Genomic DNA, 57,671 nt, shown 5'->3' on the forward strand with positions numbered 1-57,671 from the left:
GTTTATGTTTATTTTTTGGGCAAAACTTGAGGCGTTAACGTGTAAAAAACCAGTTAACAACAATATGAAAGCTAATTTCATGGTGAGGAATATTTTGAATAATGGCACATAGCGGTCTCCGCAAATGCATTTTTTTATTTTTTTGTACATTTGATTGTTAGGTTTTTAATTAAGATTGTCTACAAAACTTTTATTAACGGCTTAACATGATATCAGGGACGGTCGCAACGTTCCTGATAATTTGTTTGCCTAATGTTCTTTTCAGGGCATAACAACTACCTTTCTACGTTTTTTATTTGGTTCTTCGGTTATTTTAAAATGTACTCCTCCAGTCAATTCTATGGTACTTAACAGTTTCTCTATATTTTCGAATCTTGAAACCGTACCTATAAAAACTTCATTTTCTATTTTCCCCTGGTATTCAACTTCAATGTTATACCAACGGCTTACCATATTCATGACTGTTTTTATATCCAGATTGTTAAACATGAAATATCCATTCTTCCATGCCATTGCTTCTTCTATATCCACATCCGAAATATTTATTCCTGTCTGGTCTTTAAGCGTGAATGCCTGTTGGCCTGGCTTTAATAATTTTGCCGATTTTTCCCTTGATATTGAAACCAATCCTTCTGTAAGTGTAGTTTTCGTGAAATTATCGTTAGAATAGGCACTAATATTAAATTTGGTACCTAAAACTTTGATTTCCGAATCTTTTGCCTTCACTACAAAAGGCTTTTCTCTGTTTTTTGCGACTTCAAAATAAGCTTCGCCATCCAGTTCTACCAAACGTTGGTTACCAATAAAGGCAATAGGATATTTTAAAGATGATTCAGCATTTAACCAAACTCTAGTACCATCAGGAAGATTAATTTGGGAAAGCTGTCCATTTGGGGTACTGATGGTATTAAACTTATTTTCTTTTGTATCGAAGAACGTACTTTCACCTGCTGTGTATACAATAGTCCCATCTGCTTTCTTCTCTATCTTTGTACCGTTTTCTTCTGCTACCATTCCGGATTGAATGTCTTGCAATTTCACTTTCTTACCATCAGACAAAGTCAGCATTACAGCATTTTCAATTGAGTCTGTTAATTTGTTGCTGACATATATATTTTCTTCTGTGGCTGTTTTATGATCTTGAACGTAGTAAATAGCATATATTCCAACAATCAATAAAACAGCGGCCGCAACATATTTATAAGGCAATAATCTTCTTAGCTTAGGACGTACTGTATCTTTTCTTAGTTTCGACAATACATTCTGTTCCATCTTATTCCCTATTTCAGCAATCTTTTGTTCAGATAAGCTATCAAGTACATTTTCTCGGGTATCAAAAAAATTATAGTATTTCTCTAAAAAAGCTTTTTCTTCTTCAGATGCCTTCCCTTCCAAATAATTTTTAATTATTTGCTTTAAGTCTGATTGCATGTTGTATTTAGCCATTTTTAGAGTTTATCATTATTATGTACCCAAAGTTGCAATAAGTCCCAAATTTTTTTGACTTTTTTATTTTTACCCGATTTCGTTCCGGTTTATCTTCATTTGGTTAATCATTTCCTTTCTTTTTTCTACGTCATCTCAACCGTAAGAGAGAGATCTCTGTGTTTATTGGCAGAACTTAAATACCATATCGCTTTCGAATATTGATGTTTCTGCTTCTACTACGGAGATCTTTCCTCCTCCACCATCAAAAATTAAAGCCATTGCAAACTTGTTATAAAAGCAACCTCTAAAAACACTTTAAGTTTACATAGGGTCTTCTTTCAGAAAGACCCCACTTGGACAGTGATAAGAAACTCAGATAACAATAAATGTAAACATCAATAAACTAGTCCCTCCTTCCGAGCAGCGGTCTCTCGAAGAGAACGCTGAGATAAAACAAATACTGCTTTTCCGTTAACCGGCTCCTATTATAACCCTAACCTTCCCAAGTACCAATTCAGTACATTTTCTCTTAGTTCCATTCCTTTTGCGTCCTGAGGAATTAATCGGTAATTTTCGTCAAATTCACGTACAAGAGTTCCAAATCTTTCGGGATAATATTCCAACATATTTTTGGTTCCCAGAGATTTACCTATTGAGTTTGGTAGAATAACATTGTTTTTCTTCACTTTTAGTTCTGATGTAAAGCGCTCCAATCGCTTAAATTTTTCGGACATTCCGTCATTTATCAATTTCTCCAGCTGTGTATCACCTTCATTATATAATATACTTATCTCTGTCTTATCTGTACACAAAGTTTCCGGAAGAGAAATAACCAGGCTTAAATCATCTCCCCTATATTTCCATCCCTGATTTTCTGTATTAAAAACCTGTCTATCCAGATTTTTTCCATTAACCAGTACAGATTTTGGAGCCACAGAACCATACAATACCACTTCATAAGTTTTATTCTTCAGCATTCCTTTATAACTTCCTTCTCTTGGGGATATGGTGATGTTCATAGAATTTTGTTTTTTACTGGTACTAATGGAAGTATAAGCATATTCTGTTTCGTACTTTTTATCATCACCATTATCTTCATATAATCTTGTCTGATAATTTCCACCGGGAAAAACTCCTAATGTAATTTTACCTGAATTATCCTGAAGATTTGTAACATCGCGATACATAGGAATAACTGCACCTGCTTTGATATAAATAGGATATTCATCTAAAGAAAATGCTCTTTCTACAACTTGGCCACCTTTCAATAAAGTACCTGTATGCCATTCGTACCAATCTGTGCCTTTTGGCAACCACACTTTTGCTTTAGTATAATCATCCTTCATTGGAGTACTTATAGGTGCAATTAACATATCGTCCCCAAACTGGTACTGATTTTCAAAAGTATAGGCCTCTTCATCATTTGGATAATCATAATACATTGGCCTGCATAGCGAAATTCCTGTGTCATATGTTTTTCGCGCCATGGTGTAGATGTAGGGAACAAGCTGGTAGCGCAAATGAATAGCCTTATACTGCGCATCAAAATATTCTCCTCTGAAATTCCACATTTCTTTATTAAGGAATGAGGACTTTGTAGAGTGAGTTCTAAAAATAGGACTTAAAGCTCCGTATTGTATCCAACGGGTATATAATTCCTGATCCAATATACGGTTTGAGTTTTTAGGAAAAATATGCCCTCCTATATCATGACTCCAATACCCATATAAAACATTAGAGGCACTATTGGTGAAATAAGGCTGATAAGCCAGTGATGCCCAGGATATTCGTGTATCTCCTGAAAATCCAATCTGGTAACGGTGATTTCCCAAGCCTCCCCAACGGTGAAATATCATAGGGCGCTTGTCTCCACAGCGTTCCATATCACTAAAAAAAGTATAATTTAACCACCATGTATTGCTCAAGCCCTTAAATTCTTTATCTTCCAGCCATTGTTGCCAGTCTAACCACCAAAAACTCACACCTTCTTTCTGCATTGGATTTAGTACAACATCGAACAGGTTATTCATAAATTTTTTGCTCGAACCTAAAAATGGAATAAACTTTTTTTGAGTTGTATCAAAATCCATCTTCTTTACAAATTCACTATACTGGATTTCATGAGGTCCAATTCCTGAGGCAGGATGCAGATTGAGTGTTGTTTTTAATTTTTTACTTGTAGCCCATTCCAAAAACTTCGGCGGGTCAGGGAAAAGATTTTTGTTCCAGGTCCAGCCCGTCCACATCTTCGGTTCACCAAACTCGTCCGGCTCTGCCGATACCCCACCTTTATCCGCAAGATGCCAATCCATGTCTATAACCAGAACATCTAATGGAATATTAAATTTTTCAAAATTTGAAACGAGTTTTTTCAATTCGGCATCTGAATAACTCCAATAACGAGACCACCAATAACCAAAAGCATAACGAGGCGGTAAAGGAACTTTTCCTCCTATTTTTGTATAATCAGCCAGTGCCTGCTTATAATTATTGCCATAAGCCATAAAATACCAGTCCTGAGCGCCGTCATTCTGTCTTTTTTGTGCCCATGCCCATTCCGAATTATCAAATAAAAGCGATTGACTATCATCTAAAAAAAACCAGCCATCACGTGATAATATGCCATCTTCCAATGTTAGCTTTTCCCCCGTAACTGTATGGATATCGCCATCGTACTTGTCCAATGTACGCGATGTTCCTTTTAGGTTGTTTTGCTGTACATCTCCGGGTTTCCATGAAATGGGCTTTTGTCCTTTTGCAAAATATCTGATGGACAAATTGTTAACATTAAACTTTCCTGATCCCGATTTATAGCTTAATTCTACCTCTGCAGTTTTTATTCTAAACCAGCCTGCAGATTTGCTTACTGTATATTTTACCTGTGGCAGGTTTCTATTGACAACGGTAAATGAGGCATTATCAACAAATTTTCCGGTATTATCCCATTCCATGCGAATGAGACGAGGCGTTAGTACCGTAAATCTCACCTGTTTTTCCGGCATTACGACAGAACCATTATCTGATACGATTTGCTTGCTTCCTGAATATATTTTGGAAGTATTTGCAAAAAGTTCGGCTCTGCATAATATTAAAGAAAAACAGAAAAGAATATGCAAATAAAATTTAGTCATGTTGTTTAAATTTGATGGTTTATTTTAAAACCACAGAAGGCGCCAAGGTTTTCACAAAGAGCACTAAGTTTTTTACTCTGCGTACTTTGTGCATTCTTTGTACACTTTGCGGTTAACTTTATTTTAAAAATGAAACAGAAAGTATCTCCATATCAAAGCTTTGAGCAAGAAAGTCCCGGCCTGATTGATAAAACAGGTTTCCTTTTTGCAAATACGCCGATACTTTTATCTATTAGATGGCTTCTATCAGATTCTTTACCGGAATTCTTGTAATCTCTACATCTTCCTTATTGGTTGCATAAGCTACATAAAGATTATTTTTCCATATAAAATTTCCCGGATAGCTATAACCTTCGGTTTTACTAATACCCTCATACCTTCTGGGTTGTGGTATATCTCTCAATAAGAATGATTTATCAAACAACTTTCCGTCTTTACTAATGGTTACTGTTATAGGAACCCGTCTGCGTGTTGGCACCGGATTATTTACAAAAAAGGCAACAGACTCGTTAAGGTTACCTGCACATTGCATAGAATCCGAATCGGGAATGTTGGTTAATACGGGTTTAGACCATGTTGTACCGTTGTCTTTACTGATTGCGGCCAACAGTTTCCAGGTTCTTGTGTTTGCCTCGAAACTTAAATCTCTGAACAACATTACCAATGTCCCATCTTTTCTTCTATACCAGCTTGCTTCTATAGGCCTGGCTACTTTTTCTTTTCCGTTATCATTATAACCGGGTAAATCAGGAAGAAAACCTTGTTTCCAGTCAGAAAGCCCGTCCTTAGAATCAGAATACATAATTCTTGTTACTCTTACTTGTGCATTTTCTCCAGTTCCTAAACCATGGCATACCATGATAAACCTTCCGTTTGGTAGCCTTCTGGCACTTTCACTTGGAGCTGCATTTTCAATTAAAATTTTAGGCACCGACCAATTAATACCATCGGTAGTTGTGCAACCCTCTGTGTCGGCTGTTTTGCTGGTTTTGTGTCCGGCCAAAAGTAAACAAGTTAGCTGTTTTCCATCGGTTAACCAACCACCACTGGCTCTTTTTGGCGGACCAACCTGTATTGGAGCAACCCAATTTACACCATCTTCTGAATAGCTATAGTACACATACGACTCATCACTGGGTTCATGTATAGGATGCCCAACCCAGGTTGCATATAATTTCCCCTTAAATTCAACCAGTTGCGGGTGGTTATTGAATTTCATATCCAAAGGTTTATCGGGCCTGAAAATAGTAATCTGCTCAGTGCCACTTACATAGTCCAATCCAAGATCATCGGGTCTGCTTTGGTTAAATAGATTATTGCTTATTCTTACTTCGGGATCCAGATCTACAGGAGTTGGCGCGATTTTATTTTCTGTATTATTCAGTATATCATGCTTTTTTGCGCATGCCAATAAGCTGTTACCTGCAGTGAATACTAAAGTAGATACTGCAACTTTCTTGATAAACGATCTTCTGTTTTCGCTATCGTTAATGCCTTCTTTCATTATTAATTTATAATTGTTGTTTATAAAATAAATCGGTTTCTAAAAGCTCATTTTATTTTTGCCTTTATAACATTGTACCGGTAACCTTAAAAAGTCCCAAAACAAAAAAGAGAAAAGTTAATAAACCTGAGTTCGATTATTTTAAAACCGCAAAGGGCGCTAAGGCTTTCACAAAGAATACGAAGTTATATGAGTTGGTTGGTTGTTTCCAAAGAGATATCTTTGGCAAGGGGCTGTCCTAGTCAAGAAACTTTTTACTTTTGTGAATTTTTTGTAAACTTTGCGGTTAATACTGTTTATATTACCAGTTATCTGTTCTAAAAGGAGAAACAGGTAGCCCTTTATTATTGAACAGATTAGGCATAGATATATCTGTAAAGCCAAACCTTACGGCTACCGGATTTTTAATTGACTTATTAAATACAATGAGCTTATTGCCTATAATTTTAAAATCTCCAGCAACAAATTCTCGCGATTCGTCAGCTATCAAAAGATCGGTAATCTGTTCTCCTTTTACGTTTAATGGACCTTTTATATAATCGAATTCAATAATGATTTTGTTGTCCTTTACTTGATGAGATTTATATACAGGAGATTTATAATCATAACCTTTTTTTCTATAAACTTCCGACAAGGCTAACCCTGCAAGTCTTTCTGCTACTTCCTTTTTCCTTGTGGGATGTATATCCTTAACATTTGGAACTAAATCTGTTATAACCACCATTCCTGTTCTAGGTAAACTTAAGACTTTTGTCTGCTGTTCTCTTAACAATGCCCCCTTTTGCTCTTCTGGCTTGGATCTGTAATCAAATGGTGCTATTTGGACATAATAAAATGGAAATTCATAATTCCAGGCATTTCTCCATGATTTAATCATTTCTGAGAATAGCTTACCATATCCATTGTAAGTTGCTACATTTGATTCTCCTTGATACCAAAACACTCCTGCAATATTGTATCCCGAAAAAGGTTTTATCATGGTATTCCATAGTGTTCCCGGCTCATGTGGCTTTGTTGGATTTGGTTTTTGGAAATTAGCATTAGCAAGCAGTTCTTCATCTGCGTTAATAATCTCGGCAGGAGTCCAGACTTCAGCGGAAGTGCCTCCCCAACTTGCATCAATAACACCAATAGGTACATTAAGTTCGATATTTAACTGTTTAGCTATAAAATAAGCAATAGCACTAAAACCTTTTACAGTTTCGGGATTACATTCTGTCCATGAAGCAAATATATCGTCTTGCGGTATAAAAGACGCTACATGGCTAACTTCCAGAAGCCTGATTTTAGAATTTGTTGCAATAGGTTGTTCATCCAACATTTCTTTTAGTCTGTCGTCTGTACTTCTTCGCATATTTGACTGACCCGAGCATAACCATACTTCTCCTATTAAAATATTTTTTACTACTTTTTTAAATTTACCGGATGTTATAGTCATCTCATAGGGTCCACCAGCATCAGGTGTCTTTAACTTAATATCAAAACGTGAATGTGAATTGGCATTTACTTTCACAACTTCATCAGACCACGAAGTTGTAACTGTAACTTGTCTCCCCTTGTTTACCCATCCCCAGATATTAACTTCGGTATTTCTTTGCAATACTGCATTATCAGAAAAAAAAGACGGAAGATATATTTGAGAAAACAGATGACTACCCGATAATAAAATAAGTAGTAATATAAATAGTTTTTTCATAATTCTATAACTATTAGAAAATTCTTATTAGTGATTTTATAACTTTAAGTACCCAAAACAAAAAATAGTCCCAAAACAAAAAATAACAATTTTTAAAAGGACTAAAAAGCTTTCTAAAATACAGCATGTTTCGGATTTTCTGACTGCCCACGAATACAGAAATTTGCACCTTAACCTGATAGTAATCAGAAATCTTAAACAAAAAATAATGCAGGAGATTATTCAGAAAATAGAAAATGCAGATTGGCAAAGTATTACCGCGTCTATGCATCAAAACGGTTATTCCATTATCCCAAATTTATTATCAAACCAACAATGCGAAACTTTAAAGGCAGAATATAATACCCCTGCTACTTACAGAAAAACTGTAGTGATGGAACGCTATCGTTTTGGACTGGGTGAATACAAATACTTTAATTATCCTTTACCTGATATTATCCAGCAAATAAGAACCAGTATTTATTCTAAACTGGCCCCCATTGCCAACACCTGGTTTAAAGTTTTAAATATTGATAAACAATTTCCTGCAACACACGAAGAGCTATTACAGGAATGCCACCAGAATGGACAACAGAAAGCCACCGTCTTGATTTTGAAATATGGTAAAGGCGGTTTCAATACTTTACATCAGGACTTATATGGCGATATTTATTTCCCCATTCAGATAGTTCTATTTTTAAACGAGCCTGCTAAAGATTTTACCGGTGGAGAATTTATATTAACACAACAAATCCCTAGAGCACAATCAAAAGCTATTGTTTTACAACCTGTTAAAGGCGATGTCCTGATTTTTACTACCCATTTTAAGCCCGAAAAGGGAGCTAAAGGCTATTACAGGGTAAATATGAGACATGGAGTAAGTGAAGTAAAATCTGGTGAACGTTATACTTTAGGAATTATTTTTCACGATGCCATCAGTTAACGTATGATAAGACATGCTGATATTTCGGATAATGAATTAAGGAGTAAAATTCGAAATCACGAAATCCACTTTGGAGGAAATAGAAAACTCAAAATTTATGGCGGATTAAGTTGTGCCTCTGGCAAGAGAATGAAACGGGAAAACCGGGTTTTCTTTACTTCAGAACAAGAAGCCCTACAAAATAATTATCGTCCTTGCGGACATTGTATGAATAAAGCATATAAAAAATGGAAAGAGGGAATGATGAATGTTTGAAATGATGAATAATGAACTATGAATCATGGACTTTTTAAATGTGAACTATAGAATGATGAATATTTAAAAACAATGAACGGTTATAACTAGTGAATAATGAACTATGGTCTATCAACTATAACTCAAATAGCTATTAAAACCATGCTTAAACAACTTTACACTCCCTATTCCTATCATTTCAACCACTCCTTCCCCTGTCATTTCGAGCGAGCCCGCAAGCCGAGAGATCTCCAACCTACCAGCATACCTTCTCAACTTTCCATCAACAACTTAAAACCTATAACTTACTACTTACCACTTAAACACCTTCCCCAAGAATTCAATTAACTCTTTAATAGACAACACTAAATGTTTTACATCAATAACACATTAATTTACAATTGGTTACGATTCAACTTAATCTACATCATAATACCATCCAAAGATCAACTATTAAGAAACAAAGCATAGTCATCTGGGCCTCCCCTTCATCTCAAGTTGGCCTATTAAATATCGTCCATCAATCCAAACAACTAAAACCTTTTCCCTATCGTTATCCCTACTCTTGGATAAATTTGCGGCATACCATCTGCCTTATTTAGATACCGTCCCGCTCCAAAAAATACTTCTCCTATCAAACCTTTAACAGTTAAAAGTTTTGTCCCTACGGCGAAACCAAACCCATATCCAAAATTATCTTTATAATTCCCCTCATTTCTCCAGAAATTAAGCGGATCAGAATAATAAACATCTCCTATTTTTCTGGTTTGTGCAGCATGTGCATGAGCCTCTATAAATAAACCCGCACTTTGTTTTTTTCCAAAATAAAAGCGATAATAAGGCATAACAGACCATACAAATTCCGAAGGGTCTGCATGATAATCTTTAGATGCAAAGCAATAGGACAATGCTAAACCGGCCGCAGTATTATCTTCAAATATTCTTTCGTAGCTAATATCAACAGTAGACAAGACAATGCTTGAAAAATTCAGCTTCAGCTCATTTCTACCAAAGTCAGTTGTTTCGGCATACTCATTTTCTTTAGTTTCTTTGCTATGTTCAGAACTTGTATTATCTTCCTGCTGAGCATACGAAACAACAGACACAAGCACAAACATCAATATAATTGGTAATAATTTTTTCATGATTCAATCAGGCTTAAATTACAATTGCAGATCAGGAATTTCTCAACATGTTAAATGATACTCAACAATTTTCTATACGTGAATATTAAATAGCTAAAACCTCTTTCCTATCAATACCCCCAATCGGGGATATTGTCCAGTCATATAATCTTTCGCATTAAAATAACGTCCTAATCCTGCGAACACTTCACCAATTAAACCTTTATTCGATAAAAATTTTGCCCCCACAGCGAAACCAAGTCCATATCCGAAATTATAATATACCGTAGCTTCCCTTGTCCATATACCATTTTGCTCTCGATATAAATCATCCTTAGATCTAGTTTGTGCAGCACTCGCATTGGCTTCTACGAAAAATCCAGTTGCCTCTTTTTTCCCAAAATACAAACGATAATAAGGATTCAAAGACCATTGCATATCAAAGGACAAACCTTGCGTTTTATCCGTTTCATAAAAATAAGACGCACCAACACCTAATGCGGTGTTATTTGCTAAAATTCTCTCGTAATTAAGCTCTACTGCCGAGTAAATTGGGGTAAACAAATTAAATTTCAATTCATTTCTTCCTGGAATTTTTGATTCGGCAGAGTTGCCGCTTGTAGATTCTTCCTTTTCTTGTTCAGAATGCGCTCCCTGCTGTGTATATCCATACAAGGACAGCAATAAAAATAACATTAGAAAAAGTAATTTTCCTTTCATGAGTTTAATTTAGGTTTGCCAAATAAAAGCATTTTCTTTCGAATTTACCTTGTTAATCAAGCAAAAGCTTAATCAAATTAAAGGAGAAAGCTTATTTATTTATAATCTCCTACCTGTAGCTATATCCCAATATAAAGTATCATATGTCACTTTACCATCTCCTCTAACTTCAAAAGTATGTACCGCTTTATTTCCCGATTGATAGAAAGCAAGCGTTTTAAGGGTATCACTTCTGCCATAATCCCGATAGTAAGCGTAATCAGACCATTCAATCTTATTTGAATTTTTAATAGACTTACGTTTAATATTCAAACCCTCACAAACTAAATAATCGTAATCAGACACACCAAAAAAAGGCGTATGGTACTCAGGTATATTTAAATTTGGATAATCAGCCTGCTTAACAACTTCTATAAGAGCCAGATGCTTACTTAAAATACACAGATCGTATTCTTTACCCATATATTTTACCTCAAGCTTAAACCTTTTTGTAATAAGCCGATTATTGTCCCATTTATATAAATGCTCTAAATAATTCCTTGAATCTGTTTCAGAGTTTAATACAATTTCCCCCGTAGATCGGTCATTCCAATCATAATAGGTGATACTTTGAAGAAAGGGAGCATCTTCATTTAACAAATCTCCACCTCTTCTTATGGTTCTGCTAAAATAAATAATACCATCATAATCAGCTGCAAAATGTATGATACTGCTGTTTAAAGGATATTTTCCGCCACCGGTAAGTTCTATAACTTCCGGATCATCCATAACCGTTTGCTGATACATCTCATTTCCCTCTGTATCATAAACTCCCCACCAAAACTTTCCCTTTCTATCTCCCCAATAATACGACCTGTTAGCAGCGTCTTTATGGAAAAACTGAACTCGTCTCAAATACCTGGCATCGCTCACCTTTATCCCAAAAGACTTGAATAAAAAATCCTGATTTTTTTTCCAAATCATCATTCTTATTGCAAGCAGTAAGATAAATAAATGATGTAAAGAACACTAATTTTAAAAACAGGTTCATATGGTCAATTTGGTAATTACAAGAAAAACAAATAATTATTTATTAATAGTTATTTGATAAACTGTGGTCTTAGTAACTATACATAAAACTAATATATAGAATATTTTACATTTTAGATACACACTATCAGAAAGCAAGGTAAATTATCAAACCCTCTTAAAACAGCTCTCTGATCCTACCTAGCCATTCCAATCACATTTTAAGCCTATCGTGTGGACACATCTTGGCATTGGCTTTAATTTTCTCACTCCAGACCACTCCCCCCGTCATCCAAACTGGCACTTTAAAATCTACTCCCTATTTTAACCCCTACTCTCGAATACGTTGTATTATTATTAAAGTTCTTACCCAAGCCATAACAGATTTCAGCGATAAACCTTTTTAATACTACCCGTTTATATCCCAATGCTGCTCCCGCACCATAAGCCAGTCCCTCATTCATAAAAAAGTGTGTATCTTGTTTGTCTGAATCAGGGTGAACTACTTCCTCGTCGTCTACATAACTCTCTTTTAATACACCGGTATTTGCTTCCAAAAAGAATCCTGATGCCGCTTTCTTTTTCCCGAAATAAAAACGATAGTAAGGGTGTACAGCCCAATAATACATTGCTCTGGAATTATTCAACAATTCATGGGCATAGCCATAACCAGCTGTTAGTCCAATGGCAGATTTCTGACTGATGAGTCTTTCATAATTTAATTCTATGGTAGAATAAAACAACAGGAAAGCATTCACAGAAACCTCGTTCTTATAAATTTTGTCGTCACTCTCGGATTCTTTTTTGTTCTCTTCGTCCTCTTTTGATTCTTCTGCTTTCGATTCCTCCGTTTTGTTAGCTGTAGATCCAGCTTCCTGAGCATGTAATTCATAAGACACCAACAGAAAAAATGAAAGGGAAATAAGTAAAGTTTTTAGCATATATATCTATTATATTCCATGCTTCTCACAAACAGTAAAATCAGTAAATTCTCAAGTTAAGTTTAGTAAATTAAAATTACAATATACTTGTTTAACACACAAATATTTCATTAAACCAGACAAAAACTAAACTTATAAAAACAGTTTAATTTATCGGGATGTGTTGAAGACAGATTCGAGACAGATCTGACAAAGCTTCGAATATCCTTCGAGTGTTCTTCGACAAAACCATACATTTCTTCGAGTGCGCTTCGACAAACCTTCGACAAAACAATAGGTTTCTTCGACAAGTGTTCGACAAACCTTCGGCAAGTGTCGAAAAACTCCCGAACAAATCTCGAACAGATAGCAGCGAAATATAGAAAGAATGTCGAAGTTGGTATTACTCTGTCTCCTGTTCATCTTCAATAAGAGTCGAATGAATGATAGATATTGATTTTTTGATATTTAAACGGTGAATAATGAACTATAGACTGTATAGAATGAGGAATTTTTAAAACGATGAACTATGGACAATGAACTATATGAAACTATGAATGATGAACTATGATTTAGCTACAATGGGCAATAAACTAAGATCCATTAAAATGCAATAATATAAGCAATGAAAGTATCTGTGCCAACCTTAGCCTAAGATGGGTGCTGGCAGTATTCAATTGGTTTTGAACGGTTTTACGGGAGACTTTCAATAGATCGGCAATTTCGGCTGTTGTTAATCCATCATGATAATGCAATAAGAAAATTTCTCTGCGTTTTTTGGGAAGAGCATCTATCCATGATTTTACCAGACCTAAGATCTCCTTTTCTAGCATCGTATTTTCCGGAGATAGCGGCGATACCAATATATTTTCGAAGGCAGCTAAAAACTCGGATGTATTGGGCGACCGTACGCTATGCTTAAATACCTGAAACTTGACAGAGGTATGCAGGTAGGCTCCCAAGTTATGGATATCTACTGTTTCTCTCCTATCCCACAACGATATAAATACATTCTGAACAATATCCTGGCTCTGCTCTATATCCTTTAATCTTTTGTATGCGGCATTAAACAGCTCTTTCCAAAATGTTTTATAGATTTTGGAAAAGGCGGCTTCGTCCCCAGCTTTCAATTGAGACAATAAATCGTTATCAACGATGTAATCGGACATTCAGGTTTAAATATATATACAGCTACTAATTTAAGAAATTCAAATTTATAATGAATGTATAAAAAAGCATCAAATATATTTTCATAATTATGGCATATATTATCCAATTAACCTATTCCCAGTATTTCCTTTGCTAAATCTATCATTTTGGTACTTCCGGTGTACTTTCCCTTTTCATCTGAAAGCTTCACCACTTCTGTCCATTCATCATCATGATGATTGGCCTCTGTCATTTTAATAACCATATTCATAGGCTCCGGTCCCGCATCATTGGTTAAATTGGTACCAATCCCAAAAGACATTCCTATTTTACCCCAGCAATGTTCTGCTATACGCTCTACCTTTTGATAGTTAAGCGCATCAGAGAATATAATGGTTTTAGCTAATGGATTGATTCCCATTTTTTGATAATGTGCAATTACATGGTCTGCAAACGATAAAGGGTCTCCGCTATCATGCCGTACACCGTCAAAAAGTTTAGAGAACATTTTGTCAAATTGTTTCAAAAAAACGGCTGTAGTATAGGTATCTGACAGGGCTATACCTAAATCTCCCCGGTATACCTTCACCCAATTCTCTAACCCCAACGAGTTGGACATTTTAAATCCATAGTGTGCCGCATGGTACATAAACCACTCATGGGCATGTGTTCCTATAGGTTTTTCGTTATTAACCATGGCCAGGTGTACATTGCTTGTTCCTATAAAAGAACCTTTTCCGTATTGCTTTAATGCTTGTAATACCAAACAATGCACCTCATAAGAATATCTTCTGCGGGCCCCAAATTCGGCCACTGTTACGCCTAATTTTTTAAATGCTTCTATCTTATTCCCGGTTCTTTCTAAAATGGTTTCGTTGCTGTCTCTTTGCGCATGGGTGGTTATGTAATAAAGCTCGGATATCAATGACATTAAAGGCACTTCCCATAAGATAGACCTGTACCAGAGTCCTTCTATTTTCACAGTCAGATCGGTACCGTGTTGTGCTATCTGCACCTCTTCGGGATTAAACCTGTAACCTTCCAGAAAATCCAAATATAATGGATCTAAATACGGACAGGTTTTCGTTAAAAACTGCTTTTCTGCTTTACTAAGCGACAATAACGCCATATTGTCAACCGCCTCACGTAAATGAAGGGCAAACCCTTCCGGAAACTGATGTTTGCCTCTATTGATAAACTGATATCTTGCTTTTGCAAAGGGAAACAGCTTAACAACACCTTGCTGCATGGTGAACTTGTAAAAATCATTATCCAGTATCGAAACAAGTTTGGGGACTTTCATATTTGCTTTCATTAATTTATAAAACGCATAAAGTCATTTTAGGTTTTATGGGTGTTTTGTATAATTTATACATTCTTTGAAAAATGATTGTTTATTTTTATGGACAAATTATGTTGAAATTAAAGAAGATAGACCATATTACGGTTACTTTCCCTAAGGGTAAAGATGATGATGCTTATTATTTTTATAAAAACATTCTTGGTTTAGAAGAAATCCCCAATCTGGTAGCCAATGCTTTCTGGTTTAAAATGGGTGATATTGATATACATGTTTACAGAGAGGATCTGACAAGTCCTTTATCTTCCAGACATTCTGCCTTTGAGGTAGACGACCTTAACAATACAAAAGCATTTTTAGAAAACTGTGGCATAGATATACAGTATTCTTCTAAAATTGAAGGAAGGGAAAGATTATTTTTCAGAGATCCTTTTGGTAACAGGTTCGAACTGATAGAATATATCTAAAAGTTACCCGATAAAGTGATTTTATTTCTTTTTTATTCTGGTAACCAACATTTTCTCGCAAACTATATTGCTTAATGTTTCTTCTGTTCCGTTTTCAAATTTAAGGTTCATAGTGCCATCAAATTTTTCTACAGATAGTATTTTAAAAAGCTGTCCCAGCTGCATGTTTTTACTATTCAGAAATTTAAGAAAGGATTCTGACGAGTCTGATATGGCCATAAATTTAACCGTATCGTCTACATTACACTCGCTAAGGCTAATGTATTCAGGAGCATTTATTCTTCCGTTTTTATCCGGAATTGGCGAACCGTGTGGATCAAATTTAGGGTAACCTAACAGCTCGTCCATTTTATCAAAAAATATAGACGATTTTATATGCTCTATCTGTTCTGCTATTTCGTGAACATTTTCCCAGCCAAAGCCCATTTTTTCTACCAGAAACATTTCTGTTAACCTGTGTTTTCTAAGAATCAAGGCTGCATCTTTTTGTCCGGTTTCGGTTAATTTTAATGGCTTATAACTTTCGTAATGTACCAGTTTCTTTTCAGCAAGCTTTTTCATCATGCTATTTACAGTTGGCATCTTAGTCCCTAAACGTTTGCTTAAATCGTTAGGACTAACCTCTCCTTTTTTATTTGCCAGTGTAAATAGTGCCTTTAAATAGTTTTCTTCTGCTGCCGAATACATATCGCAAATGTACACATTTAATATATTTGACTTTAATACTAAAGTAAAATTCGAGTAAAAGAGGTGTTTTGTTTGTTATAGTCTATAGTCCATAGTCGATAGACTATAGTTCATTGTTTTAATCGTTCATCATTCAGAAGCTCATCACTCCCCCCTCAAACAAACGACGTCACCCTGAGGCACTCGAAGGGTCTTTTGGTTAATTGCTCTTACCGTTAATACTCTTATAATGAGATTGCTTCGTCCCTCGTAATGACAAACTTATTTTCGATGCTCTGAGCGAAAGAATTACCAGTTCATCATTCATAGTTATATAGACCATAGTTATAATCGTTCATCATTCTAAAGCAGTTCATCGTTCCTACCTTAAATAAACGACGTCACCCTGAGGTATTCGAAGAGTCTATTGGTTAATGGCTCTTACCGTTAATACTCTTATAATGAGATTGCTTCGTCCCTCGCTATGACAATCTTATTTTCGATGCTCTGAGCAAAAGCATTAACAGTTCATCATTCATAGTTATTAGACCATAGCTCATAGTTTTAATCGCATTCATCATTCAGGAGCTCATCGCTCCCGCCTTAAACAAACCACGTCACCCTGAGGTATTCGAAGGGTCTGTTGGTTAATGGATCTTACCGCTAATACTCTTATAATGAGATTGCTTCGTCCCTCGTAATGACAAGCTTATTTTCGATATTCTGAGCGAAAGCATTACCAGTTCATCATTCATAGTTATATAGTCCATAGTTTTAATCGTTCATCATTCATAGTCATATAGTCCATAGACCATAGTTCATCATTATAAAGTTCATCGTTCCCGCCTTAAATAAACAGTTCATCATTTAAACATCAAGCAACTCGCTATCTAATAACAAAAAAGAGGTGCCCTGTCTCTTAACTTCTACATCAGAACTGCACAAAATTATAGATCAATGTTATACTGATCAATACCTTTGCCAAACCATTTTGCAATTCTATTGTGAGAAGTTACCTATCAGGAACACCTCTTTTATACAAATATAGGAATTAGGAGAAACTTAATCCACCATTAATATCTATATTATTTCCATTTAAGAAGCTCGCCTCATCAGAAGCTAAGTAAATAACCAGATCAGCTACCTCATCTGCCGTTCCTTCTCTTTTCAAAGAAGTGGCATTAGCCACATTTACTCTGGCCTCTGGTTTTGTAAAAGTATCGTGGAAAGTAGTAGCAATCATACCTGGTGCTACTGCGTTTACCCTGATATTTTTAGGGCCTAATTCTTTGGCTAAAGCTCTGGTATAAGTCATTACGGCACCTTTTGATGTTGCGTAAATACTTGCTCCGGGACCTCCACCATCTCTACCTGCTAACGAAGAGAAGTTAATTATTGAACCGCCTGAAGGCATAAAAGGAATTACTGCTTTTACAGATAGGAAAACACTTTTAAGGTTGATGTCCATAATATGGTCAAAAAACTCTTCGTCTATTTCCAACGTTGTTTTTCTGGCTACTAAACCACCTGCTACGTTAGCTAAAATATGTATTTCTTCTCCGAAAGCGGCTCTTGTTGCTTCTACCAGTTTAGCTACATCTGCAGCTTTAGAAACATCTCCTTTTACAATAATTCCTTCGCCACCTGCTTCTTTAACCTGTCTTAAAGTTTCTTCTGCGTTGGCTTCATTGCTTAAGTAGTTAATTACAACTTTAGCACCTTCTTTTGCCAACTTTACCGATACTGATCTACCAATGTCTCTAGATCCGCCTGTTACAATCGCTACTTTGTTTTTTAAACGCATAATTTTAAATGTTAATTATTTATTTTTCTTGATGTTATATACTTAATACAAACCCAGGAAACCGGCACTAATGCTGCTGCCAGCACAAAAAACCACACATAACTGGTTTGTGTAATTACGGGTACCGCCCAGGTGGTTAGTAAGGTACCTACTACTGCCGCCGTACCGCCCATACCTGCTACTGTACCTACGTTTTTTCCATTAAAATAGTCGCTTGGCAAAGTCTGGATGTTTCCTATTAGAAACTGGAAACCAAACAAGGTTATCCCTATTAAAACCATAGCGAACATTGGTGTTTCTTTTAAGCCTGAAAGGAAGTATAAAATGGCCAGTAATGATACCAGCATAATTACCGACCCTAGGGCTATAGAGTTCTTACGGGCTTTCTGTGCATCTACCCCTCTTTTGATCTGCCATGACGAATGATAACCTCCAGCCAAACTTCCTATTGCAGCAAACAGATAAGGAACCCAGGTAAAAGCACCTATTTGCCTGATATCAAACATAAACTGCTCTTTTAGGAAGGTTGGTAACCAGGTTACAAACAACCACCAAACAGGGTCTATAAAAAATCTGCTACTGATTATTCCCCATGTATTTTTATACTTCAACAGCTCTTTCCATGAAAGTACCTGTGTATTGTCTGCCGCTGCTTTTGCGGCATTCTCCTCGGTTTGTCCTAAAATGTGTTTTCTCTCTTCTTCGGTAATCCAGGGGTGTTTATCTGGTGTAGCTTTATTGATAACCAACCAGGGAATTACCCATACAAAACCTAAAACAGCTATTAAAACAAATGTAGCTTTCCAGCCAAAAGCAAGGTAAAGCAAGGCTATAATAGGCGCAGAAACTACTGAACCTAATGAGGCTCCTGCTCCAAAAATCCCCTGCGCAATGGCTCGCTCTTTTGGAGGAAACCATTCGGCATTATTTTTTGTTGCTCCCGGCCAGTTACCTGCTTCCGAAAACCCTAGTAAAAACCTAAAAATATTGAAAGATGCCAATGACCTGGCAAATGCATGCAATGCTATAGAAATACTCCATCCTAAAATGGATAGTGTCATCCCAATACGGGTACCTAAGGCATCCATTAATTTTCCGGTAAATGTTTGTCCTAAAGCATAAGCGATCATAAAAAATGTTGTGATTAACGCTAATGCTTGCTTACTGTCTACATCTGCTATTCCAAAATCTTTATAGATATAGGGCCACAGAATATTAATAGCACTTCTATCGATATAGTTTATAACGGTCGCAATAGCGATCAGTGCTATAATATACCATCTTAATCCTCTAACTTTCATTGATTTAAATTTATTCGCTTAAAGGAATATTACTGACTCCTTTTGCGGCATTAATAACTTTATTATCCGATGTTACTTTGGTACCTACAACTTCTCCTTTACTACTTTTTAACCTGATGCTGATGCCATAGCCTTCAGCATTAACTTCACTTATATTTTTCCTGAATTCGTTATAGTTTCCCCATCCGTCTGCGGCACAGTTTACCTGATATCCGTCCAGCAAGACCGATGGCTGATGATTAATTCCTTTGTTTTCTTCTATCAGGTACTTATTACCTTTAACATCAATCCAGCTATCTGCACTGTTTTCGCCTGATATACCTTCAGAATAAAAGGTATTGCCTTTGATAATACCTCCGGTTGTTCCTTCTTTGATATCTATACATTCTGCGGTTACATAGGGGCCTATCACATTGTTGATGATGATATTATTATCGCAACGGTCTGGTTCATTATTGGTGTACCTTGCCCAATTACTTATTGCCGAACCTATGTAAACACCTTCTCCATAGCCCGGTCTTACCAAACCTACATGGTGTATATTGGAGTTTTGCAGTTTATTATCTGAACTGAATTTTCTGAAGTGTATTCCTTCTTCGCCTATTTCTTTAACTTCCAGATCATCCAACACATTGTTGCTGGCTCCGTCTAAGATAATCCCTTTTAGTCCTCCTTTAACGGTGAAGCCTTTCAATATCCAGTAATTTGCCTGATGGTGAATAACATATCCTTTAGAAACATCTCCGGTGGTAAGAACACAGTTCTTGTTACCTATAAGTGTTATTGGTTTTTCGGATGTACCACTTGTTGCCGGAATTATAAATTTACCCTCATATTCGCCCGCCGAAAGCACAATAGAATCTCCAGGCCTAGCTATCTGAAGTACGTTTTTTAATTCTTCGGCATTCTTAACCATTACCAAACGTCTGTTATTTTTAGACTTTTTTGGAGTCTGTGCCTGAGCAAAAAATACCGTGGCCAGCATACAAATTATACTTCCGGCAACTTTTAAAGAGGTTTTCATATTGCTTTTACTTGAGAATTATTATCAAAAAGACTTAGGATCATTAAAAACCATGTTTTAGTATTATAATACAAGATTACTGATGTACACCTACTTCTTTTAAGAAGGCTATAATTTCTCTGTTTATCTCAGCATTTTTCTCCTTCTCGAACTTTCCATGCTGTCCGCCCTCAACCGTAATGAACTTATTTTTAATGCCCATGTCGTCCAGTTTTTTCTTTAAATCAACTGATTGTTGATAAGGAACAATTGGATCTGCATCTCCGTGTACTATAAATACCGGGGGACTATTTTTCTTAACCTGATTGATTGGGGAAACTGCTTTCACAAATTCGGGATCATTTGCTTTATCGCCTAACCACTGGGTAGCCGATTTACTTTTCCATGCAGGCACTTCTGTTATCCCGTATTTATCTATAATAGCGGCAACTTTAATATCTTTAACTCCTTTACAGTTAGTATCAAAACGGTTGTCGTTCCCTAATAAACCGCCCATTAGTGCCAGATGTCCACCCGCAGAACCTCCCATAATCACAATTTTGTTGGGATCTATATTAAGTGCCTTGGCATTCTTAATCAGATAAATTAATGCACAACGGGTATCTTCTACTGCTGCCGGTGCTGTTGCCTCCTGCGATAACCTATAAGCTATATTGGCTACAGCATAGCCTTTTTTAAAGAAAGTACTAAAACCGGTTTGCGATTCTTTATTACCTTTATTCCAGCCACCACCATGGATATTAATAACCACAGGAGAGGCTCCTTTATCTTTGGGAGGTAAGTATAAATCCATTTTACCGTCCCATCCGTTTACTTGGGTATAAACTACGTTTAATTGTTCGGTATAGCCTTCTGGATATACCACTTTCTTTACTTCTGCTGTTTCCTGCGCCATAACATAACCGGAACAGGCTATCAGCAAACACGAAAAAAACTTTTTCATATCTGTATAAGTTTATTGGATTACTTGATAAAATCTTCTCTCATTGGTGTAAAAACATCAATCAGCGTACCTGCTTCTAAACAAACACAACCATGTATTGCATGCGGAGGCACATAATATCCGTCTCCTTTTCTTATGATTTTTTTCTCTTCTCCAATAGTCATTTCAAACACACCGCTGTCTACATAGGTTACCTGTACATGAAAATGTTGGTGAAGCGGACCTATAGCCCCTTTTTCAAATTTGGCTTTTACCAACATCACCTGATCATCGTAACCATATACTTTTCTCTGAACGCCATTGCCCAGATCTTCCCATTGTGTTTCTTCTTCTATCTGAAATAATTGTCCTTTTTCCATGTTTAATTTTATAAAGTCTAAAATTTGTTCTCTTGTATTAATCTGGCAAAATTTTGTTTCGCCTGGTAGTCTATTTCGTATCTGTAAGCCACATTCTTATAGCTAAAGCTGATGATTGCTTTTTTCTGATCTGAACTGATTAACTTAAGGTTACGTAACTGACTGTATGCCGATTCTACGGTTTCGTTTACAGGATCTATATTGCCATGTGTTTCGGTAATACTTACAAAAGTTTGTTCGCTGGCATTAGCTTGGGACGATAACATGAAAGCTTTACCTTCTGTAAGACTCATCTCCGGATCGTTAGCTCCTATGCTCAGCATTTTCACGTTTAACAGTTTATCACTAGTAAAGTGCGTAGTATAAAACCTTTTGTTATTTAATATGCTCACAAATCCACTCTGGTCTTTTAAACTGTTTTGAGCATTTAGCCAGATATGCTGATAGCCGTAATTATTACCTAAAGCCTGAAGGTTATTTTTATAGGCTTCTACCTTAAATGATGCATCAACCAGTTGCCCTTTATACCAAAAGGGTAAATCGTATTGATGTTCTTTATTGGCTTCTACTCTAAAAATATCTACCAATAAATCTTTATGAGCTCCTTCTATCTTAATTAAAGCAGCTGTTCTTAGCATTTTTACACCCGGGTAAGCATGGTTTTCACTTGCGCTTACAATTTGCATATTAGGTTCTGCAGAGAAGTGAATCAGATCCGGGTTATACTTTTCTGCTTCTGAAACTTTTGCATGGTAATGCGATTGCTGATCTACAACCAGCGTATTATGTGCTACGGTTTGTTTAGCCCAGCTATTGTTTTCCGGCAAATAGTGCCCCCCTCTTTTGGTTTCTATATTGATAAAACGGGAAGCTCCGTAATCAAAAAAAACTTCGCCATTGTTATCATAATAAAGGATATTCAATCTGTCGAAATGACCATGCCCCATGCCCTGCGATGCTGCTTTTAACAACAGACATTGCTGATCTTGATTGCTTCCGCTTCTTAATATCCCTAAACCGCCTTCATTACCGTTTCCTCCATCTTTAATCCACTGCGACAGATATTTGAAAGGTTGTGATTGTCCTTCGGCAATAGCTTTAGCTACTTTTAAACCGGCATCGGAAACTATCACTTTCTTTTGTTTTTGTGCTACATCTAACAAAAATGCTTCTGGCTTTATATCGGCGTAAGCCAAATTTAACCCATATACCAGTTCTATAGTTTCGTAGGTTTTATCTTTAATAGCATCATTTATCGGGAAAAACGTTCCGTCTGTATAAGTCAGCTGTAAAGATGTATTGATGGCTTTTGCCAGCAGTTGATCTCTGTATTCGAAAATCTTTAGATTGGGTTGGTAATTATTAATTGCCTTGGCAAACAACACAAACGGTAACAGGGCGTAGCGCTGGTAATAAGGCCCCTCCATATAATAACCATCTGGTGAAAAAAGTTGGTCTATCTGAGCCAGGTAACCTGCTTTTCCGTCTTTTTTCGAACCTTTTAACGCCATTTCCACGTACTCTGGTTTATTAAGTACATAACCTGTCATCCCTACTGCAGCTACATTCCAGGTTCCGTGATTGTGTATTTTGTTAAATGTGGTATAACAGTCTACAGTTAGGAATTTAAGAATAGGCATAAACAGCTTATTTTCTATAGTTGCTCTATCTTTAGGCGCAATAGCATCATAAACCATATCGTAACCTTGTATGGTATACACTTGCCAAACACAATCATTTAATGCCTGCCAGAATATTTTACCTCCCTGATGGTTTTCTTTTCTTTTGGGATGTAAGGGCCATTTTTGGTATTGTGCGGCATAGGCTAATAACATATCTTTTACATAATTTGCATATTTTATGTCTTTTGATAGTTGATAGGCTACTCCACAATTAAGAATGGTATTGTAATTTTTTTTGTGCTGTTCATGCGTAACTCCTCCTCCTCCATCAGCAGGCACAGGTACGTTTATGGCTTGTTTAATGGCTACATCAGCTTGTTGTTTTATTTCCTGATAGGATGTTTTGAGGAGCGGATATAATTCTACTCCTTCTCTTACGGCATCTACATTAGCTTTGGTAAGCATAATACTGGGATGCTGCTGAGCATAAAGACCGCCCGAAAAAAGGCAATAAAATACAATTACCACTTTTTTTAAGTAGTTCATAAACGTTGCTTCTTGAATGGTTAACTAATCTGTAGTACTTCTATCCTACTAATGAATCTGTACTTATTTCGGCTTCTAAAAAACTATTTTTACTAATCTGCCAAATCTCATCTAAATGTGCTACCATAGCATTTTCTGCCATCTCTATATCTCCACTTTCTATGGCATTATAAATATCTCTGTGCTCTTGTATAGATTTTCTTCCTCTGTCTTTACCACAAACATTATTATCTACAATGTTTTTAATTAAGTCTGGGATAATGAAAATAATCATTGATTCTAATACGGAGTTTTTTGCTGCTTTGGCTATTTTCATATGAAAAATCATATCTTCTTCTACTGCACTTTCTGCACCGCTGTTCATTTTTTTCTCATACTCTTCCATTGCCTCTTTGATTTCTCCCAAATCCTGAGCGGTTCTTCTTTCTGCCGCTAATTTTACTACAGAAAATTCTAAATGGCAACGGGCTTCTATTAAAGAATTAAAGCTGTCTTTGTTGAATTTAATAATATCAGAAATAATATTTTCGATAACACTGATACTTAACCCCGATACATAAGTACCACTTTGTGGATTGGTACGCAACAACCCATAAAACTCTAATTTTAATAGCGCTTCACGGATGTAACTTCTTCCCACTCCAAACCTTTCAGAAAGTGCCCTTTCTGATGGCAATCTATCTCCTGGCTTTAATTGCCCTGAAGTAATCAGATACTTTAGTTGTTCGATAATTTTATCTACCGGCGACTCTACTTTTATTGCTTTTATGTTTTCTATGAATGACGTCATATATTCATTTAGTTTTGGTCTACCAATTAATTGGTAGACCAAATATAATCATCATTAATGGTTATTTAAAATATATTTCATTTTATTATTTTCTGACGGTAAACATCTTTTTCTGATTGATAGGAAATGATATAAACTCCCTTAGTCAACTGAGGGGTTTCTATCCTATACTTATTATTTCCCTGTACCACATCTATTATTTTGGATGCTAATACTTTGCCGTCAACAGCATATACGGTTACTTTAGCTTTTTCACTGCTATAGGCGTTTTTCCAAAAATCAATGGCATAAGAATTATCAGAGGCTATCACCGTAAAGTAATTCTCTAAATTATTTATCGTAATAACTTTAGGATCATAAACTCTGGACTTGCCATCGGTATCATATTGTACCAGTCTGTAATAAGCTGTTCCTTGCAGCGGCTGCTCATCCAGATAAGTGTATTGTGTAAGTACATTGCTGTCGCCTACTGCATATTTTCTACCCAGCACCTTAAATTCTTTTGCATCGGCAGATCTTTCTATTTCGAAATAGGAATTGTTTTGCTCTGATGCCGTTGACCAAATTATGTTTACCTTATTACCTTGTTTCTTAAGATCAAAGGAAACTAATTGCACCGGCAAAACACCTATTTTGCCTACAGATAAAGGCCCAAAATCTGTTAAGGTGACGGTAGCTGTATTTTGACTACTATTGCCTGTTCCCATGTACTCAGAATAACTACCATCTTTAAACACAGAAACTCCAATTTCGGCATTTGTTAATGATGCAAAGTTTGCACCTTCCAGATTGTCCTGCCATCCTAAAGTAGCTATACAATTACCGCTACCACTGGTTCTTTTAACATTCCAGATAGCATTTACCAAATTACTTTTTAATGTATTGCTTAATGCTGTTCCGTTTGATGTAGCATCTTCCGTTATACCTTCAAACACGTTAAGTTCAAAATCTGATGATGTGATTGGATTTAATGTAACAGGAAGGTAATTTGATGCAGATCCCAGTGGAATTGTTTTAGTTGTTGATAACCCATTTATTTTTAATATCCCAGCATCAGCACCATTTGTTAGTGTTGCTATATAACTTGTCGTACTCCCCCCAACAATAGCTATATTACCTGCAGACAGGGCTACCTCAGAGGTTGATGGTATAATTAATTTACCGCTTGTTAACTTCAATTGATCTGCAATTGTCACCATTGAATTAGCTAAAACCTCTACCCCATCTGTTGCTGCTATTTCCAACTTATGGTAAGCATTAAGAGATACTGCCGGATTTGTAGAGGCAGCTGAGGTTAATAAAGTCTGAGATTGTCCGTTATAAACTATAGTACCATGATTAATATAAGCACTAAAATTGAAAGCTGGTGCAGTACTTTTAAGAATTAAAGTCCCTCCTTCTTCTATTTCTAACTTACCACTTGGATTAATAGGATTTGAAAAATTAGAAGCCATAAGGGATGCTATTCCATTTTTTTCAAACTGCACAATAGCTCCGTTTTTAAGGGTAAAATCACCAGAACCTGAGGTAGAACCTATAGCAAATCTATCAAGGTTTATTACTTTACCACTAGAAATCGTTAATCCTCTAAATTTCATCCCTACTTCTAATCTAACTTCAGCATCAGCATTTAATGCAAACTCTCCATAACATACTGTACCATTAGAATTCCATTCTCCTGTATTGGTTATAATTCTGTTACCTCCAACAAATCTCAATACACCCGCTGTAGACGAGTTTACAAACATACTAGCATTAGTTACGGTACTACTGGTCTGGTCGGTATAAAAAACGTCATCAGTTGCTCCAGTTACAGGAGTTTTAGTAATAACATACACTCTAACCTTCCCTCCTACATTTAATCTGTTAACACCTAATTGAACAGAACCGTATGTACTTCCTTTATATCCAAAGTGTAAATCTTTACAATAAACATCCGATCCATCTATAATAACCGAGTGTCCGGACTGCAAGTAAACATTATTGTTTATTGTAGGTTCAACCGATGCAGGTGACCAGGCACCTCCATTACGTACTTCCCAGGTAGCTGGTGTTTTCCAGTTTCCGTTTGAAACTGTACGGTAATCACCATCTGTTTCTATTTGCGCAAAAGCACCACTCACTCCTGTGAGTATCAATAATGCAAAAAGTAGTTTTTTCATCATACTGAGTTTTATAATTGATTATTAAAAATGTGGGTATCTAAAAAGCCGGGTGGAACGTTATTGCGAGGAATAGAAGTAGTTTCATAATATCAAAACATACATTATATGATTATTCCCTCTCCGCAATAACGCATTTTTCAAACCTTTATTAACCTTTTAAATAGCCTTTATCATTATATTTATATCTTATAAATTGCTATTGATTTCTAGATTATCCAGCCACGCTTTAGACATTGTATCATTGCCTTTTGGGGTAACACCATACACAAGAAAACCACTTAAACTATTTCCTGCGGTTAAACCTCCTGTAACAAACTGTTCTGCAATACGCTTTCCGTTTATCCAAACATGGTAGGTTCCTACTGGCAATATCTGCTCGCTCTCTTTACTGTATTTCTTCTCTTCTGTTGAATTATTACTATAGATTTCTATTAAATAATCGGTACCTTTTAAAAGACCTACACCTTTTACCATAGACCATTTATTACCGTTTCGGGTATAAAAGTTAAGCTCATTGGCTTCAGATACATTCAATCTAAGCCCCACAAAAATCTCTGTTGATGTTTCTTTAACCCCACTATTACCCTGAAAAATATCATCAGAATTTGCAGACACTCCATTAGCAAACACCCATTGGCCTGTACCAGCCTTATCTATTTTAAAATTAAAGCTGGTTTTATTTACTGCCCCAGTATTTAAATTGTATAAGGAAAACTTGCTGGTAGTAGTACCTGCAACAATTTCTAAGGCACTCTCTTTAATAAAATCCGCTCCTTTTTTTACTAAATTAAAAGCTCCCGATCCATCCGAAGCCGTTCTTACCCTGGCTTTAATTGCTTTGTTTTCTGTAACTTTTGGTAAAAATGAAATAGAAGAAGCACCCGGATTAGGATTAAATGAAGCCTCTTTATCACCAAAGTCATACTTGATTAATGAGTTTTGAGCATGAACCGAATATCCCCAAAAAAATGTCGTTAAAGTGACTACCAAAAAAACTTTCATCATTTTTATTATTTTAAGAGTTATAATTCTGTTATATTAAAGTCGTTAAACCAAACTGTTTCATCTCTTAACATCTGCGGATTCAACAAACTTCTGTATATTCCCCATTTCGGACGACAAGAACTTGTTCCTGTACGCCACAAGTCTAAATCAGTATAGGTCGCATCCAGCAATATCTTTCCGTCTTTTATTCTTTTTATTGAAATTTTATAACTTCCGTGAGTAGCAAATTTTATCTGCTCATTAACCTCTACCCAGTTTCCTTTAAAATCTGCCAGAGCAATAGTATTTTTAGTCACAGCCTGCCCATTATCACCGGTATGTATCAATTGCATAATATCTCCACCAGATTTATACCGGGCGGTAAGCGTAATAATGGGCAGCGAGGCATTCCCATCAATGGGTTTTATCTGATGCAGGTGCGTAAAATTGGAGGATGGTTTAAAACCTCCATCTAATTTAAATTTCCATGAATAATTTACTGTTTCATTTAAAGTTGCTTTTAAACTATCCGGCGATTTATCGTAAGTTTTTATTTCGTTTCGTTGTCTGTCAGAATCTGTTCCTCTGTCATTATCAGGTGTTACATGAATATGAAAAGCAAAAACATAGCTATTTAAATCAGTATCAAAAACTTGCGTAATATGCTTCCCAAAGGCCGGATGGCTAACATCCGGAGCCTCTACAACATCTCCCGTCCCCCCTAACACACTATTTATTAAAGCATAAGCATCTCCTGTACCTGTTGCACTTAAGGTAACTCCTTTACCTGCTGTAACAGGCAATGTTTCTTCCTGCTTAGGCGGAATGGTAGTTTCTTCTTTTTTAACTTCTGTGCTTCCTTTACAAGCATGCAAAGCACACACGATAACGAGTAAATATTTAGCATTCATATTGGTATACCAATTATTGGTTAACCAAATATAGCTATTTACTTTGGTTAACCAAATTATAAGTCATGTATTTTTGGTGGTGAATAAATTTAAAACCTACTGATTATGAACAGGTCTGAAAATCTTAAACAATTGGTCGTAAAATCTTAACAAAGTCAAAAAACAAATTATTACGGTCATCTAAACAGAAAAGATTAAATTCGCATGAAACAAAATATCAGCAATTGAACAGTCCTATATATGTCACTAAGTTTTCCGGAGAACGAGTAGAGTTCAAACCTGAAAGTCTTATAAATTCATTATCCAAATCAGGTGCCTCGCCCCAACAGGTAAATACTGTTTTTAATGAAATGCAAAAACATATTTATAATGGCATTACTACCAGACAGCTTTACCAGATTGCTTTTAAACTTTTAAAACAGCAACGTAATGTATTTGCTGCCCGTTATAGTCTAAAAAAAGCATTAAGAGATTTAGGACCTGCGGGTTATTATTTTGAAAGATGGGTAGCCAAACTTTTTCATCATTACGGATACAAAACTTTAACCGGACAGGTTTTGCAAGGAAAGGCAGTTACGCATGAGGTTGACGTTGTAGCACAAAAAGACGATAAACTAATTTTTGCCGAGTGCAAGTTCAGAAATACAGTTGATGCTAAAATAAGTGTTACCAATCCTATGTATTTCCTTTCACGGGTTAAAGATTTGAGCAATAAACCATTTAGCTTTTTTGGAAGTGAACAACATTTAAGTGAAGGCTGGTTAATAAGTAATGCCTACCTTACAAAAGATGCCATTAGCTTTGCTGAATGTTACGACATCAAACTCATGGCCTGGGACTATCCTCCTGAAAAGAGTATTAAATACCGTGTAGACCTGGGTGCTTTATATCCGGTTACCTGTTTAACAACTTTAACCATTGCCGAAAAAGAGACGCTTTTAAAAAACAATTGCATTTTGGTAAAGGACATTTTAGATAGAAAGAAATACCTGCAATTGCTGAAGGTTTCGCAGAAAAAAACAGATCGTATTTTAAAAGAAGCAGAAGAGCTGGTGAATTTAACATCAGCCAATAATGAGGAATAACATGCATAACAATATAAAGAATATCATATTTGATTACGGAAACGTCATTTTTGATATAGATTTTAGCAAAGCACAAAAGGCTTTTCAGGATTTGGGTGTACCCGATGCAGCCATTTTTTTTGGACATAAGGCACAAAATGAAATTTTTGACCGTTTTGATAAAGGAGAATTATCTGCTCAGGAATGGAGAAACGAAATCAGGGAGCTGATTGGAGACAGCGTAAGCTTAAGCGATCAGCAAATTGACGATGCATGGAATGCTTTATTATTAGGCGTACCTAGCGGTAACCACGAGCTATTATTAAAAATTAAAGAAAGATATAACACTTTTTTGTTGAGTAATAACAACGAAATCCATTATCAATGGATTATGGATTATCTGAAAAGAGATTTTCAGCTGAATGATAATTCTTCCTTTTTTAATAAAGACTACTATTCTCACCTGATGGGCATGAGAAAACCTAATACTGATATTTTCGAATTTGTACTGGACACCCATCAACTAATCCCTGAAGAAACCCTGTTTATAGACGATAGTCCGCAACATTTGGAAACAGCCAGAAAATTGGGGTTACAAACGTATTTGATGACCAAACCAGATAATCTGCAAAACTACTTTAAGTCCAATAACTTATTAAAATAAACTCAAATTTCTGACTATCGCCAAGGCTTTTTTTGTAATATTGCAGCAATGATTGAATTTGAATTAAATAGCGATTTTATCCCTATGATACAGCTTTTGAAAGTTACCGATTTGGTAATGTCTGGTGGTGAAGCACAAGCAGTTGTAGAACAGGGTCTGGTTAAATATAATGGCAACGTTGATTACAGAAAAAGATTGAAAGTAAAAAAAGGCGACATTGTAGAGTTTAACAAACAAACAATTAAAATAGTATGAATCACATCGTAAGCAGTGGCTACAATATATATTTCGACAATACGTTAACATCCCTAACGCAGTTTTTATCAGAGAACAGCTATTCTAAAATATTTATCATCACAGATGAAAACACAGGAAAATACTGCTTACCGGTGTTACAGGAAAAACTTCCTCAGCTAGATAAATTTGATATTATAGAAATCCCTTACGGCGAAGAAAATAAAAATATTGACTTCTGCATAGGGATATGGAAAATGTTACTGGATTTTGAAGCCGACAGAAATGCATTGGTGATTAATCTGGGTGGCGGTGTGGTTACAGATATGGGAAGCTTTGCCGCTTCTACCTATAAACGTGGTATAGATTTTCTGCAAATTCCTACTACTCTTTTGTCGCAGGTAGATGCTTCGGTAGGTGGAAAAACAGGAATAGATATCGATAGTGTAAAAAACATTATAGGTACATTTACACAGCCAAAAATAGTTATTATCAGTGATGACTTCTTAAAAACATTACCTCAGGTACAACTGGTATCTGGCTTTGCTGAAGTTATTAAACACGGTATTATTGCAGATGAAAACTACTACAAGGAAGTAGTACAATTAAATGATCCTAAAGAAATCAGCAGTCAGCAAATACAAAGATCTATAGAGATCAAGAATAAAGTAGTATTGGAAGATCCTTTTGAGAAAGGACTCAGAAAAATATTAAACTTTGGACATACTATTGGTCACGCCGTAGAGTCGTGGTCGCTGGATAACGACAGTAAACCATTAACCCATGGCGAGGCTATAGCTATAGGTATGATATGTGAAACCTACATGGCTTTTAAACTGGGTATGTTGCCTGAAAGCGATTTAGATAAAATACGTCAGGATATTTTCAAGTTTTTTGAAAAATATACATTAAGGGCAGACATCTACGATACTTTATTAGAGATTATGCAACACGATAAGAAAAACGTTTCTGGAAAGATAAACTTTTCGTTGCCTGACCGAATAGGAAATTGTAAGTTCAATATAATAGTAGACAATGAGCTAATTAAACAAAGTCTTGATTACTACAGAGAGTTGTAGGTTTAAAATATCAGAGATAGCGCCAAACATACATTGGCGCTATTTTTTTATCCAGAAAAGATTCTTTTCAATTTTAATAAAAATTCAAAGGTTTTTAACTCCGTTTTTTTGATTGGTTAACTCCTATTCAAAACAAACCATATCAACTGATTTAATAAATAAAAGGATTTTGATAGTTTAAAATAACATTTCTTAACATTTACTGTTATCAGTTTTTAAGATTTAAAATGCATTTTTAATAGTCAAAAATTCAATGTAAAACAATATCTTTTTCTCATCTTTATAGCTATGTTTAAAGAGATTCATAACCGCTTCTTAAGATATTCTGCAATAGTAATCTATTTTATCGTTCTGTTTTTTTGTGCTTTAGAGCTCAATTTTCTGGGCTTATTTGGGTATTCGCCCACTAAAAAAGATATCAGAACCCCTTCATTAAGCATATCATCAGAAGTGTATACTGCCGATGGTAAACTTATAGGGCGTTATTACAAAGAAAACCGTACTCCTGTTACTTTTAATGAAATAGATAAATCAATTGTGAATGCTTTAATAGCAACAGAAGATGTTAGGTTCTATAAACATTCGGGAGTAGACTTTTACTCTATTGCATCGGGGATATTTTCGACCATCAGCGGCGATAAACGTGGTGGAAGCACTATTACCCAGCAATTAGCTAAAAATCTGTATCGTACCAGAAACAATAAATCACAAGGTTTTGTAAAACACATTCCGGTAGCCCGTACACTCATATCTAAATTAAAAGAGTGGATGACTTCCTATAAACTTGAGGCCAATTATTCTAAAGACGATATTTTAACCATGTACCTGAATACGGTACCTTTTGGAAATAACTCATACGGAATAAATACCGCAGCAAAACATTATTTTGATAAATCAGTTAATGATATCAACGTAGAAGAAGCAGCTTTATTAATAGGCATGCTCAAAGCAACATCAACCTATAATCCCATTAAAAACCCTAAAAAAGCATTAGAAAGAAGAAATGTTGTGCTGTCACAAATGAACAAATATGATTTTTTAGGTAATGATGATTATAAAAAAGCCATAGCCACTCCTATTCATCTTAAACTAGGGAAAGACAATGATAAAAACGAGGGCGACTCTTATTTAAGATCCGCTGTAGCCAAATGGCTGGAGAAATGGTGCGAAGACAATGATTATGATCTGTATGAAGATGGTCTAAAAATTTATACCACCATAGATTCTAAGCTTCAGGGTTATGCAGAAGAAGCTGTTGCAGAACAGATGAAAATATTACAAAAACGCTTCTATAATTCATGGGGAAAAGAAATTCCCTGGCGTGATTCTGAAGGGAAAGTAATAGAAAACTTTGTTACAAGCAACTTGCAACGTCTCCCCTGGTTTGCCGGGCTAAAAAAGAAATATGCTAACCAGCCAGACTCATTAGATGCCTATCTTAACAAAAAGAAAAAAATGGTAGTATTTGATTGGGATGGCGATAAAGAAGTAGAGTTTTCTACCATAGATTCTATAGAATATTACGCTAAAATATTAAATACAGGAATGATGACACTGGATCCGTTCAGTGGAAAAATAAAAGTTTGGATTGGAGGAGATAACCATCATTACTTTAAATACGATCACGTAAAACAAGCTAAAAGACAAGCAGGATCTACCTTTAAACCCTTTGCTTATCTGGCAGCTCTGGAAAGCGGAATGACCCCCTGTGATAAATTTGTAGACAAACCCGTTAAAATTGAATATACCTTAAACAACAAAAAAGAAGTTTGGGAGCCTAAAAATGCCAGCTGGCATTTCTCCTATCAGGAAATGTCGTTAAGATGGGCTATGGCAAGATCTGTAAATTCTATTACTGCACAGATTACCGAACAGGTTGGCTGGGACAAAGTAGTAGAATACGCTCATAAATGTGGTATAGAAAGCCCTTTGCAATCAGTACCTTCTGTAAGTTTAGGCTCCAATGATGTGAGTGTTTTCGAAATGGTAAGAGCCTACGGAACTTTTTTGAATGAGGGTAAAAAAGTAGACCCTATTCTGGTAGAGAAAATAACCGATTTTGATGGTAACCTTATAGAAACATTTAAAGCCAAACAAGAAAGAGTACTGAGCGAAGAAATGGCATGGCTAATGCTTTATATGTTTAGAGGTGGAATGGAAGAACCAGGAGGTACTTCTCAAGCATTATGGGCATGGGATCTCTTTAAAAACAACAATCAGATTGGCGGAAAAACAGGGACCTCATCTGATTATGTTGATGGTTGGTATATGGGTATTACCAAAGATTTGGTGACAGGAGTTTGGGTAGGTGCTGATGACAGAACCGTTCATTTCCGAAACTCCGAAACGGGGGAAGGTTCCAGAACTGCGCTTCCTATTTTCGCAAAGTTTATGGAAAAAGTGTATAAAGACCCTTCTACCGGTATTACGCAAGGGCCCTTCCCTAAACCAAAAGTAGAAATCACCAAAACTTATAACTGCCCCAGCCCGCGTATTGTTGTTGATACCGCAACAGTTGATAGTTTAGAAACAGATTCTCTGGGAAATATGTTAGATTTGGAGAATGCGCCCGAATCCAAAGAAAATACAAACGATAACGAGCATACATCTAATAACGAAATAAAAAAATCTGTGAACAAACAAAACAATGAAGACCCACAAAACAAAGCCTTACAAGGGCAAGAAGCTAAGCCTTTGAGCCGAAAAGAAGAAAGACAGCTAAAAAGACAATTAAGAAAACAGAAGAATAATAACGATCAATAAAAAATAAGCCTGATGAACGTAACATTGAAAAATATTATTTTTAAATCTTCAATAGCCCTTGTTGCTATTGGTTTATCAGTATTTGGCCAAACAGCAAAAGCACAATACTTTGGGCAAAATAAAGTCCGTTATAAAAACCTTAAATTTCAGGTTTACGAAACCCCTCACTTTCATTTGTATTACTATACAAAAAATGACAGTGTGATAAAAAACTTTGCAAAAGAAAGTGAAGCCTGGTACGCCCTGCATCAACAGATTTTCAGAGATACATTCAGAAAACCTAACCCCATTATACTCTACGGAAACTCACCAGAATTCCAACAAACTACCATTATAGACGGAGAAATTGGAGTAGGAACGGGCGGTGTTACCGAAGGAATGAAAAACAGGGTATTTATGCCTTTACAGGAAATTAATTTCCAAACCAGACACGTATTGGGTCACGAGTTGGTACACGCCTTCCAGTACCACACTTTAATTGAAAACGACTCTACAGAATTACAAAATATCGGAAATATTCCGTTATGGATGGTAGAGGGTATGGCAGAATATCTTTCTTTGGGAAAAGTAGATGCCAATACAGCCATGTGGATGCGCGATGCCGTATTGAATAAAGATATTCCTTCTTTAAGAGATCTTACCGAAAACAGCAAATATTTCCCTTACAGGTATGGGCAGGCTTTTTGGGCATTCATAGGCTCAACCTACGGAGATACTACAATTATGCCTTTCTTTAAATCTACCGCCAAATTCGGTTATGAAATGGCAATCAGACGTACCTTTGGTTATGATGAAAGAACCCTTTCCAGTTTATGGAAAAGTGCATTGGAGAACACTTACAAGCCCATGCTAAAAGACTCATCGCAAACGACGCCTATCGGAAACAAACTGATAGACAATGTAAATGGCGGTGAAATGAACGTAGCTCCCGCTATTAGCCCTGACGGAAAATATATTGCATTTTTATCAGAAAAAGACCTCTTTTCTATTGATCTGTTTTTAGCAGATGCCAAAACAGGAAAAATCATTAAAAAATTAACATCACGTACCAAGAATGGCCATATAGATGAGTTTAACTTTATAGAATCTGCTGGAGCCTGGTCGCCTGATGGAAAGCAATTTGCATTTAGTGCTTTTAGTAAAGGTAGAAATCAATTAATAATTATAGATATTGCCAACGGAAAATCTGTATTGGAAAAAGCCATGGGCGATGTGGAACAATTTGGTAACCTTACCTGGTCTCCAAATGGCAAAGACATTGCCTTTACCGGTTTACAACATGGACAGAGTGATATTTTTAGTTATAACTTAGATACCGATCAGGTTACACAGTTAACCAACGATAAATACACCGATTTTCAACCATCCTATTCGTCTGATGGAACTAAAATTGTATTTTCTACAGACAGACTTGATCTGGATAAGGGCTTAAGCTCCTATATATCTATGAATCTTGCGGTATTAGATATTGCTTCTAAAACTGTAAAAAATATAAACATATTTCCGGGTGCAAACAACTTTAACCCTGTGTATGACTCCAAAGACAATCACATCTATTTTTTATCTAACAGAGATGGTTTCAGAAATCTTTATAAATACCGTATTGCAGATGAATCCATTTCACAACTTACCGACTATTTCACAGGGATAAGTGGTATTACAGAGAACTCACCTGCTTTAAGTATTTCTAAAAACGACGAGATTGTTTATTCTTATTATCGTTCGCAACGCTATACATTGTACAATGCCAATGCAAGTGATTTTAAAGAACAATCTAAAACAGTATCTTCTGACCATGTAGATTTAACCGCTGCTACACTTCCTCCTTTTAAATATGTAGGAGTAGATATTGTTAACAAAAACCTTCAGAACTTCTTAGCTTACGACGATACTCCTGCCAGTAGTATACAGCATATTCCCTACAAACCGCAGTTTAAATTAGATTATATTGCCAGTAATGGAGTTGGTGTATCAGCAAGTAGATTTGGAACCGGTATGTCATCCGGAGTACAAGCTATATTCAGTGATATCCTGAACACCAATCAAATATTTGCGGCAGCATCTGTGAATGGAGAAATTTATGATTTGGGCGCTCAGTTAGCCTATATCAATCAGGAAAGCAGGTGGAACTGGGGTGGGGCTATCTCTCATATCCCATACCAAACAGGAACTTATGGCGCTAAGCTCTCTACTTTAAACGGACAAAATAATACTCAGTATCCTGTTTATGAAGAATACATAGACATTATTAGAATCTTTGAAGAGTCGGCACAAGCTTTTACACTTTATCCGTTTAATAAAACAACCCGCGTTGAATTTGGAACAGGTATTTCGCGCTACTCCTACCGGGTAGACCGTTACAGCACTTATTATGATTATACTACAATTAATGGTGCTATATATCCTACCTATGCCATACGTCAGGACAAACGAAAAATATCAAAAGAAGAATATGCTGCCACCAGCAGGTACAGTTTAAACCCATTTACTGTATTCCAGGTTAATACAGCCCTTGTCGGAGATAACTCCTATTTTGGTGTTGCGGCCCCATTAGGCGGTTACAGATATAAAATAGGGATTGAGCAAAACTTTGGTAGCTATACTTATACTTCACCTACCATTGACCTTAGAAAATACATCAGGGTAAAACCTGTTACGTTTGCAGGTAGATTATATGGATATGGCCGATTAGGTGACGTAAATCAGCAATTGTACCCTTTATACATTGGTTATCCCTATTTAATAAGAGGTTTTGAAGCTGTAAGCTTTTACAATGGAAATAATGGTGAAAATGGATTTAATATTAACCAGTTAATGGGTAATCGTATTGCTGTAGCTAATTTAGAGATGAGGTTACCTTTTACCGGACCGGAGAAATTGGCTGCCGTACCTTCCAAATTTCTATTTTCTGACCTGAACTTGTTTTTTGATGCTGGTTTAGCCTGGGATAAAGGCGAAAAAGTTAAATTCGGTAAACTTGCTCCCGGAGTTATAGGAAAAGACAATGACGGAGTACCTATTTATGAGGATGTGAAAGTACCTGTATATAGCGTTGGGGTTTCTGCCAGAGTAAACATTTTTGGTTACTTCGTATTAGAACCTTATTTAGCCTGGCCATTTAACAGAACAGAAGTTAAAAAACCTGTAGTTGGTTTAGGTTTCGCTCCTGGTTGGTAATAGAGAAAATCATAAAATCAAAAAAGGATGCTTTTGTAACAAAAGCATCCTTTTTTGATAGGATAAATATCATCTCTTATTTACTCCCGTTATATGCTCTCAGCATCCAGCTTGTTTTCTCCTGAAATTTCACAAAACCTGTAATCATATCCGCTGTCCCCTCATCATTTGTAGTTTCTGCAGAAGCAGTTTCTATAATCTCTCTTTCAAGCTCTAACAATATCTTATAATCGTCCAGAATAGCCTCAACCATTTTACGTGGCTCTAGGCCTTCAGTCTCAATTTCTTTAATTTTAGAGACCTTAATATAGTTTGCATAAGTACTATGCGGAGATTTACCCAAAGTCAACACACGTTCAGCTATTTCATCAATTGTAAGTTGTGCATTATTGTACAGTTCTTCAAATTTAAGGTGTAATGTAAAAAAGTCATTTCCTTTTACATCCCAGTGGCATCCTCTCAATTTTTGATAATGAATTTGGTAATTAGCCAATAAATCGTTCAACAAGTCTACCAATTCAACCACCTTTTTTGAGTCTAAACCAATTTTGTTTGTTGCCATGTTATAATCATTTAAAAATTTACGAATCCTTTTTCCTTACTATAACATTATAGTTTTCTATTTTGTTCACTATAATCTCCTCTCCTTTTTCAATATAACCGTCATATGACAAAGCCTCGTACCATGTATCATCTATGTCTATTTTTCCTGATGGACGTAAGGCTGTTTTAGCTATACCTACTTTTCCAACCAATTCTTGTGCCGGTTTATTAATTTGGTAGCCTTTATTTGAATTTTGTTCATCCTGAAGTACCAAACGTTTAAAAGCTTTAGATTTAAGTATACTTCCTCCAAAAATAACAGACAGGGTAATAGATACTACTATAGAACCAATTACCAGTAAAAAAGCATTCACCAATCTTTCTCCGGCAGTAACATTAAAATCAAAAAAGTCATTCAGCACCAAGCTCAAAGCCAGGCCACTGATCATAAAAGCAATTCCCAAAATACCAAAGATTCCAAATCCCGGTATAAAAAATATCTCCAGTATAAGTAAAACCACCCCTATTATAAATAGGGCTATCTCCCAGTTTTCTGCCATACCCTCCAGATAAAGCGGTGCAAAAAACAATAATGCTGCTATAATAGAAACTATAAGAGGAAAACCTACTCCCGGCGTTTGCAATTCAAAATACAAGCCACCTATAATCAGCAATATCAGAATACCGCTTACCATAGGAAGCAGCAAAAAACCAATAGCCTTATCTGTTAGGGTAGGCATAAAAGTTTCTATATGTGCATTTTCTATGCCTTCTTTTATTAAAATATCTTTTACAGAATTAGCCTCTCCGTCACAATAATTATTAGCTATTGCTTCCGATGTAGTAAAAGTTAACACCTTACCTTTTGGTTTAACATTAGGTATTTCCAGATCAGGATCAACAAAACCTTCTGCTATTTTAGGATCCCGTCCTTTACTTTCAGCCGTTGTCCGCATTAAGCCCCGCATATAAGACTGATATTTTTCCGGTAATATTTCGCCACTATTATTAACCACACTAGCCGCACCAATACTTGCTCCCTTATGCATATAAATTTTATCGCAGGCAATAGAGATTAAAGCTCCCGCAGAAGCAGCATTATTATTGATGAATACAATAGTTTTCATAGGTGCGTTTAACAATACCGATCTGATAGAATCAGCATAATCTAACATTCCACCAAAAGTATTCATATTAATCAGGAGGATATCCGCCTTATATTCTTCGGCATGAGATACTGCTTTTTTTGTAGACCGCCAGCTAGAGGGATTAATCTCGTCTTTAATATCGAACTGATAAACCCTTGTCTGTGCCATTAAGGCTGTTTGAGAAAATAAAAAGAAAATAAGGTAAAATATCCTTTTCATATTTTATATTTTTGGAGATATATGTCCAATAAAGATACGTTAAAGCATTTGTTCTCTGAAACGGTAAAGGGAATTATATGGAAAATTGTTCTTGATGACCAAAATGAGATCTTATTGTTAGAATCACGTACTGAGGATAAACAAACACTTTTTTATGGTTTCGACCTTAAAAATCAAAAGCTATTATTTAAGGAGCTACAACTTGAAGAAAAATGGTTCATTAGCCTGGAAGGTATTATTAATGGCGTCGCTGTTTTTCAGGGCTATGAAAATGAATTTTCACCTCTTAAAAAAGGAATCATCGCTTACGACACCAAAGAGTCTAAAATCTTATGGCAAAACTACACTTACACATGCGAACGTATAACAAATAGTGGCATTATTGCCTATAATTCAAAAATACAACCTAAAAAAACAGAATTACTGGAAACAGAAACAGGATTGTTACTAAAATCTATCAGACAAGAAGATTTACCCGCCTATTCTGTACTTTCAAATAGTATTTATAATCCTTCGATTATTTTTGGAGAAAACATTCAGGAAACCCGTCATCAGTTGATATTAGGTAACTTACAAGTAATTGCTTCGTATGAAAGAGAAGAAGAATCACTTAATCAATACCTTGAAGTGTACCAAAACGAAGAAATTATTTTTAGAGATAAAATCCAATCCGATATACAAAAGATAGCCCCTGATACGTTCTTTATATGGATCGGTAAACTGGTTTACATCAGGAACAAATCGGAAATTGTGAGTTATTTATTATAATTGTAAACTTTTACAGAGAAGAAATTCATAAATGAAACTTAAAAACATTCTATTAATTGCACTTTCTATTTCGTCTTATTCTGCTCTGGCATCTTCAGTTAGAGACTCTATCGGAATAGAAAACCTTTCTGGAAAGAAGATTATCCTTCATAAAGTAGAGCCTAAAGAGACATACTATTCTCTATCCAGACGATACAATGTTCCACCAAAGAGCATTATGGACTTTAACAGCAATGTACCCTTATCTATTGGTTCAGTTGTTAAGGTGCCTACAAGCATAGACTTTAAAGAGCGTAAACCCATAGTTTTCAATGATAATCCGCCCTCGTCTTCTTCAACTGCAAACACTGGTTCCAAAACTGGAGATAAAAGGGAAAGTACACACGTAGTACAGGCTAAAGAAACACTATACGGTATTGCCAGTAAATATAACATGAGGGTTGATGACCTTAAACTGTTAAACAATCTTACCGGAAATAATCTTTCTGTCGGTCAAACGTTGAAAGTGCTGATAAACGACACGGTAAGCTCAAAACCGGAAGTAATTACCAATAACGAAGGCAAGCCGGAAGTAGTAAAACCAAAACCGGTTCCCCCTCCTGTAACAACTCCGCCTGCTTCAAGCACTAATAATCCATCTAAAATAAGATATGTAGATTCTACCGACTCAGGTGAAAACTTACAGATTCCTAAAAACAGATATGGTATTACTGAAAAAAACGAGAGAGGTGTTGCTGTATGGATTAACGATGAAAATTTAGATAATACTAAAAGCTACGCTCTCCACAGCATTGCCCCTATAGGAACGATTATAAAAATATCTAACCCGATGACCAACAGAAGCGTATTTGCTAAAGTTGTAGGAAAATACACCGAAAATGAAACCACTAAAGACGTTATTATTGTAATCAACAAGGCTGTTGCCGATGCGTTGGGAGCTTTAGATAAACGTTTTTTAGTCAATATCACTTACGGTTTACCTAATGACAGATAAACCTTTTGTTGTTGGTGTTGCCGGAGGTAGCGGTTCAGGAAAGACATTTTTTCTGAACTGCTTCTTAAACCATTTTTCTCCTGAAGAAGTTTGCCTGATATCGCAAGACGATTATTATTTTAGAGTAGGTGCAAATATGACTGCAGAAGAAAACAAACTGTATAATTTTGACCTTCCATCCTGCATTGATATCAAGAAATTTGAAACAGATATTCGTAAACTGATGAATTACGAAACTGTTTATATGGAAGAATACACCTTTAATAACAGCAATTGGAAACCTAAAATACTGGAAAACAGACCCGCCCCCATTTTAATTATCGAAGGATTGTTTATTTACCATTATCAGGCAATCAATGATTTGTTTGACTATAAAATTTTTATAGATGCGCAAACAGAAATTGCTCTGGAAAGACGTCTTAATCGTGATTTAATAGAAAGAGGATATTCAGAAGAGGATATACTTTATAAATGGTACAATCATGTACTGCCCTCTTATAACGAATATCTTTTACCACATAAAAACAACAGTAACATCATTATAGATAATTCAGTAAACAAAATAGAAAACATACTAAAAATCACCGAAGAAGTATCTGTTCAGATCAAAGAAAGGCTAAAATAAAGTAAGTTTTATTTACCGCTTTTTCCACCTTCCCATCCAGCTTGAAACTTTCGTAAAAAACTGCACCTTTGTAATATGAAAACAGAGGTTATAGATACTGGAAAAATCAGAGTACTTGATATTAAAGCAGATAATGGCATTGTATTAAAAAGCGCAGAAGATGCATTGGATATTCTTGCAAATGCCGGATATGGCTACGAAATCAATAAAATTATTATCAGAAGAGAAAACATTATTCCTGATTTTTTTGATCTCAAAACTAAAATAGCAGGTGATATACTCCAAAAGTTTTCAACCTACAATGGCTATCTCGCTATTATTGGAGATTTTGCTGATATCCAGAGTAAAAGCTTACACGATTTTATAAGAGAAAGTAACAAACAAGGCAGAATTTTATTTAAGCCTACTATTACAGAAGCTTTAGAAATATTTGGTTAATAAGGCTTATGATTAGTTAAACATCCCCCTAAAAACACCTCTCTAAAAAGATGTTACATTCATAAATCCTATTGCACATCGTCCTGTCAGAGACGATGTTAAAAAAGGAACCAATACCTTTCTGAGAATTTATTTAGACTCTTTAGATTCTTTATTTACGTTCTTTTTCTTTTTAAATTTAGGATTGGGCTTAAACTTCTTTTTAGGCTTTTTCTTTCGTTGCTCTGGCTGATATTTAGGAGCCTCTCCCAACTCTTCAGGAAGCGGTTGTTTTTCTATCTCATAACCAATTAATTCCTCTATCCTATGAAATTTAAACTGGTCTTTATCATTAATAAACGTTATAGCTACACCTGTATTGGCAGCGCGGGCAGTCCGTCCTATACGATGCACATAATCTTCTGGATCAGGTGGTACATCAAAATTAACAACCAAATCTATCCCCTCTACATCTATACCTCTGGAAATTACATCTGTGCCCACTAAAACAGGAAGATTTTTCCCTTTAAAACGGGACATAATTTCTTCGCGTTGCGACTGGTCAAGATCAGAATGAAAAGCTTCTGATTTAATACTCAACCGACGCAGCTCTTGGTTTAATTTCTTTACCAGTTCTTTTTTAGAAGCAAATACAATTATACTTTTATATTCTCCGTTAGATAAAATCCCCTTTAACAGTTCTACTTTCTGGGTATCATAAGCCACATAAGCTTGCTGCTTAATCCCTTCTGAAGGTTTAGAAATAGCTATATTTATTTCCTGCGGACTGCGTAATATCTTTTTGGCTAATCCTCTTATTTTAGGAGGCATAGTAGCCGAAAATAAAAGGTTCTGCCGTTTTTGAGGTAAATAGCTAATGATTTTAAGGATATCTTCATAAAAACCCATATCCAGCATCCTATCAGCCTCGTCCAAAACCAAATGTTTTAATTTGGAAAAGTTTACTTTCCCAGAAGCAAGATGTGCAATTAAACGTCCGGGTGTTGCCACTATAAGGTTTACCCCATCACGTAACGAACGTTTTTGCTGTTCATAATCAATTCCATCTCCACCACCATAAACAGCTATAGAAGTTGCTCCGGTAAAATATCCCAGTCCCATAATTTGCTGGTCTATCTGCAAAGCAAGCTCTCTTGTTGGCACCAAAATAACAGTATCTATATGATCATTTTTGGACTTAGCCAGTTTATCTAAAATAGGCAAAAGATACGAAGCTGTTTTTCCCGTTCCGGTTTGTGCACAAGCTATAATATCCCTGTTTTTTAATATAACGGGAATGGCATTTTCCTGGATAGGCGTAGCATCAGTAAATCCCATACTATCAAGACCTTCCTGCAATTCGCCCACAAAGTTAAATTCTTCGAACTTCAATATATAAAGTGTTAAACTACGTAAAAGTATATATTTCTTTAATATTATTTGCTTTAGTTAAGATAAAATGAGATTAAGTTGAGTTATATATAACATTTTTTACATGAGGAGTTATTGATAGCTAATATAATCTTCTTAGATGTCCGCTTACACCTCTCCCTCATTTTTCCTTCATTTTGCTTAGACTACTCCTTACCATCTCCCTTACTGCACCTACGGTTTTCCTACGTTTCTCTTACGATTCTCTTACGTTTTTCTTACGTGGCTCTTACGGCTCTCTTACGTCGCTCTTACGTAGAGTAAAATAAATGCAGGAAAAATGTAAGAAAATAGACGAACCTGTTCAGGTGTTGGTTATAAGCTATTATAGTAATCTCTTATAAAAAGGCGAGTAAATCATCAGAACTCTATATGGTTATTATAACCTCGGCAATATCTCTAAAAAGAGTCCTCCTCTTATTAAAGCAAGCGGTAAAATGATGAACTTATATTATGAATGGGAAACAGTAAACTTAAAACAAAGCGCTATAGACTAATATAAATGATATAAATCATCTGATAATTTTATTTCTCCTGCATCCATCAAAGACCGTATAACCTCCATTCGTAACTGCTCTGTTCCTATAGCAGAAGAACTTAACAGTTCTTTTAATCCCAATGCCCCAGAAGCCAATATTTCCATAAAATGTTTGGTTAACTCTTCTTTATGCTGTGTTTTTTTTCTTTTATCTATGCACACATCACAAATACCACAATCTTTCAAATCTTTTTCATCAAAATAACTAAGCAACAATTTACTGCGGCATTCGTTTTCAGAAACATATTTGAGCATCGCATTCATTTTGTTTTGGTAAACAGACTTGCGTTCGTTATAAAATGCAGCATCTATATAAATATTCTCGCTCTCGTAACGAGGTTGCAAAAAGGTAATCAAAGGATCTCTGGTTTTCTCTATAAAGGAAATGACCTCCAGCTTATGTAATTCCTGCAACATACGGCTTACTTCAGTATAGGATAAACCTGCTTTTTTTGCTATATCCGATTCATTTATGGCTATAAACCTATCGAATGCACCGCCATAAGTTCTTAAAATGGTTTTAATAAAACGGTCAAACTTGATGTTCTCAACCTGAAATTTATAGATATCCTCTCCTCCCATCAAAAACTGCAATCTTGATGGTAAAAGCGCATTTTCACTCAAAGCGAGATACTCGTTATTTTCCAGTGTTTTTATAGCAGAAATGGTACTTAAAACATCCAGCTTAAACCTCGAGCAAAAATCTCCTATATTAAAATTATAAAAAACACCTTCTCCAGCACCATAAGGAACCTGTAAATAATTACATAGGCAATGGTAAATCCTTTTTATTTCAGGAATAGCTGGAAAGTTGAGTACAAATCTTTTCTTAAAAGACAGGCCATCCATCTCGTTATAAAAAAGAACTGCAAAAGCCTTTTCTTCATCCCTTCCGGCTCTCCCCGCCTCCTGATAATAGGCTTCAGGACTTTCCGGAATTTCGTAATGAACAACCAAACGCACATCAGGTTTATCTATCCCCATCCCAAAAGCGTTAGTAGCCACTATTATGCGATATTCATTATCTATCCATTTCTTTTGTGTTATTGTTCTGGCTTCGCCCTCCAATCCCGCATGATAATAACTGGCAGATATGCCATATTGATTCAGAAATTTTGATAACTCAAAAGTATCTTTTCTGGTACGCACATAAACTATTCCGCTACCTTTTACATTAGTACATACCTGTACCAGCTTTTGTAGTTTATTCTCCAGATGCAGCACACTGTACGAAAGATTTTTCCGCTCAAAACTTTTCCTAAATAACCTCGGCTCCTTAAAAGCCAGCTTTTCCATAATATCCAGCTGTACTTTATGAGTTGCAGATGCTGTTAATGCCAATACCGGTACCTGAGGGTGAAACTCCCTGAGCCTGGCTATATGAAGATAAGAAGGCCTGAAATCATAACCCCACTGCGAAATACAATGCGACTCATCTACCGCCAGTAAATTAACCTTCATGTATTTAATACGTTCGCGCACCAAATCAGTCATCAATCTTTCTGGAGAGATATACAAAAATTTCACTTTACCATAAATGCAATTATCCAGCGTAATATCTATTTCCCTTTTACCCATGCCCGATATAATCGCCAGTGCCTCTATTCCTCTTTTCTGCAGGTTTTGTACCTGATCTTTCATCAACGCTATAAGAGGCGAGATAACTATGCATATCCCTTCCTTAGCCATTGCAGGCACCTGAAAGCAGATAGATTTGCCACCACCAGTAGGTAAAAGAGCCAAAGTATCATAATTCTCCATTACAGACGTTATAATATCTTCCTGCAACGGTCTAAACTGATCGTAGCCCCAATATTGCTTTAAAATTTGATGTATGGACATAGTATCTCTCAAAGCTATAAAATTTATTAAATTGCAACCTTTATTTGTAAGATACAACATGAATATTTTTCTTAGACCTCTGCTTTTAATATTCCTGTCCTCAGGTGCTTTTGCTCAATGGAATGTAGAAAAACCATCAGGACCAAATAAAACAGTAAATTTTTCTACTGATGAAGGGACCTGGATGAATCTGGATGTAAGTCCTGATGGAAAATTCATTGTTTTTGATCTTCTAGGAGATATCTATAAAATGCCTATAACGGGCGGCGATGCAGAATTATTAGCCGGTGGCATGGCATGGGAAGTGCAACCTCGTTTTTCTCCTGATGGAAAGTTAATTTCCTATACCAGTGATAAAGACGGTGCCGACAATATATGGGTTATGAATGCGGATGGTTCTGGTAAACGCGCCATTACTAAAGAAAATTTCAGGTTATTGAATAATGCTGTTTGGACACCCGATGGCCAGTACCTGATTGCCAGAAAACATTTTACAGGGCATCGTTCTTTAGGAGCCGGAGAATTATGGATGTACCATATTTCCGGAGGGTTTGAAGGTGTACAACTTACAAAAAGAAAAAACGACCAACAAGATCTAGGAGAACCTTTTGTAGCCAAAAACGGCAAAGAGGTATATTTTAGTGAAGATGTAAGCGCTGGTCCTTATTTTCAGTATAACAAAGACCCTAACGGAGAAATCTATCAGATAAAAAAGCTAAATCTGGAAGATAATTCTATTGAAGTAGTTGCAGGAGGAAGCGGCGGAGCGGTTCGTCCTCAGGTTTCACCCGATGGAAAACTGCTGGCCTATGTCAAAAGAATAAGATTAAAATCGAGCCTTATTGTACAAAATCTGGAAACAGCCGAAGAATTTGTTTTGTATGATGATCTTTCCCGTGATCAGCAAGAAACCTGGGCAATCTTTGGTGTATATCCTAACTTTAACTGGTTACCTGACAATAAAACCATTGTATTTTATTCGAAAGGAAAAATCTATAAAATAGATATACAAATGCAGATGCCACAGGAAATTCCCTTCAAGGCTAATGTTAAACAAACCATAACAGATGCACTGCGTTTTAACCAGCAGGTATTTGGTAATGAGTTTGATGCTAAAATGATCAGGCAATTGGTAACATCTCCAGATCAGAAAAAAATTGCTTTCAATGCTGCAGGTTATATTTATGTAAAAAACCTGCCCGATGGTAAACCCGAACGTCTGACAACTGAAACCGACTGGGAATTTGACCCTTGCTTTAGTCCTGATGGAAATAGTATTGTATTTACGACCTGGAATGACGAATTAAAAGGATCTGTGGTTAAGATAGACCTTATCAGCAAAAAAATTGATAAACTAACTCCTCAAGGTGGTTTTTATTACACTCCTGTATTTAATAATAAAGGCGACCAGATTGTATATCGTAAAGGTACAGGTAATGATGTTTTGGGCTTTACTTTTTCTAAAAACCCCGGTATCTACATTATTCCCTCTGCCGGAGGCGACCCCAAACTAATTAGCAAAGAAGGAATTAAACCCCAGTTTAACAAGGCTGATAATCGTATATTTTATCAAACCTCTTTAGAAGGAGATAAAGTCTTAAAAAGTTGTGATTTAAGTGGGGGAAACATCAAAAACCATTACAGATCTAAGTACGGTACAGATTTCATTTTGAGTCCGGACAATAAATGGCTGGCTTTTAATGAGCTTTATAATATATACCTTACTCCTTTTTCCTCTAACTCCAATAACCAGGAACTATCTTCGTCCAGCAAAGCATTCCCTATTAGAAAAATAACCAGAGATGCTGGAAATTATATTCACTGGAACAAAGACAGTAAAGCCCTGCATTGGACACTAGGTTCTAAATACTTTACCAAAGAAGTAAGAGATGCTTTCAATTTCGCAGATAATTCCAAAGAAAAATCTGCCTCGGACACCGTAGGATTAGAAATTGGACTTCGCTTAAAGTCTGATTTCCCAGAAGGCAAAATAGCCCTTAAAGGAGCCACCATAGTGACCATGAAAGGTGATGAGATTATTGAAAATGGAACTATCCTTATAGAAAGGAACAAAATTATTGCTATCGGAAAAGATGCAGAAATACAAATTCCAGAAGATGCCGTTGTTTTTCCCTGCTATGGTAAAACAATTCTACCCGGATTTATTGATGTACATGCACATTTAAGAACAAGTCCTGACGGTATTACACCGCAGCAGGATTGGTCGTATTATGCTAATCTGGCTTACGGAGTAACTACAGCACATGATCCGTCCAGCAATACAGAAATGGCTTTTAGCCAATCAGAGATGATTAAAGCAGGCAGATTAGTTGGCCCAAGAGTTTACTCGACCGGAACCATATTATACGGTGCTGATGGGGATTTTAAATCCGTAATTAACAACCTGGACGATGCACGTTCTCATCTTAGAAGAATGCAGGCAGTGGGTGCTTTCTCCATAAAGTCGTATAACCAACCTCGCAGAGAGCAAAGACAGCAAATTATTCAGGCTGCAAGAGAGCTAAAAATGTTGGTAATGCCAGAAGGTGGTTCTACCTTTTTCACTAATATGAATATGATAGCTGATGGCCATACCGGAATAGAACATAACATTCCCGTAGTACCCGTCTATAAAGATGTAGCCCAATTCTGGAATGGAAGTAAAACGGGATATACACCAACACTTATCGTTTCCTATGGTAGTCAGTTCGGAGAAAACTATTGGTACGACAGAACCAATGTATGGGAAAATCAAAAGCTATTGAACTTTACACCCCGTAATATTATTGATATGAGGGCCAGAAGAAGAACCACTTCTGAATATCGTGATTATGGTCATATTGATGTATCACACGCCGTAAATTATATAGCCGATGGTGGAACCAAAGTTAACCTGGGTTCACATGGTCAACTACAAGGATTAGGAGCCCATTGGGAGCTTTGGATGTTGGGACAAGGGCGTATGAAACCACACGATATTTTAAAAGTGGCAACTATAAACGGTGCTGAATATCTGGGGATGGATAAAGAAATTGGTTCGCTTGAAAAAGGTAAACTTGCGGACTTAATTGTACTTAATGAAGACCCTTTACAAGACATCAGAAATACAGAAGACATTAAGTATGTAATGGTAAACGGTAGAATATATGATGCGGAGTCTATGAACGAGCTGGGCAATCAAACAAAACCTGCAGGTAAATTCTGGTGGCAATATAATAATGCTGAAAATTATCTTGATAATAATCAGAATACAGAAACCTGGACTTTTACCACTCCTGATTGTGATTAATGTAAAAGCTGTATTATATTTGTTGTTTACCAGAAAATGCTAAAGAAACTACACCTTTCCTTCAGGTCTATTATAATAGCTATCATTGATAGCTTTTACCCTCTTTTTAAAGGGATAATGCCGTTACAAACTTATCGTTACGCTGCCTGTGGTGGTGGAAATCAGGTATTGAATATCCTGGTTTATTTTGTTTCCTACAATTTTGTACTGAAGAAACAGGTATTACATTTACCACATATAGCCATCAGTCCGCATATAGCCGCTTGGCTAATAGCTTTTTTTGTGACATTCCCTATAGGTTTCTATCTCAATTTTGCAGTAGTTTTCAATGGTTCGTACTTAAAAAAGCGCATCCAGCTTTTTAGGTATTTTACCGTTGTTGTCATCTGCATTCTTTTAAATTACGTATTCATGAAACTGTTTGTAGAGCAATTTAACTGGTATCCTACAATTTCTTTTATTGCTACCAATGTATTGGTAACCGTATTTAGTTATTTAACACAAAGAAATTTCTCTTTTAAACAAAAGAAAATCGAAAATACTATTTAAATAAACACTGTTGAGCTCAGTTTAAAAAGACGCTGCTTTATTTTTACAGGTAACCTTTGAGTACATAAAAAAACAGGTAACCTATTACCAAAAATGAGATTAAAAATATAGCAATAATTCTAAGAAGCTTTTTCTCGTCCGGTTTCATGTGGCAAAAGTAGTATAAATTATATCATTTATGCTCTAAAGCCATCTCTATATGAACTATCTGCTGTCCCGTTGTCCACTCGGCATGCACCATTATTCCATAATCAGGTATTTCCAAAGTTTTTAACTGAGAAACCAACAAATCAGGATTAAAAAAATGCCCTCTTCTACTGCCTAGTCTTTCTTTTAAAGTTTTAAAATCTGCTATTATAAAAATCCAGTTCACAGACAATTGTTCCTTTCCAGCTAAAATTCTCCTGTAACTCTCTTTCAAGGCAGAACAAGCCAAAACAGCCCCTCCATTACTTTCCCATTCCTTTAAATGTAGATGAAGATTCTTAAGCCACGGAAGCCTATCGGCATCATTCAACGCTACACCCGAACGCATTTTTTGGATATTTTGTTCCGGATGGTAATCATCTCCATCATAAAATGGTAATGACAGTTTTTTTGCCAATTGCTTACCCAAAGTTGTCTTGCCAACCCCTGATACCCCAGCTATTACGTAAACCATTTTTTGCTTGCACTATTTTATAACTGCAATATAATTCTCGTCGTCTCTAACTCAAAAGTATTTTATACTTTATTTACCATAATATAATTACTCCTCTCATAAACTAATAAAAATATTTTATATCACATTCTTGTTTTATTCATTCAAATAAATTTACTTTGCATTTCAAAGTTCTTTTAATATGCAAGAAAAAGATATTTATTCAGAACTCAGTTCTATCAGAAATCTGATGGAACGTTCTTCTAAGTTTATCTCACTAAGCGGGTTATCTGGCATTATGGCTGGCATATATGCCCTTATTGGTGCATTTGTTAGTTATAAAATAGTTTATACAAAACATACAGGGCTTGAGTATCGTGATTATTATATTAGTGATCCTAAAATATTATGGCAACTATTTCTAATTGCACTTGTTGTCTTAATACTTTCTTTAATTACCGGAATCTGGTTAACAATTAAACAAGCCCGCAAAAAAGGTGAAAACTTTTGGAATCCTGTAAGCAAACGTTTACTCAGCAGCCTGGCGATTCCGCTAATTACGGGTGGACTTTTTATTTTGATTTTACTTTATCGCGGCAATTACAGTATCATTGCCTCTGCCTGTCTATTATTTTATGGATTGGCTTTGATAGCTGGAAGTCATTACACTTTTACTGACGTAAAATGGTTGGGAATCTGCGAAATAGCTCTCGGCTTATTGTCTACCCTATTTCCTGGATATGGAATTATTTTCTGGACAATAGGTTTTGGTATTTTGCATATTGTATACGGGTCTGTGATGCATTTTAAATATAACAAGTGAAAATCTCTTTAGAAAAATTTGATAAAGCTTTTGAAAATCGCCTGCGGTTGCAGATCATGAGTGTTTTAGTCGTTAATGAAAATTATGATTTTAATGCACTCAAAGATTTGTTAAATGCCACTGACGGCAATCTTGCCTCTCACCTAAAGGCATTAGAAAAAGAAGACTACATCATTGTAAACAAGAGCTTTATTGGTCGCAAACCCAATACCCAATATGCAGCATCACTAAAAGGAAAAGAAGCTTTCAAAAAACACCTTGAAGCATTAGAAAGCCTTATAAATCACCAAAAAGATAATTCTTAATTTTTTTTACATAATAACTTTGAAATTCAAAGTACTTTTAATAACAATAAATATGATACAAGAAAACACTCAAAAAACGGCACATTGGCTCAGAGAATCAATATTTGCCAAACTTTGCTTTATTGGTTTACTTACACTTCTTCTTCTTATCCCCTCTTTCTGGATTCAAAACCTGATAGGTGAAAGACAACTCAGGCAAGATGAAGTAACTAATGAAATATCTGATAAATGGTCGGGAAAACAACTTGTAGAAGGCCCTGTATTGGTACTTCCCTATTCAAAAATAATAGCAGAAAAAGACCAACAAGGAAAAATAGTTTATAAAGAAGATCTGCAAAACATATACATTCTTCCGGAAGAATTAAATATAAACAGTTATGTAGATCCTGAAACATTATATAGAGGAATTTTTGAAGCGGTGGTTTATAATTCAAAAATCAATGTTAATGGCAAATTTAGTTCTCTGGAACTCAATAAATCTGGAATAAATGTAGAAGCTATACAATGGAGTAAAGCTAAAATAGCCATCGGATTAAGTGACTTAAAAGGTTTGAAAAACAATCCAAAAATTGAACTGGATAAGAAAACCTATGAAGTTGAGCCTGATCTTACAGATGTTAAATTGTTTCATAACAACTTAATCGCCTCTTTAGATTTAAGCGATAAAAAAAATACAGACCTGGTTTTTACATTTAGCCTGGATATACGTGGAAGTGGCGAACTTAACTTTCTTCATTTAGGAAAAACCACAGCGGTAAAAATGGACGGTAACTGGGCTAATCCTAGTTTTACAGGTCGCTACTTACCAGAAGAACGATTGGTGTCAGACACTTCATTTAATGCCACCTGGAAGATGCCCTACTTTAACCGCTCATTTCCCCAACAATGGATTGAAAAAAGTGCCACACTTACATCTCAAACAGACCAGGAATATATTGTACAAAACAGTGATACCACTTTTGGGGTTAAATTTCTTTTACCGGTAGATCAATACCAGAAAACAATGCGAACAGCTAAATATGCCATTCTTATAATCTTATTGACTTTTATTTCCCTGTTTTTCATCGAGTTGTTAAACAAAAGAAAAATTCACTTATTACAATATGCTTTAATAGGAGCCGCTATGATTATCTACTATACCCTCCTGCTATCTTTTAGTGAGCAAATAGGTTTTAACATTGCTTATCTAATAGCTTCTACAGCTACAATTACCTTGATTGTTCTTTTCCTGCTTGGCGTTTTAAAAAGCAAAAAACCAGCACTAATCTTCGGAGCTATACTAGCTATATTTTACAGTTTTGTTTTTGTAATTATTCAATTGCAGGATTTTTCCTTAATTTTTGGTAGCGTGGGCCTGTTTATTATCATTGCAACCATGATGTATCTTTCTACAAAACTAAACTGGGAAACTAAATCAACGTCAGAACTTCCTTTATCTTAAATCATAAAAAGTATGTTCACTTTTAATCGCACAAACCTGATAATAACAGTTTTTTTATTGCTGATAGAGGTTTTTATTGCTCTTTTTGTCAATGATACGATTATCAGACCCTACGTTGGAGACGTACTGGTTGTTATTTTACTCTATTATTTTATAAAAAGTTTTTTGAATGTTCCGCCTGTAAAAACAGCTGTTGCAGTACTTTTATTTGCTTATAGCATAGAAATACTGCAATATTTCAATATAGTAAGATTAATAGGGCTATCTGATTCTAAAATCGCCAACATTGTCATCGGCAATCACTTTTCATGGATAGATATATTCGCCTATACTTTAGGAGTATTCATTCTACTGTTCTCAGAAAACCTCAAAAGATCAAAAAAACATAAGATGCTTATTAGTTAAATTTCAAAAAAAACGGGCTGATATTTCATTTTTTTTTATTATCTAACACAGACTTTATAGGGAGATTATTCGGATTTATTTCTTTATAAGCTCCCTATAATATTTGTATTAGTACTATATAAATTATAATATAATGGTTTAGTGTATAACTATTTATGCTTAACAGACCATTTTCTCAGTTTATGTCCGTGTATAGCATAATAAGCCAGGTATATGTAACATGGAATCAGTACCCAATACGCCTCCCTCAACCCTTGAGTATCTGCAAAATGCCCGTATACCAGAGGCATAATTGCATTTCCACATAACCCCATAATCATGACAGAGGATCCTAATTTTGTAAACCTCCCCAAGCCATCTAAAGCTATAGGCCATATACCTGCCCATACCAAAGAGTTAGCTAAGCCCAACATCACCACAAACCAGATAGAAACATCTGCTGTATGTCCAAACAGGGTTACACTTCCGGTTGCATACACTATACCTAAACTCAATACCGCTCCCAGTAGCGTACAAAACCTCAATGCATTTACCTGACTGATGTAACGAGGGATAGTAATAATTCCTATAAGATAACCTGTTATGGTAAGTGCTAAGGTATAGGATGGAAATACTTTAGCTTCAACCAAACTAATCCCCATAGAATCGGCATAACCGATTACTGTATCTATGGCCAATATCTGTGTTCCTACATGCAGAAAAATGGCTATAGCTCCTAATATCAGATGTGGAAACTGAAATATACTGGTTTTTCCGGAATTAGCTTCCGCTATTTCATCGCTCTCGTTCTCTGTATCTATTTCTGGTAAGGGAGAGTACTTTATAAAGAGCCCTAAGCCTATAAGTACCAGAGCTACTACTGCGTATGGTACCATTACTCTTCTTATCAGTTCGTCCAGGGCTGTTGCTCTCTCCATTTCTCCCATCAATGGTATCTGCTGAAATAATTCGGTATCGCTTGCTCTAAGGACTGCTGCCGCAAATAGCAAAGGAGCCAGTATTCCTGCAAACTTATTACATATTCCCATGATACTGATCCGCTGTGCCGCACTTTCTTTTGGTCCCAGTACAGTGATATACGGGTTAGATGCTGTTTGTAAAATAGCTAACCCTAAACCTAAAGTAAACAACCCTAACAAGAATATTTCATAAGTTCTGAACCAGGCAGCTGGCACAAACAAAGCTGCTCCTACCGACATCACAAAGAACGCTATCATCATTCCTTTCTTAAAACCTACCACTTTTAAAAGATAAGATGAAGGCACAGACATCACCAGATAAGAAATATAAAAGGCAAATGCTACCAGATATGACTGGAAATTTGTTAGTTCACATGCAATCTTGAAAAAGGGAATTAAAATGGCATTTATCCATGATACAAATCCTATTATGAAAAATACCAGACCTATCAATAATATGGAAATAGTTGTATCTCTCTTAGTCAGTTGGTCTGATGTTATTTTTTTGTCGCTCATTATCATATAAGATCAATAAACGTCAGCAAGATTTGAAGTCTTGTTAACGTTTATAAACTACTTTTATTTAAAATTAAACCTTTGGTTCCCAACCTTTTTGATACTCTCTGCTCCATAATTTTTTAGCAGCAGCACTATTTAATATTCTACCATTTTTAGGATCGATATCCAATGTAGTGCCTACTTTCTGAGCTATGTTTCCTAATTGAACAAGCAAAGTACTTTTATGTCCACTCACTATATCTGCATTCAATTTCTCGCCTTTTTTTATGGCTTCAAAGAAATTCTGGATATGGATAGCGTCTAAAACTTGAGAGGGATTAGTTAAGCTTCCTGTATTAACCTTAGCTTCATTTTTGACATGCTTTAAAAGCTTGCCCTTTAAATCATAAATTTTATAACCATTATCTCCATCAATTTGCAAAGAGCCGTTTTCTGCATAGAAGATTACACCAACACCTGATCCTTCTACAGGACTTCCATTACAACTTCTTCCCTCCCAGGTTATTGCCCCTTTATCTCCAAATTCCATATTGATAACTTGTGTATCTGCAAACTCCCAATCGTCCTGATAACGGTATCTACCTCCATTTGAACTTACCTTTGTTGGATAATCTACTTGAAGTCCCCAACGTGCTATATCTACCATATGAGTTCCATTATTCAAAGCCTCTCCTGTTCCCCAATGCCAGAACCAGTGCCAGTTATAATGTACCAGATTGTCTTTAAATTCTCTTCTGGGAGCTGGCCCTTGCCATAACTCGTAATTTAACCAGGACGGCACGGGAGCCACTTTCCCTATACCTATTGATGCTCTGTTATTAGAATACCAGGTTTTTGCAAAATAGGGACGACCGATCACACCTTCATGCAATTCTTTAATCCCGGCTACTACATTGGGCCATGACCTACGCTGGTTACCCATTTGGATAACATTCTTATATTTGTCTACTGCTTTAATTAGTAATTCACCTTCATTGGGATTGTGCCCGCAGGGTTTCTCCAAATAAACATGTTTCCCTGCCTGAGAAGCTAAGATTGCTGCTGGTGCATGCCAGTGATCGGGAGCCGCTACTATTAATGCGTCCAGACTCTTATCTCCCAGCACCTTCCTGAAATCTTCCTGTGCTACCGGTTTCCTTTTTTGAATATCCTCAACTTTAGATATACATCTGTTTGCTGCTCTGGAATCTACATCACAGACATAGATTACTTCACAGTTCTTTTGATCGGCAAAATTTGTTGTTAATGCTAAGCCCCTGGCATTTACACCCATGGCTGCAACTCTTACTTTCTCATTAGCGCCTAATATGCTCGCATAACTCTTTGCACTAAAACCGGGTAAAACGCCACCTACTCCTATTGCTGCTGCTCCGGTTAATGCCTGCTTTACAAATTTCCGTCTGCTATTTTCGTTTGTCTCTTTCATTATCTTAATTTATTTTATTGACTTAAAAAACTGTTTTATAAAATTTATTTAACTGTATAGACGCTTGCTAAAAAATCTAAAATCACTGGGATCTTAGAAGTAATATAAATGTGTGAGGCATGCCCTACTCCATCCATTATTACTAATTTCGAATGTGTATTATTCTTTTTTTCTAAAAACTGATGTAGAGAATGAGCGTATTCGACTGAAATTAAATCATCCTTATTCCCATGAAATGTTAGAACAGGTAATTTATAATTTACGATATAATCGTTATTCTCTAAACCTCCAAAAAAGTTAACAAGGGCTGCAATTTTAATCTTGTTTTTTTTGCATAAACCCATATATAACGCAGTCATAGCTCCTGCAGATCCTCCAGAAACGGTTATCTTATTTACATCAAAATGATACTTTTTCGCATTATCTTTAATCCATTTTAAAGCTAAACTGGCATCTACACTGGCTATATCAATGGCTTGACTTAGTGCTGGATGAAATTTACCTGAGGCAGGCAAACCCTCAGACATATTTGAACGACAAGTCACACCTTGTACCCGATTTAATTTCAAATTCGGCAAATAATTTATAGATACAACAGCAACACCTTTAGAAGCCAGTCTTTCACAAAAACCTTTGGTTTGACTTTTATCTCCGCCCGAAAAACCACCCCCATGAATAAACATAAACACCGGTAATTTTGATGATTCGGAAGTATTTTCCGGTAAATAAATATCTAGAAACCTATCACAAGAAACATCATTTAAGCTAGCTTCTATCTTAGGAGCATATCGAACATCATTGATAACTTTTACCGAAGCGGGGCTTTGAGCAAAGGCAATATTCATTAAACCCAAAAACCAAACAATAATTACAAAAAAATTCTTCATAACATTTTATTTCTTTAGCAAGCCCACCATATCTATCGGAACGCCTCCTTTTTTCTTACTCTCATCGGCCGCATGCATAAATGCAAAGATTTCCAACGTTTCTTCTGACTTCACCGGTGTCTCTCCTGTCTCAAAGAAACGGATGATATCCTTCAGCAACGGATTATAACCAGAGAACTTACCCAATTTGATTACACTTTTCTC

The 57,671-nt window shown here is 35.9% G+C and carries 50 protein-coding genes (2 of these 50 cut by a window edge); 19 read left to right on the forward strand and 31 right to left on the reverse strand.

The features are described 5' to 3' along the window. The 5 genes from ACFSAH_RS17820 to ACFSAH_RS17840 all read right to left on the reverse strand — a co-directional run. Positions 1-81 carry the 5' portion of a TonB-dependent receptor gene (locus ACFSAH_RS17820; RefSeq protein ID WP_379664102.1) on the reverse strand. 3,309 nt of this gene lie to the left of the window's left edge, so only the first 81 of its 3,390 coding nucleotides appear in the window; it begins with the start codon at positions 79-81; the stop codon falls past the left edge of the window. Positions 82-261: 180 nt separating this feature from the next. Next, complete coding sequence (locus tag ACFSAH_RS17825; protein WP_379664103.1) at positions 262-1,446, reverse strand: FecR family protein; 1,185 nt, start codon at positions 1,444-1,446, stop codon at positions 262-264. A 467-nt stretch (positions 1,447-1,913) separates the two neighbouring features. After that, positions 1,914-4,559 (reverse strand): glycoside hydrolase family 31 protein, encoded by a 2,646-nt coding sequence (locus ACFSAH_RS17830; protein ID WP_379664104.1) that lies wholly within the window; start codon positions 4,557-4,559, stop codon positions 1,914-1,916. Positions 4,560-4,791: 232 nt separating this feature from the next. Further along, entirely contained in the window at positions 4,792-6,063 is a 1,272-nt protein-coding gene (locus ACFSAH_RS17835) for an exo-alpha-sialidase (protein ID WP_379664105.1), read from the reverse strand. A 301-nt stretch (positions 6,064-6,364) separates the two neighbouring features. Further along, positions 6,365-7,759 carry a sialate O-acetylesterase gene (locus ACFSAH_RS17840; protein WP_379664106.1) on the reverse strand — a complete coding sequence of 465 codons (1,395 nt, stop codon included), beginning with the start codon at positions 7,757-7,759 and terminating at the stop codon, positions 6,365-6,367. A gap of 208 nt (positions 7,760-7,967) precedes the next feature. Here ACFSAH_RS17840 and ACFSAH_RS17845 point away from each other — a divergent pair, with 208 nt between their 5' ends. Beyond that, a complete protein-coding gene (locus ACFSAH_RS17845) occupies positions 7,968-8,681 on the forward strand; it encodes a 2OG-Fe(II) oxygenase (protein WP_379664107.1) in 714 nt (237 codons plus the stop codon). Positions 8,682-8,684: 3 nt separating this feature from the next. Beyond that, positions 8,685-8,936, forward strand: a complete 252-nt coding sequence (locus ACFSAH_RS17850) for an Ada metal-binding domain-containing protein (protein ID WP_379664108.1) — start codon at positions 8,685-8,687, stop codon at positions 8,934-8,936. A 512-nt stretch (positions 8,937-9,448) separates the two neighbouring features. Here the strand turns inward: ACFSAH_RS17850 and ACFSAH_RS17855 are convergent. From ACFSAH_RS17855 to pncB, 6 genes are all read right to left on the reverse strand, one after another. After that, entirely contained in the window at positions 9,449-10,060 is a 612-nt protein-coding gene (locus tag ACFSAH_RS17855) for a DUF3575 domain-containing protein (protein ID WP_379664109.1), read from the reverse strand. A gap of 93 nt (positions 10,061-10,153) precedes the next feature. Next, positions 10,154-10,759, reverse strand: a complete 606-nt coding sequence (locus tag ACFSAH_RS17860; protein ID WP_379664110.1) for a hypothetical protein — start codon at positions 10,757-10,759, stop codon at positions 10,154-10,156. Positions 10,760-10,858: 99 nt separating this feature from the next. Further along, positions 10,859-11,725 (reverse strand): hypothetical protein, encoded by an 867-nt coding sequence (locus ACFSAH_RS17865; protein WP_379664111.1) that lies wholly within the window; start codon positions 11,723-11,725, stop codon positions 10,859-10,861. A 347-nt stretch (positions 11,726-12,072) separates the two neighbouring features. Further along, entirely contained in the window at positions 12,073-12,708 is a 636-nt protein-coding gene (locus ACFSAH_RS17870) for a DUF3575 domain-containing protein (RefSeq protein ID WP_379664112.1), read from the reverse strand. Positions 12,709-13,280: 572 nt separating this feature from the next. Further along, positions 13,281-13,856: an RNA polymerase sigma factor gene (locus ACFSAH_RS17875; RefSeq protein ID WP_379664113.1), complete on the reverse strand. Its 576-nt coding sequence runs from the start codon at positions 13,854-13,856 to the stop codon at positions 13,281-13,283. Between the two features lie 107 nt (positions 13,857-13,963). After that, entirely contained in the window at positions 13,964-15,151 is a 1,188-nt protein-coding gene (gene pncB / locus ACFSAH_RS17880; protein WP_379664114.1) for a nicotinate phosphoribosyltransferase, read from the reverse strand. Positions 15,152-15,249: 98 nt separating this feature from the next. Here pncB and ACFSAH_RS17885 point away from each other — a divergent pair, with 98 nt between their 5' ends. After that, positions 15,250-15,603, forward strand: coding sequence for a VOC family protein (locus ACFSAH_RS17885; protein WP_379664115.1), 354 nt, complete (start codon positions 15,250-15,252; stop codon positions 15,601-15,603). Positions 15,604-15,624: 21 nt separating this feature from the next. Here ACFSAH_RS17885 and ACFSAH_RS17890 read toward each other — a convergent pair whose 3' ends face one another. The 11 genes from ACFSAH_RS17890 to ACFSAH_RS17940 form a co-directional block, all read right to left on the reverse strand. Then, positions 15,625-16,305, reverse strand: coding sequence for a metal-dependent transcriptional regulator (locus ACFSAH_RS17890; protein WP_379664116.1), 681 nt, complete (start codon positions 16,303-16,305; stop codon positions 15,625-15,627). A gap of 1,015 nt (positions 16,306-17,320) precedes the next feature. Next, complete coding sequence (locus ACFSAH_RS17895; protein WP_379664117.1) at positions 17,321-18,073, reverse strand: SDR family NAD(P)-dependent oxidoreductase; 753 nt, start codon at positions 18,071-18,073, stop codon at positions 17,321-17,323. A gap of 11 nt (positions 18,074-18,084) precedes the next feature. Then, positions 18,085-19,374: an MFS transporter gene (locus tag ACFSAH_RS17900; protein ID WP_379664118.1), complete on the reverse strand. Its 1,290-nt coding sequence runs from the start codon at positions 19,372-19,374 to the stop codon at positions 18,085-18,087. A 10-nt stretch (positions 19,375-19,384) separates the two neighbouring features. Beyond that, complete coding sequence (locus tag ACFSAH_RS17905; protein WP_379664119.1) at positions 19,385-20,398, reverse strand: chondroitinase-B domain-containing protein; 1,014 nt, start codon at positions 20,396-20,398, stop codon at positions 19,385-19,387. Between the two features lie 76 nt (positions 20,399-20,474). Next, positions 20,475-21,341, reverse strand: a complete 867-nt coding sequence (locus ACFSAH_RS17910; protein ID WP_379664120.1) for an alpha/beta hydrolase fold domain-containing protein — start codon at positions 21,339-21,341, stop codon at positions 20,475-20,477. A gap of 20 nt (positions 21,342-21,361) precedes the next feature. Next, positions 21,362-21,700, reverse strand: coding sequence for a cupin domain-containing protein (locus tag ACFSAH_RS17915; protein WP_379664121.1), 339 nt, complete (start codon positions 21,698-21,700; stop codon positions 21,362-21,364). A gap of 17 nt (positions 21,701-21,717) precedes the next feature. Beyond that, complete coding sequence (locus ACFSAH_RS17920) at positions 21,718-23,868, reverse strand: heparinase II/III domain-containing protein (protein ID WP_379664122.1); 2,151 nt, start codon at positions 23,866-23,868, stop codon at positions 21,718-21,720. Between the two features lie 40 nt (positions 23,869-23,908). Beyond that, positions 23,909-24,658 (reverse strand): FadR/GntR family transcriptional regulator, encoded by a 750-nt coding sequence (locus ACFSAH_RS17925; protein ID WP_379664123.1) that lies wholly within the window; start codon positions 24,656-24,658, stop codon positions 23,909-23,911. Between the two features lie 77 nt (positions 24,659-24,735). Beyond that, the gene (locus ACFSAH_RS17930; RefSeq protein WP_379664124.1) at positions 24,736-26,823 is read right to left on the reverse strand and encodes a T9SS type A sorting domain-containing protein; all 2,088 of its coding nucleotides are present in this window, start codon (positions 26,821-26,823) and stop codon (positions 24,736-24,738) included. A gap of 186 nt (positions 26,824-27,009) precedes the next feature. Continuing rightward, entirely contained in the window at positions 27,010-27,828 is an 819-nt protein-coding gene (locus ACFSAH_RS17935; RefSeq protein WP_379664125.1) for a hypothetical protein, read from the reverse strand. A 17-nt stretch (positions 27,829-27,845) separates the two neighbouring features. Further along, positions 27,846-28,718: a hypothetical protein gene (locus ACFSAH_RS17940; protein WP_379664126.1), complete on the reverse strand. Its 873-nt coding sequence runs from the start codon at positions 28,716-28,718 to the stop codon at positions 27,846-27,848. 224 nt (positions 28,719-28,942) lie between these two features. On the opposite strand from ACFSAH_RS17940, the gene ACFSAH_RS17945 reads away from it, so the two are divergent. The 6 genes from ACFSAH_RS17945 to ACFSAH_RS17970 all read left to right on the forward strand — a co-directional run bounded on the left by ACFSAH_RS17945 (position 28,943) and on the right by ACFSAH_RS17970 (position 37,699). After that, entirely contained in the window at positions 28,943-29,803 is an 861-nt protein-coding gene (locus ACFSAH_RS17945) for a restriction endonuclease (RefSeq protein ID WP_379664127.1), read from the forward strand. Between the two features lies 1 nt (position 29,804). Continuing rightward, a complete protein-coding gene (locus ACFSAH_RS17950) occupies positions 29,805-30,446 on the forward strand; it encodes an HAD family hydrolase (RefSeq protein ID WP_379664128.1) in 642 nt (213 codons plus the stop codon). A gap of 48 nt (positions 30,447-30,494) precedes the next feature. Continuing rightward, positions 30,495-30,701, forward strand: coding sequence for an RNA-binding S4 domain-containing protein (locus tag ACFSAH_RS17955; protein WP_379664129.1), 207 nt, complete (start codon positions 30,495-30,497; stop codon positions 30,699-30,701). Further along, positions 30,698-31,759 (forward strand): 3-dehydroquinate synthase, encoded by a 1,062-nt coding sequence (aroB, locus tag ACFSAH_RS17960; protein WP_379664130.1) that lies wholly within the window; start codon positions 30,698-30,700, stop codon positions 31,757-31,759. The genes ACFSAH_RS17955 and aroB overlap by 4 nt, the downstream gene beginning before the upstream one ends. A 288-nt stretch (positions 31,760-32,047) precedes the next feature. Then, complete coding sequence (locus ACFSAH_RS17965; RefSeq protein ID WP_379664131.1) at positions 32,048-34,522, forward strand: penicillin-binding protein 1A; 2,475 nt, start codon at positions 32,048-32,050, stop codon at positions 34,520-34,522. 12 nt (positions 34,523-34,534) lie between these two features. Then, complete coding sequence (locus ACFSAH_RS17970; protein ID WP_379664132.1) at positions 34,535-37,699, forward strand: peptidase MA family metallohydrolase; 3,165 nt, start codon at positions 34,535-34,537, stop codon at positions 37,697-37,699. A 76-nt stretch (positions 37,700-37,775) separates the two neighbouring features. Here the strand turns inward: ACFSAH_RS17970 and ACFSAH_RS17975 are convergent, their stop codons facing one another. Both ACFSAH_RS17975 and ACFSAH_RS17980 read right to left on the reverse strand, forming a co-directional pair. Further along, on the reverse strand, positions 37,776-38,261 hold the full coding sequence (locus ACFSAH_RS17975; protein WP_379664133.1) for a Dps family protein: 486 nt from the start codon (positions 38,259-38,261) through the stop codon (positions 37,776-37,778). 19 nt (positions 38,262-38,280) lie between these two features. Then, complete coding sequence (locus ACFSAH_RS17980) at positions 38,281-39,609, reverse strand: NfeD family protein (protein ID WP_379664134.1); 1,329 nt, start codon at positions 39,607-39,609, stop codon at positions 38,281-38,283. A 21-nt stretch (positions 39,610-39,630) separates the two neighbouring features. Here ACFSAH_RS17980 and ACFSAH_RS17985 point away from each other — a divergent pair, with 21 nt between their 5' ends. The 4 genes from ACFSAH_RS17985 (at position 39,631) to ACFSAH_RS18000 (ending at position 42,434) form a co-directional block, all read left to right on the forward strand. Further along, positions 39,631-40,377 (forward strand): DUF4905 domain-containing protein, encoded by a 747-nt coding sequence (locus ACFSAH_RS17985; protein ID WP_379664135.1) that lies wholly within the window; start codon positions 39,631-39,633, stop codon positions 40,375-40,377. A gap of 31 nt (positions 40,378-40,408) precedes the next feature. Continuing rightward, on the forward strand, positions 40,409-41,371 hold the full coding sequence (locus ACFSAH_RS17990; protein WP_379664136.1) for a LysM peptidoglycan-binding domain-containing protein: 963 nt from the start codon (positions 40,409-40,411) through the stop codon (positions 41,369-41,371). Next, complete coding sequence (locus ACFSAH_RS17995; protein WP_379664137.1) at positions 41,361-41,996, forward strand: uridine kinase family protein; 636 nt, start codon at positions 41,361-41,363, stop codon at positions 41,994-41,996. The genes ACFSAH_RS17990 and ACFSAH_RS17995 overlap by 11 nt, the downstream gene beginning before the upstream one ends. A 75-nt stretch (positions 41,997-42,071) precedes the next feature. Beyond that, positions 42,072-42,434 carry a DUF4180 domain-containing protein gene (locus tag ACFSAH_RS18000; protein WP_379664138.1) on the forward strand — a complete coding sequence of 121 codons (363 nt, stop codon included), beginning with the start codon at positions 42,072-42,074 and terminating at the stop codon, positions 42,432-42,434. Between the two features lie 129 nt (positions 42,435-42,563). Here ACFSAH_RS18000 and ACFSAH_RS18005 read toward each other — a convergent pair whose 3' ends face one another. Then, the gene (locus ACFSAH_RS18005) at positions 42,564-43,805 is read right to left on the reverse strand and encodes a DEAD/DEAH box helicase (RefSeq protein WP_379664139.1); all 1,242 of its coding nucleotides are present in this window, start codon (positions 43,803-43,805) and stop codon (positions 42,564-42,566) included. Positions 43,806-44,337: 532 nt separating this feature from the next. After that, positions 44,338-46,224, reverse strand: a complete 1,887-nt coding sequence (locus ACFSAH_RS18010; RefSeq protein WP_379664140.1) for a RecQ family ATP-dependent DNA helicase — start codon at positions 46,222-46,224, stop codon at positions 44,338-44,340. Here ACFSAH_RS18010 and ACFSAH_RS18015 point away from each other — a divergent pair. Both ACFSAH_RS18015 and ACFSAH_RS18020 read left to right on the forward strand, forming a co-directional pair. Continuing rightward, a complete protein-coding gene (locus tag ACFSAH_RS18015; RefSeq protein WP_379664141.1) occupies positions 46,217-49,513 on the forward strand; it encodes an amidohydrolase family protein in 3,297 nt (1,098 codons plus the stop codon). The genes ACFSAH_RS18010 and ACFSAH_RS18015 overlap by 8 nt on opposite strands. 36 nt (positions 49,514-49,549) lie before the next feature. Then, complete coding sequence (locus ACFSAH_RS18020; protein ID WP_379664142.1) at positions 49,550-50,062, forward strand: GtrA family protein; 513 nt, start codon at positions 49,550-49,552, stop codon at positions 50,060-50,062. A 172-nt stretch (positions 50,063-50,234) separates the two neighbouring features. Here ACFSAH_RS18020 and ACFSAH_RS18025 read toward each other — a convergent pair whose 3' ends face one another. Then, complete coding sequence (locus tag ACFSAH_RS18025; RefSeq protein WP_379664143.1) at positions 50,235-50,723, reverse strand: gluconokinase; 489 nt, start codon at positions 50,721-50,723, stop codon at positions 50,235-50,237. 181 nt (positions 50,724-50,904) lie between these two features. On the opposite strand from ACFSAH_RS18025, the gene ACFSAH_RS18030 reads away from it, so the two are divergent. From ACFSAH_RS18030 to ACFSAH_RS18045, 4 genes are read left to right on the forward strand one after another with little or no spacing between them, the layout of a single operon-like run. Further along, positions 50,905-51,525, forward strand: a complete 621-nt coding sequence (locus ACFSAH_RS18030) for an LTA synthase family protein (RefSeq protein WP_379664144.1) — start codon at positions 50,905-50,907, stop codon at positions 51,523-51,525. Further along, entirely contained in the window at positions 51,522-51,830 is a 309-nt protein-coding gene (locus ACFSAH_RS18035; protein WP_379664145.1) for a winged helix-turn-helix domain-containing protein, read from the forward strand. Before ACFSAH_RS18030 ends, ACFSAH_RS18035 begins: the two co-directional genes overlap by 4 nt. A gap of 52 nt (positions 51,831-51,882) precedes the next feature. Next, on the forward strand, positions 51,883-53,271 hold the full coding sequence (gene creD, locus ACFSAH_RS18040; RefSeq protein ID WP_379664146.1) for a cell envelope integrity protein CreD: 1,389 nt from the start codon (positions 51,883-51,885) through the stop codon (positions 53,269-53,271). Between the two features lie 12 nt (positions 53,272-53,283). Next, on the forward strand, positions 53,284-53,676 hold the full coding sequence (locus ACFSAH_RS18045; protein WP_379664147.1) for a ribosomal maturation YjgA family protein: 393 nt from the start codon (positions 53,284-53,286) through the stop codon (positions 53,674-53,676). Positions 53,677-53,825: 149 nt separating this feature from the next. Here the strand turns inward: ACFSAH_RS18045 and ACFSAH_RS18050 are convergent, their stop codons facing one another. The 4 genes from ACFSAH_RS18050 to ACFSAH_RS18065 form a co-directional block, all read right to left on the reverse strand. Next, entirely contained in the window at positions 53,826-55,151 is a 1,326-nt protein-coding gene (locus tag ACFSAH_RS18050) for a sugar MFS transporter (protein WP_379664148.1), read from the reverse strand. 73 nt (positions 55,152-55,224) lie between these two features. After that, complete coding sequence (locus ACFSAH_RS18055) at positions 55,225-56,580, reverse strand: Gfo/Idh/MocA family protein (protein ID WP_379664149.1); 1,356 nt, start codon at positions 56,578-56,580, stop codon at positions 55,225-55,227. Positions 56,581-56,624: 44 nt separating this feature from the next. After that, entirely contained in the window at positions 56,625-57,467 is an 843-nt protein-coding gene (locus tag ACFSAH_RS18060; protein WP_379664150.1) for an alpha/beta hydrolase, read from the reverse strand. Positions 57,468-57,473: 6 nt separating this feature from the next. Beyond that, positions 57,474-57,671, reverse strand: the 3' portion of a protein-coding gene (locus ACFSAH_RS18065; protein WP_379664151.1) for a Gfo/Idh/MocA family protein. 807 nt of this gene lie beyond the right edge of the window; 198 of the gene's 1,005 nt are visible here — the last part of the coding sequence; its start codon lies beyond the right edge, outside the window; the stop codon is at positions 57,474-57,476.

It is taken from the genome of Pseudopedobacter beijingensis (assembly GCF_042678145.1).
Lineage (GTDB): Bacteria > Bacteroidota > Bacteroidia > Sphingobacteriales > Sphingobacteriaceae > Pseudopedobacter > Pseudopedobacter beijingensis.

Coding starts and splice junctions, on each gene's coding strand:
- aroB (WP_379664130.1), top strand. CDS start 30,698: ATGAATCACATCGTAAGCAGTGGCTACAATATATATTTCGACAATACG.
- ACFSAH_RS18045 (WP_379664147.1), top strand. CDS start 53,284: ATGTTCACTTTTAATCGCACAAACCTGATAATAACAGTTTTTTTATTG.
- ACFSAH_RS17865 (WP_379664111.1), bottom strand. CDS start 11,725: ATGATGATTTGGAAAAAAAATCAGGATTTTTTATTCAAGTCTTTTGGG.
- ACFSAH_RS17835 (WP_379664105.1), bottom strand. CDS start 6,063: ATGAAAGAAGGCATTAACGATAGCGAAAACAGAAGATCGTTTATCAAG.
- ACFSAH_RS17830 (WP_379664104.1), bottom strand. CDS start 4,559: ATGACTAAATTTTATTTGCATATTCTTTTCTGTTTTTCTTTAATATTA.
- ACFSAH_RS17985 (WP_379664135.1), top strand. CDS start 39,631: ATGTCCAATAAAGATACGTTAAAGCATTTGTTCTCTGAAACGGTAAAG.
- ACFSAH_RS17855 (WP_379664109.1), bottom strand. CDS start 10,060: ATGAAAAAATTATTACCAATTATATTGATGTTTGTGCTTGTGTCTGTT.
- ACFSAH_RS18015 (WP_379664141.1), top strand. CDS start 46,217: ATGGACATAGTATCTCTCAAAGCTATAAAATTTATTAAATTGCAACCT.
- ACFSAH_RS18025 (WP_379664143.1), bottom strand. CDS start 50,723: ATGGTTTACGTAATAGCTGGGGTATCAGGGGTTGGCAAGACAACTTTG.
- ACFSAH_RS17930 (WP_379664124.1), bottom strand. CDS start 26,823: ATGATGAAAAAACTACTTTTTGCATTATTGATACTCACAGGAGTGAGT.
- ACFSAH_RS17935 (WP_379664125.1), bottom strand. CDS start 27,828: ATGATGAAAGTTTTTTTGGTAGTCACTTTAACGACATTTTTTTGGGGA.
- ACFSAH_RS17925 (WP_379664123.1), bottom strand. CDS start 24,658: ATGACGTCATTCATAGAAAACATAAAAGCAATAAAAGTAGAGTCGCCG.
- ACFSAH_RS18030 (WP_379664144.1), top strand. CDS start 50,905: ATGCAAGAAAAAGATATTTATTCAGAACTCAGTTCTATCAGAAATCTG.
- ACFSAH_RS17900 (WP_379664118.1), bottom strand. CDS start 19,374: ATGAAAGTTAGAGGATTAAGATGGTATATTATAGCACTGATCGCTATT.
- ACFSAH_RS17970 (WP_379664132.1), top strand. CDS start 34,535: ATGAACGTAACATTGAAAAATATTATTTTTAAATCTTCAATAGCCCTT.
- ACFSAH_RS17840 (WP_379664106.1), bottom strand. CDS start 7,759: ATGAAAAAACTATTTATATTACTACTTATTTTATTATCGGGTAGTCAT.
- ACFSAH_RS17910 (WP_379664120.1), bottom strand. CDS start 21,341: ATGAAAAAGTTTTTTTCGTGTTTGCTGATAGCCTGTTCCGGTTATGTT.
- ACFSAH_RS17915 (WP_379664121.1), bottom strand. CDS start 21,700: ATGGAAAAAGGACAATTATTTCAGATAGAAGAAGAAACACAATGGGAA.
- ACFSAH_RS18020 (WP_379664142.1), top strand. CDS start 49,550: ATGCTAAAGAAACTACACCTTTCCTTCAGGTCTATTATAATAGCTATC.
- ACFSAH_RS17975 (WP_379664133.1), bottom strand. CDS start 38,261: ATGGCAACAAACAAAATTGGTTTAGACTCAAAAAAGGTGGTTGAATTG.
- ACFSAH_RS17955 (WP_379664129.1), top strand. CDS start 30,495: ATGATTGAATTTGAATTAAATAGCGATTTTATCCCTATGATACAGCTT.
- ACFSAH_RS18060 (WP_379664150.1), bottom strand. CDS start 57,467: ATGAAGAATTTTTTTGTAATTATTGTTTGGTTTTTGGGTTTAATGAAT.
- ACFSAH_RS18055 (WP_379664149.1), bottom strand. CDS start 56,580: ATGAAAGAGACAAACGAAAATAGCAGACGGAAATTTGTAAAGCAGGCA.
- ACFSAH_RS17940 (WP_379664126.1), bottom strand. CDS start 28,718: ATGAATGCTAAATATTTACTCGTTATCGTGTGTGCTTTGCATGCTTGT.
- ACFSAH_RS17870 (WP_379664112.1), bottom strand. CDS start 12,708: ATGCTAAAAACTTTACTTATTTCCCTTTCATTTTTTCTGTTGGTGTCT.
- ACFSAH_RS17895 (WP_379664117.1), bottom strand. CDS start 18,073: ATGCGTTTAAAAAACAAAGTAGCGATTGTAACAGGCGGATCTAGAGAC.
- ACFSAH_RS18050 (WP_379664148.1), bottom strand. CDS start 55,151: ATGAGCGACAAAAAAATAACATCAGACCAACTGACTAAGAGAGATACA.
- ACFSAH_RS17980 (WP_379664134.1), bottom strand. CDS start 39,609: ATGAAAAGGATATTTTACCTTATTTTCTTTTTATTTTCTCAAACAGCC.
- ACFSAH_RS17860 (WP_379664110.1), bottom strand. CDS start 10,759: ATGAAAGGAAAATTACTTTTTCTAATGTTATTTTTATTGCTGTCCTTG.
- ACFSAH_RS17990 (WP_379664136.1), top strand. CDS start 40,409: ATGAAACTTAAAAACATTCTATTAATTGCACTTTCTATTTCGTCTTAT.
- ACFSAH_RS17995 (WP_379664137.1), top strand. CDS start 41,361: ATGACAGATAAACCTTTTGTTGTTGGTGTTGCCGGAGGTAGCGGTTCA.
- ACFSAH_RS17885 (WP_379664115.1), top strand. CDS start 15,250: ATGTTGAAATTAAAGAAGATAGACCATATTACGGTTACTTTCCCTAAG.
- ACFSAH_RS17950 (WP_379664128.1), top strand. CDS start 29,805: ATGCATAACAATATAAAGAATATCATATTTGATTACGGAAACGTCATT.
- ACFSAH_RS17920 (WP_379664122.1), bottom strand. CDS start 23,868: ATGAACTACTTAAAAAAAGTGGTAATTGTATTTTATTGCCTTTTTTCG.
- ACFSAH_RS17850 (WP_379664108.1), top strand. CDS start 8,685: ATGATAAGACATGCTGATATTTCGGATAATGAATTAAGGAGTAAAATT.
- ACFSAH_RS17905 (WP_379664119.1), bottom strand. CDS start 20,398: ATGAAAACCTCTTTAAAAGTTGCCGGAAGTATAATTTGTATGCTGGCC.
- ACFSAH_RS17875 (WP_379664113.1), bottom strand. CDS start 13,856: ATGTCCGATTACATCGTTGATAACGATTTATTGTCTCAATTGAAAGCT.
- ACFSAH_RS17845 (WP_379664107.1), top strand. CDS start 7,968: ATGCAGGAGATTATTCAGAAAATAGAAAATGCAGATTGGCAAAGTATT.
- ACFSAH_RS17825 (WP_379664103.1), bottom strand. CDS start 1,446: ATGGCTAAATACAACATGCAATCAGACTTAAAGCAAATAATTAAAAAT.
- ACFSAH_RS18010 (WP_379664140.1), bottom strand. CDS start 46,224: ATGTCCATACATCAAATTTTAAAGCAATATTGGGGCTACGATCAGTTT.
- ACFSAH_RS18000 (WP_379664138.1), top strand. CDS start 42,072: ATGAAAACAGAGGTTATAGATACTGGAAAAATCAGAGTACTTGATATT.
- ACFSAH_RS17965 (WP_379664131.1), top strand. CDS start 32,048: ATGTTTAAAGAGATTCATAACCGCTTCTTAAGATATTCTGCAATAGTA.
- pncB (WP_379664114.1), bottom strand. CDS start 15,151: ATGAAAGCAAATATGAAAGTCCCCAAACTTGTTTCGATACTGGATAAT.
- creD (WP_379664146.1), top strand. CDS start 51,883: ATGATACAAGAAAACACTCAAAAAACGGCACATTGGCTCAGAGAATCA.